The organism is Jidongwangia harbinensis, assembly GCF_020216025.1.
GTDB lineage: Bacteria > Actinomycetota > Actinomycetes > Mycobacteriales > Micromonosporaceae > Actinoplanes > Actinoplanes harbinensis.
This window is the reverse complement of sequence record NZ_JAIWNC010000011.1, coordinates 114,795-170,107: the sequence shown is the minus strand read 5'-3', so window position 1 is coordinate 170,107 and position 55,313 is coordinate 114,795. Positions and strand designations below refer to the sequence as shown.

59 protein-coding genes and 1 tRNA gene (1 of these 60 only partly in view) are annotated in these 55,313 nt (G+C 71.6%); 33 read left to right on the top strand and 27 right to left on the bottom strand.

Annotated elements, in window-relative coordinates:
• Positions 1-70 precede the first annotated feature (70 nt).
• From LDL48_RS17005 to LDL48_RS16995, 3 genes are read left to right on the top strand one after another with little or no spacing between them, the layout of a single operon-like run.
• Positions 71-397, top strand: coding sequence for a YbaB/EbfC family nucleoid-associated protein (locus LDL48_RS17005; RefSeq protein ID WP_225256106.1), 327 nt, complete (start codon positions 71-73; stop codon positions 395-397).
• Positions 394-699: a hypothetical protein gene (locus LDL48_RS17000; RefSeq protein ID WP_225256105.1), complete on the top strand. Its 306-nt coding sequence runs from the start codon at positions 394-396 to the stop codon at positions 697-699. The genes LDL48_RS17005 and LDL48_RS17000 overlap by 4 nt, the downstream gene beginning before the upstream one ends.
• Positions 700-712: 13 nt before the next feature.
• Positions 713-1,333: a hypothetical protein gene (locus tag LDL48_RS16995; RefSeq protein WP_225256104.1), complete on the top strand. Its 621-nt coding sequence runs from the start codon at positions 713-715 to the stop codon at positions 1,331-1,333.
• A gap of 80 nt (positions 1,334-1,413) precedes the next feature.
• Here LDL48_RS16995 and LDL48_RS16990 read toward each other — a convergent pair whose 3' ends face one another.
• Positions 1,414-2,751 (bottom strand): hypothetical protein, encoded by a 1,338-nt coding sequence (locus LDL48_RS16990; RefSeq protein ID WP_225256103.1) that lies wholly within the window; start codon positions 2,749-2,751, stop codon positions 1,414-1,416.
• A gap of 570 nt (positions 2,752-3,321) precedes the next feature.
• Between LDL48_RS16990 and LDL48_RS16985 the strand changes: the two genes are divergently transcribed.
• Positions 3,322-4,158 carry a PSP1 domain-containing protein gene (locus LDL48_RS16985; RefSeq protein ID WP_225256102.1) on the top strand — a complete coding sequence of 279 codons (837 nt, stop codon included), beginning with the start codon at positions 3,322-3,324 and terminating at the stop codon, positions 4,156-4,158.
• Positions 4,159-4,207: 49 nt separating this feature from the next.
• Here LDL48_RS16985 and LDL48_RS16980 read toward each other — a convergent pair whose 3' ends face one another.
• Positions 4,208-5,890 (bottom strand): metallophosphoesterase, encoded by a 1,683-nt coding sequence (locus LDL48_RS16980; RefSeq protein WP_225256201.1) that lies wholly within the window; start codon positions 5,888-5,890, stop codon positions 4,208-4,210.
• A 222-nt stretch (positions 5,891-6,112) separates the two neighbouring features.
• Between LDL48_RS16980 and LDL48_RS16975 the strand changes: the two genes are divergently transcribed.
• The 4 genes from LDL48_RS16975 to LDL48_RS16960 all read left to right on the top strand — a co-directional run bounded on the left by LDL48_RS16975 (position 6,113) and on the right by LDL48_RS16960 (position 10,366).
• A tRNA-Thr gene (locus LDL48_RS16975) sits at positions 6,113-6,189 on the top strand.
• 302 nt (positions 6,190-6,491) lie between these two features.
• Positions 6,492-7,538: an amidohydrolase family protein gene (locus LDL48_RS16970; RefSeq protein ID WP_225256101.1), complete on the top strand. Its 1,047-nt coding sequence runs from the start codon at positions 6,492-6,494 to the stop codon at positions 7,536-7,538.
• Between the two features lie 281 nt (positions 7,539-7,819).
• Positions 7,820-8,611, top strand: coding sequence for an MBL fold metallo-hydrolase (locus LDL48_RS16965; protein WP_225256100.1), 792 nt, complete (start codon positions 7,820-7,822; stop codon positions 8,609-8,611).
• Between the two features lie 114 nt (positions 8,612-8,725).
• Positions 8,726-10,366 (top strand): alpha/beta fold hydrolase, encoded by a 1,641-nt coding sequence (locus LDL48_RS16960; RefSeq protein WP_225256099.1) that lies wholly within the window; start codon positions 8,726-8,728, stop codon positions 10,364-10,366.
• Positions 10,367-10,375: 9 nt separating this feature from the next.
• On the opposite strand, the gene LDL48_RS16955 is transcribed toward LDL48_RS16960, so the two are convergent.
• Genes LDL48_RS16955 through LDL48_RS16945 form a run of 3 tightly spaced genes read right to left on the bottom strand, consistent with a single transcriptional unit; the run spans position 10,376 to position 12,686 of the window.
• Positions 10,376-11,566 carry an MFS transporter gene (locus LDL48_RS16955; RefSeq protein WP_225256098.1) on the bottom strand — a complete coding sequence of 397 codons (1,191 nt, stop codon included), beginning with the start codon at positions 11,564-11,566 and terminating at the stop codon, positions 10,376-10,378.
• Entirely contained in the window at positions 11,563-12,129 is a 567-nt protein-coding gene (locus tag LDL48_RS44535) for a TetR/AcrR family transcriptional regulator (RefSeq protein ID WP_225256097.1), read from the bottom strand. The genes LDL48_RS16955 and LDL48_RS44535 overlap by 4 nt, the downstream gene beginning before the upstream one ends.
• Positions 12,126-12,686 (bottom strand): sugar O-acetyltransferase, encoded by a 561-nt coding sequence (locus tag LDL48_RS16945; RefSeq protein WP_225256096.1) that lies wholly within the window; start codon positions 12,684-12,686, stop codon positions 12,126-12,128. Before LDL48_RS16945 ends, LDL48_RS44535 begins: the two co-directional genes overlap by 4 nt.
• A 56-nt stretch (positions 12,687-12,742) precedes the next feature.
• Between LDL48_RS16945 and LDL48_RS16940 the strand changes: the two genes are divergently transcribed.
• Positions 12,743-13,897, top strand: coding sequence for a geranylgeranyl reductase family protein (locus LDL48_RS16940; RefSeq protein ID WP_225256095.1), 1,155 nt, complete (start codon positions 12,743-12,745; stop codon positions 13,895-13,897).
• A 176-nt stretch (positions 13,898-14,073) separates the two neighbouring features.
• Here the strand turns inward: LDL48_RS16940 and LDL48_RS16935 are convergent, their stop codons facing one another.
• The 8 genes from LDL48_RS16935 to LDL48_RS16900 form a co-directional block, all read right to left on the bottom strand.
• A complete protein-coding gene (locus tag LDL48_RS16935; protein WP_225256094.1) occupies positions 14,074-14,610 on the bottom strand; it encodes a DUF6226 family protein in 537 nt (178 codons plus the stop codon).
• A gap of 67 nt (positions 14,611-14,677) precedes the next feature.
• A complete protein-coding gene (locus LDL48_RS16930) occupies positions 14,678-14,872 on the bottom strand; it encodes a DUF397 domain-containing protein (protein ID WP_225256093.1) in 195 nt (64 codons plus the stop codon).
• Positions 14,873-15,115: 243 nt separating this feature from the next.
• Positions 15,116-15,310: a DUF397 domain-containing protein gene (locus LDL48_RS16925; protein ID WP_225256200.1), complete on the bottom strand. Its 195-nt coding sequence runs from the start codon at positions 15,308-15,310 to the stop codon at positions 15,116-15,118.
• Between the two features lie 369 nt (positions 15,311-15,679).
• Entirely contained in the window at positions 15,680-15,874 is a 195-nt protein-coding gene (locus LDL48_RS16920; protein WP_225256092.1) for a DUF397 domain-containing protein, read from the bottom strand.
• Positions 15,875-16,054: 180 nt separating this feature from the next.
• Positions 16,055-16,252 carry a DUF397 domain-containing protein gene (locus LDL48_RS16915; RefSeq protein WP_225256091.1) on the bottom strand — a complete coding sequence of 66 codons (198 nt, stop codon included), beginning with the start codon at positions 16,250-16,252 and terminating at the stop codon, positions 16,055-16,057.
• 52 nt (positions 16,253-16,304) lie between these two features.
• Positions 16,305-17,207 (bottom strand): helix-turn-helix domain-containing protein, encoded by a 903-nt coding sequence (locus LDL48_RS16910; protein WP_225256090.1) that lies wholly within the window; start codon positions 17,205-17,207, stop codon positions 16,305-16,307.
• A 164-nt stretch (positions 17,208-17,371) separates the two neighbouring features.
• Positions 17,372-17,818, bottom strand: a complete 447-nt coding sequence (locus LDL48_RS16905) for a DUF6232 family protein (RefSeq protein ID WP_225256089.1) — start codon at positions 17,816-17,818, stop codon at positions 17,372-17,374.
• Between the two features lie 240 nt (positions 17,819-18,058).
• A complete protein-coding gene (locus LDL48_RS16900; RefSeq protein WP_225256088.1) occupies positions 18,059-18,505 on the bottom strand; it encodes a DUF6232 family protein in 447 nt (148 codons plus the stop codon).
• A 389-nt stretch (positions 18,506-18,894) separates the two neighbouring features.
• Between LDL48_RS16900 and LDL48_RS16895 the strand changes: the two genes are divergently transcribed.
• Both LDL48_RS16895 and LDL48_RS16890 read left to right on the top strand, forming a co-directional pair.
• Positions 18,895-19,350: a DUF2231 domain-containing protein gene (locus LDL48_RS16895; protein WP_225256087.1), complete on the top strand. Its 456-nt coding sequence runs from the start codon at positions 18,895-18,897 to the stop codon at positions 19,348-19,350.
• A 68-nt stretch (positions 19,351-19,418) separates the two neighbouring features.
• A complete protein-coding gene (locus tag LDL48_RS16890; RefSeq protein ID WP_225256086.1) occupies positions 19,419-19,985 on the top strand; it encodes a type 1 glutamine amidotransferase domain-containing protein in 567 nt (188 codons plus the stop codon).
• A gap of 143 nt (positions 19,986-20,128) precedes the next feature.
• Here the strand turns inward: LDL48_RS16890 and LDL48_RS16885 are convergent, their stop codons facing one another.
• The 3 genes from LDL48_RS16885 to ku are packed head-to-tail and all read right to left on the bottom strand — an operon-like array spanning position 20,129 to position 22,975.
• Positions 20,129-21,448, bottom strand: a complete 1,320-nt coding sequence (locus LDL48_RS16885; RefSeq protein WP_225256085.1) for an MFS transporter — start codon at positions 21,446-21,448, stop codon at positions 20,129-20,131.
• Positions 21,449-21,486: 38 nt separating this feature from the next.
• A complete protein-coding gene (locus tag LDL48_RS16880) occupies positions 21,487-21,975 on the bottom strand; it encodes an NUDIX domain-containing protein (protein ID WP_225256084.1) in 489 nt (162 codons plus the stop codon).
• Positions 21,976-21,988: 13 nt separating this feature from the next.
• Positions 21,989-22,975 (bottom strand): non-homologous end joining protein Ku, encoded by a 987-nt coding sequence (ku, locus tag LDL48_RS16875; protein WP_225256083.1) that lies wholly within the window; start codon positions 22,973-22,975, stop codon positions 21,989-21,991.
• Positions 22,976-23,069: 94 nt separating this feature from the next.
• Here ku and ligD (LDL48_RS16870) point away from each other — a divergent pair, with 94 nt between their 5' ends.
• The 4 genes from ligD (LDL48_RS16870) (at position 23,070) to LDL48_RS16855 (ending at position 25,789) form a co-directional block, all read left to right on the top strand.
• A complete protein-coding gene (gene ligD, locus LDL48_RS16870) occupies positions 23,070-24,023 on the top strand; it encodes a non-homologous end-joining DNA ligase (protein WP_225256082.1) in 954 nt (317 codons plus the stop codon).
• Complete coding sequence (ligD, locus tag LDL48_RS16865; protein WP_225256081.1) at positions 24,013-24,927, top strand: non-homologous end-joining DNA ligase; 915 nt, start codon at positions 24,013-24,015, stop codon at positions 24,925-24,927. The genes ligD (LDL48_RS16870) and ligD (LDL48_RS16865) overlap by 11 nt, the downstream gene beginning before the upstream one ends.
• 68 nt (positions 24,928-24,995) lie before the next feature.
• The gene (locus tag LDL48_RS16860) at positions 24,996-25,334 is read left to right on the top strand and encodes a PadR family transcriptional regulator (RefSeq protein WP_225256080.1); all 339 of its coding nucleotides are present in this window, start codon (positions 24,996-24,998) and stop codon (positions 25,332-25,334) included.
• Positions 25,331-25,789 (top strand): HAAS signaling domain-containing protein, encoded by a 459-nt coding sequence (locus LDL48_RS16855; protein ID WP_225256079.1) that lies wholly within the window; start codon positions 25,331-25,333, stop codon positions 25,787-25,789. The genes LDL48_RS16860 and LDL48_RS16855 overlap by 4 nt, the downstream gene beginning before the upstream one ends.
• 1 nt (position 25,790) lies before the next feature.
• Here the strand turns inward: LDL48_RS16855 and LDL48_RS16850 are convergent, their stop codons facing one another.
• Both LDL48_RS16850 and LDL48_RS16845 read right to left on the bottom strand, forming a co-directional pair.
• On the bottom strand, positions 25,791-27,452 hold the full coding sequence (locus LDL48_RS16850) for a DNA repair helicase XPB (RefSeq protein WP_225256078.1): 1,662 nt from the start codon (positions 27,450-27,452) through the stop codon (positions 25,791-25,793).
• A gap of 91 nt (positions 27,453-27,543) precedes the next feature.
• The gene (locus LDL48_RS16845; protein ID WP_225256077.1) at positions 27,544-29,958 is read right to left on the bottom strand and encodes a helicase-associated domain-containing protein; all 2,415 of its coding nucleotides are present in this window, start codon (positions 29,956-29,958) and stop codon (positions 27,544-27,546) included.
• 110 nt (positions 29,959-30,068) lie between these two features.
• Here LDL48_RS16845 and LDL48_RS16840 point away from each other — a divergent pair, with 110 nt between their 5' ends.
• The 3 genes from LDL48_RS16840 to LDL48_RS16830 are packed head-to-tail and all read left to right on the top strand — an operon-like array spanning position 30,069 to position 31,331.
• Positions 30,069-30,281 carry a hypothetical protein gene (locus tag LDL48_RS16840; RefSeq protein ID WP_225256209.1) on the top strand — a complete coding sequence of 71 codons (213 nt, stop codon included), beginning with the start codon at positions 30,069-30,071 and terminating at the stop codon, positions 30,279-30,281.
• On the top strand, positions 30,278-30,931 hold the full coding sequence (locus LDL48_RS16835) for an HAD family hydrolase (protein ID WP_225256076.1): 654 nt from the start codon (positions 30,278-30,280) through the stop codon (positions 30,929-30,931). Before LDL48_RS16840 ends, LDL48_RS16835 begins: the two co-directional genes overlap by 4 nt.
• Positions 30,932-30,944: 13 nt before the next feature.
• Positions 30,945-31,331 (top strand): cold-shock protein, encoded by a 387-nt coding sequence (locus LDL48_RS16830; RefSeq protein ID WP_225256075.1) that lies wholly within the window; start codon positions 30,945-30,947, stop codon positions 31,329-31,331.
• Here the strand turns inward: LDL48_RS16830 and LDL48_RS16825 are convergent.
• From LDL48_RS16825 to LDL48_RS16815, 3 genes are all read right to left on the bottom strand, one after another.
• Complete coding sequence (locus LDL48_RS16825) at positions 31,328-32,134, bottom strand: 1,4-dihydroxy-6-naphtoate synthase (RefSeq protein WP_225256074.1); 807 nt, start codon at positions 32,132-32,134, stop codon at positions 31,328-31,330. The two genes, LDL48_RS16830 and LDL48_RS16825, sit on opposite strands and share 4 nt — an antisense overlap.
• Before the next feature lie 387 nt (positions 32,135-32,521).
• On the bottom strand, positions 32,522-33,271 hold the full coding sequence (locus LDL48_RS16820) for a futalosine hydrolase (protein WP_225256073.1): 750 nt from the start codon (positions 33,269-33,271) through the stop codon (positions 32,522-32,524).
• The gene (locus tag LDL48_RS16815) at positions 33,271-35,439 is read right to left on the bottom strand and encodes an MFS transporter (protein ID WP_225256072.1); all 2,169 of its coding nucleotides are present in this window, start codon (positions 35,437-35,439) and stop codon (positions 33,271-33,273) included. The genes LDL48_RS16820 and LDL48_RS16815 overlap by 1 nt, the downstream gene beginning before the upstream one ends.
• 84 nt (positions 35,440-35,523) lie before the next feature.
• Here LDL48_RS16815 and LDL48_RS16810 point away from each other — a divergent pair, with 84 nt between their 5' ends.
• On the top strand, positions 35,524-36,363 hold the full coding sequence (locus tag LDL48_RS16810; RefSeq protein WP_372472130.1) for a DUF3027 domain-containing protein: 840 nt from the start codon (positions 35,524-35,526) through the stop codon (positions 36,361-36,363).
• 24 nt (positions 36,364-36,387) lie between these two features.
• On the opposite strand, the gene LDL48_RS16805 is transcribed toward LDL48_RS16810, so the two are convergent.
• Positions 36,388-36,597: a DUF2530 domain-containing protein gene (locus LDL48_RS16805; RefSeq protein ID WP_225256199.1), complete on the bottom strand. Its 210-nt coding sequence runs from the start codon at positions 36,595-36,597 to the stop codon at positions 36,388-36,390.
• 228 nt (positions 36,598-36,825) lie between these two features.
• Here LDL48_RS16805 and LDL48_RS16800 point away from each other — a divergent pair, with 228 nt between their 5' ends.
• The 5 genes from LDL48_RS16800 to thpR all read left to right on the top strand — a co-directional run bounded on the left by LDL48_RS16800 (position 36,826) and on the right by thpR (position 41,666).
• Positions 36,826-38,304 (top strand): NCS2 family permease, encoded by a 1,479-nt coding sequence (locus LDL48_RS16800; protein ID WP_225256070.1) that lies wholly within the window; start codon positions 36,826-36,828, stop codon positions 38,302-38,304.
• 72 nt (positions 38,305-38,376) lie between these two features.
• Positions 38,377-38,826, top strand: coding sequence for a MarR family winged helix-turn-helix transcriptional regulator (locus LDL48_RS16795; RefSeq protein WP_372472129.1), 450 nt, complete (start codon positions 38,377-38,379; stop codon positions 38,824-38,826).
• Between the two features lie 68 nt (positions 38,827-38,894).
• Positions 38,895-40,301, top strand: a complete 1,407-nt coding sequence (locus tag LDL48_RS16790; protein ID WP_225256069.1) for an MFS transporter — start codon at positions 38,895-38,897, stop codon at positions 40,299-40,301.
• Positions 40,302-40,557: 256 nt separating this feature from the next.
• Positions 40,558-41,028 (top strand): hypothetical protein, encoded by a 471-nt coding sequence (locus LDL48_RS16785; protein ID WP_225256068.1) that lies wholly within the window; start codon positions 40,558-40,560, stop codon positions 41,026-41,028.
• Positions 41,029-41,045: 17 nt separating this feature from the next.
• Positions 41,046-41,666, top strand: a complete 621-nt coding sequence (gene thpR / locus LDL48_RS16780; RefSeq protein ID WP_225256067.1) for an RNA 2',3'-cyclic phosphodiesterase — start codon at positions 41,046-41,048, stop codon at positions 41,664-41,666.
• Positions 41,667-41,673: 7 nt separating this feature from the next.
• On the opposite strand, the gene sepH is transcribed toward thpR, so the two are convergent.
• The 4 genes from sepH to LDL48_RS16760 all read right to left on the bottom strand — a co-directional run bounded on the left by sepH (position 41,674) and on the right by LDL48_RS16760 (position 46,524).
• A complete protein-coding gene (sepH, locus tag LDL48_RS16775) occupies positions 41,674-42,762 on the bottom strand; it encodes a septation protein SepH (protein WP_225256066.1) in 1,089 nt (362 codons plus the stop codon).
• Between the two features lie 172 nt (positions 42,763-42,934).
• Positions 42,935-44,176, bottom strand: a complete 1,242-nt coding sequence (locus LDL48_RS16770; RefSeq protein ID WP_225256065.1) for a pyridoxal phosphate-dependent aminotransferase — start codon at positions 44,174-44,176, stop codon at positions 42,935-42,937.
• Between the two features lie 72 nt (positions 44,177-44,248).
• Positions 44,249-45,370: a phosphoserine transaminase gene (gene serC / locus LDL48_RS16765; RefSeq protein WP_225256064.1), complete on the bottom strand. Its 1,122-nt coding sequence runs from the start codon at positions 45,368-45,370 to the stop codon at positions 44,249-44,251.
• A 47-nt stretch (positions 45,371-45,417) separates the two neighbouring features.
• A complete protein-coding gene (locus LDL48_RS16760; RefSeq protein WP_225256063.1) occupies positions 45,418-46,524 on the bottom strand; it encodes a citrate synthase 2 in 1,107 nt (368 codons plus the stop codon).
• A 207-nt stretch (positions 46,525-46,731) separates the two neighbouring features.
• Here LDL48_RS16760 and pdxH point away from each other — a divergent pair, with 207 nt between their 5' ends.
• The 7 genes from pdxH to LDL48_RS16725 are packed head-to-tail and all read left to right on the top strand — an operon-like array spanning position 46,732 to position 52,450.
• Positions 46,732-47,355, top strand: coding sequence for a pyridoxamine 5'-phosphate oxidase (pdxH, locus tag LDL48_RS16755; protein ID WP_225256197.1), 624 nt, complete (start codon positions 46,732-46,734; stop codon positions 47,353-47,355).
• 53 nt (positions 47,356-47,408) lie between these two features.
• Positions 47,409-48,659 (top strand): MFS transporter, encoded by a 1,251-nt coding sequence (locus tag LDL48_RS16750; RefSeq protein WP_225256196.1) that lies wholly within the window; start codon positions 47,409-47,411, stop codon positions 48,657-48,659.
• Between the two features lie 10 nt (positions 48,660-48,669).
• Positions 48,670-49,590, top strand: coding sequence for an aldose 1-epimerase family protein (locus LDL48_RS16745; protein WP_225256062.1), 921 nt, complete (start codon positions 48,670-48,672; stop codon positions 49,588-49,590).
• A gap of 2 nt (positions 49,591-49,592) precedes the next feature.
• A complete protein-coding gene (locus LDL48_RS16740) occupies positions 49,593-50,204 on the top strand; it encodes a nitroreductase family protein (RefSeq protein WP_225256061.1) in 612 nt (203 codons plus the stop codon).
• A gap of 36 nt (positions 50,205-50,240) precedes the next feature.
• Entirely contained in the window at positions 50,241-50,537 is a 297-nt protein-coding gene (locus tag LDL48_RS16735) for a type II toxin-antitoxin system VapB family antitoxin (protein WP_225256060.1), read from the top strand.
• Positions 50,534-51,700, top strand: a complete 1,167-nt coding sequence (locus tag LDL48_RS16730) for an acyl-CoA dehydrogenase family protein (protein ID WP_225256059.1) — start codon at positions 50,534-50,536, stop codon at positions 51,698-51,700. The genes LDL48_RS16735 and LDL48_RS16730 overlap by 4 nt, the downstream gene beginning before the upstream one ends.
• Positions 51,701-51,739: 39 nt before the next feature.
• On the top strand, positions 51,740-52,450 hold the full coding sequence (locus tag LDL48_RS16725) for a DUF4230 domain-containing protein (RefSeq protein WP_225256058.1): 711 nt from the start codon (positions 51,740-51,742) through the stop codon (positions 52,448-52,450).
• A gap of 3 nt (positions 52,451-52,453) precedes the next feature.
• Here the strand turns inward: LDL48_RS16725 and LDL48_RS16720 are convergent, their stop codons facing one another.
• Positions 52,454-52,636 carry a PspC domain-containing protein gene (locus tag LDL48_RS16720; protein WP_225256057.1) on the bottom strand — a complete coding sequence of 61 codons (183 nt, stop codon included), beginning with the start codon at positions 52,634-52,636 and terminating at the stop codon, positions 52,454-52,456.
• A 232-nt stretch (positions 52,637-52,868) separates the two neighbouring features.
• Between LDL48_RS16720 and LDL48_RS16715 the strand changes: the two genes are divergently transcribed.
• On the top strand, positions 52,869-54,776 hold the full coding sequence (locus LDL48_RS16715; protein ID WP_225256056.1) for a DUF5941 domain-containing protein: 1,908 nt from the start codon (positions 52,869-52,871) through the stop codon (positions 54,774-54,776).
• Positions 54,773-55,313: the start of a bifunctional glycosyltransferase/CDP-glycerol:glycerophosphate glycerophosphotransferase gene (locus tag LDL48_RS16710; protein ID WP_225256055.1), read on the top strand. The gene runs 1,634 nt beyond the window's last position; 541 of the gene's 2,175 nt are visible here — the first part of the coding sequence; the start codon lies at positions 54,773-54,775; the stop codon falls past the right edge of the window. The genes LDL48_RS16715 and LDL48_RS16710 overlap by 4 nt, the downstream gene beginning before the upstream one ends.

Below are 55,313 nucleotides of genomic sequence, written 5' to 3'. Positions count from 1 at the left end.
TTCACTGGACCGGGTACGGTTCGGTGTCGTAACGCAATCACGGCGGTACGCCCGGTGAGGAGCCCTGTGGATGGCCCGCGAGATCGACGAGGCGTGGATCGACGAGGCGATCGAGCGCTATCGCCGCATCGACGTGTTGCGCGCCGAGTTCGAGAAAGCGGTCACCGGGCACGTCGTGTCCGTGCACTCGCCCGATGACACCGTGGAGGTTCTGGTGACGGCGGCCGGCGACATCACTGACGTACGGATCCGCGGCAGCCTGCAGAATCGCAGCGCGGGTGACCTGGCCCGCGAGGTGCAGGCCGTGGTCGCCGACGCGGCCGAGGCGGCCCGCTGGGCCCGGGACAAACTGCACGCCGAGATCTTCGGGACGTTCCGGTCGCTGGAGGAACGATGACCGTGGACCACCTGGCATCCACGCTGGACGCCGCCGCCGACACGCTGACCACTGTGGACCGGAGCGTCGCGGCGCTGGCCGTCCCGGCGGCCGCGTTCGGTGCCGACGACGCCGGGGCGCCCGGCCGGATCGGCCGCGAGCTGTATGCCCGATGGCACGCCGTGCTCGCGGCCCGCTCCCGCGAGGCGGTCGACGCCGCGGCGATGCTCGCCGGGATGGCCGCCGACGTGCGGACCACCGCCCGGCAGTACACCGAGACCGACGACGCCGTCGGCCGTCGCCTCGAGCGTGAGCTGTCGTGAGCCGGGTGCGGTGATGGATCGGCTGGATCCACTCCTGGAGACGGCCGGCCCGCTGCTCCGGCGCGTCGACCAGGTGCTGTCGGCCGGTGGTGCGCCGGCCGACCATGAGGTCTGGCGGCACCTTCGCCGGGTGCGCCTGCTGCCGTGGGAAGCGGTGCAGGCGGTCGCCGCCCTGCGACCCGGCGACCTGGCCGACGCCGCAGCCGAGCTGAGGGCCGGCGCCCGCTCCTGTGCCCGGGTGGCCGCCTCCCTCCCGCCGCCCGCGGAGTGGACCGGCGACGCGGCCGACGCCTACGACGCCGCCCGCCGCCGCGCCGCCGCCCACCTCAGCGGCGGCCCCGACAACCTCGACGGACGGCTGGAGGCCACCGCCGCCCTGGCCGAGGCGATGTTCGACTGGATGACCGCCGCCCGCGACGGCCTGGCGGCGGTGCTGGCCGAGGTGCTCACCTCCGCCGAGGCGCTGAGCCTGTCCGCGGACGCGGATGTGGACGCCGGCCTGCCCTCGGCCGGCGACCTGGCTGCGGCGGCGGACGTGGCGGCGCGCGTCCTCGAGACGATCGCGACCAGCTACGCGGCGGCGCAGGAGGTGGCCACCGTCTCGGCAGACCTTGCGGTGGCACTCGACGCTTGACCTGGCGGTGGTGCCCGGTGCTTGGCCGGGCCGTGGCGCTTTGTCCCCGGGCCGGGGCCCGGTGCGGAGCGAGCACGCGGTCAAGCCCGGAAACGCCGCTTCCGCAGACCGAAGACGAGTGCCACGGTCCCGGCGATCAGCAGTCCGACGCCGCCGAGGGCGAGCAGGTCGACCCGCGGACCGGTCACCGGCAGATCATCCGCGGCAGCCGGGACGCCGCCGCCGGCACCGCTGGGCTCGGGGGCGACCGACGCCGACTCGAGCACCCCGACGTCCAGGTCGAGGAGGACGCGGGCCGGGCGGTCCGCGTACCCCGGACCGGTCGCGCCCTGGGTCAACGCGATCGTGAGCGCACTGGCGCGAGCCGCGACGGCATGCCCGTCGGTGGCCTGACGGACGTCGCCGATCGAGACTCGCAGCGTCGTACCGGGGCCCGCGACCCTGGCCGCCTCCGGCACACCGAGTGACGGCACCTCCGGAACGACGGGTAGCGCCAGCGGCACGCCACCCACGAGCCGCCCCGCGGACTCGGTGCGCGGCCCGGCAGGTCCGTCGAGCGCCACCTCCACGCTGTCACCGGCGGCGTCCAGCTTGACGGTCTCGACGTCCTCCCCGGACACCGTCACCACCGCGGGAACGTAGCGCACCTCCCCGCCGTCCGACGTGGACATGCTGGTCAGGAGCGTGGGCGGCTTCTGGACCGTGACACGGACCGCGCCGCCGAGCAGATCGATCCGCCCGGTATCCACCGACGCGGACGCCACGGTGCGTGCCGCCCCGGCATGCCGCTCCAGCGCCGTCGTGCTCACGCTCCGACCCGTCCCGGGTACGGCCACCAGCGCCCCACCCTCCGCCGGCGCGATCTCCGAGTTACGCAGCGTGGCGTCCGCCCGGGTCACGGTGCCGGCGGTAACTCCGCACGCCATGCCCCGCTCCCACCGCGCATGAGACCGGAGCACGCCGGCACCGAGCGACAGCGGTCCCGCCTCGCCGGCGGCCGTGGCGCGCCTGCTGGCCTCGGCGTTGCTGGGCGGCGCCTGCTGGATCTGGGGTACGGCCAGCTTCGACGTGCCGGCGATGCCGAGGAGCCGGCCGACCGCGGCGGAGTTCGGGGCGGTGCTCGTGACGAATGCGGACTTGACCGCGGCCACACCCACCTCGGAGACGGCAGCCGACCCGGTGGCGTCCTCGGGGTCGGCGCCGGGAGCGCCGCGGGGGTCGGTGGCCGGACCGGAACGGTCGCTCCGCGTCCCTGCGCCGGCCCGACCCAGGGCCGACTCACCGGCATGCCCGGCCTCGATCGGCTGGCTGGCGCGCCCGCCCTCGGTCGTCCCGCTCGTGGTCCTGCCGGGCTTCGCCCGTTCGGACGCTCCGTCCACGTTCCGGCCGGACGCCGCCTTCCCGGTCGTCCCGCGCACGTCCGTGCCGGGTCTGACCTGCTCGTGGTCCGTGCCGGGTCTGACCTGCCCGTGGTCCGTGCCGGGTCTGACCTGCCTGTGGTCCGTGCCGGGTCTGACTCGCCCGTGCTCTGCGGTGCCGACGCCGTGCCCACGGCCGCCCGCCTCCCGGCCGGGTCGGCCCGGACCGCCCACCCCACGACCGGCATCATCGGTCCCCGGCCCCACCGCGCCGGGATTCGCGCGGGACGTCACGCCGAACGGTCCCCGGTCGAGTGTGCGGATTCGGAGCAGCTCGGCGCCGGACTGTGCGGCGTACCGCTGGATCTGTTCGCAAGGCGCGAGTGCCGCGAGGGCCGGCGCCGGCGCGGTGATCACACCGGCGAGCCCGAGCGCTACGACACTGGCAGCCAGCGGCCTGGCGGACGTCATGATTGTTCCTCCCCGGAGGTGGGCCGCAACGAGCGGCGTCTACGGGACTGCTCAACGACGGTCGATCACCTCAGTTGCGTCCGATCAATGCGACAACCCACGCGGGTAGCTCAAATACCCACATTTCGTACTCGTCGGTTCTCGTCGTAAGGTGAGGACATGGGCATGCTGTGCGCGGTCAGCTTCAACCGGTACGGCCGCCTCTACTACCTCGATCCGGGCGACTTCCGGCCGGCGGTGGGTGACCGTGTGCTGGTGCCGACCGAGGACGGCCCCGAGGTGGCGGAGTGCGTCTGGGCCGCACAGTGGGTGGAGGAGGAGACCGGCGCCTTCCCCAAGGTGGCGGGCCTCGCCGACGAACGCGATCTGCGGCGCGACGAGCTGCTCCGCAAGCGAAAGGCCGAGGCGAAGGTCGCCGCCAAGAAGCTGATCAAGGCGCACGAACTACCGATGAAGGTGGTCGCGGTCGATCACGTGCTGGAGCAGGGCGGCACCGGCAGCGGCCGGACGACCATCTACTTCACCGCACCGCACCGGGTCGACTTCCGTTCCCTGGTCCGGGACCTCGGCGCCACCCTCCGGTGCCGGGTGGAGCTGCGGCAGTTGTCGGCTCGCGACTCGGCGCGCGTGCAGGGCGGCATCGGCTCGTGCGGCCGGGACCTGTGCTGCGCCACGTTCCTCACCGACTTCGAGCCCGTCACCATCCGCATGGCCAAGGACCAGGACCTGCCGCTCAACCCGCTGCGCATCTCCGGGGCGTGTGGCCGGCTGATGTGCTGCCTCAAGTACGAACACCCGCTGTACCAGAAGTTCCAGGAGACCGCGCCGAGCGTCGGTTCGCGCGTCACCACGCCCGAGGGCGACGGGCGCGTGGTCGCCCACAGCGTGCCCAAGGACGCGGTCGTCGTCCGGATGGACGCGGACGGCTCGCGGTGCTCCTGCAGCCGCGCGTCGGTGTGCGGGCCACGGCAGTCGCACGAGGAACGGTACGGCTGAACCCGCCGCTCCACCCCCGGCCGGCGACCCGGGCGCCGGGGGAGTCAGGTTACGGTCGTCGCCCGGTGCCGGGCCCGGTGACCGCGATCGGTTCCTCGATCAATCTGGTGTGCAACGGCTCCTCCGGCCGCAACCACGGCGCGTCGGCGGGCCCGTCCGGGTCGGCCCGCCACTTCCGGCAGATCTTGTCGACGCCGATCGCGTGGATGGTCAGCGTGCCGTCGGCCGCGATGTGCATGCGGAGGAAGCTCTTCGCGTCCTCGATGCCCTGGGCCGCGAACAACTCGTTCACGTTGACCTTGAACTGGCTCGCCACCACCAGGTAGACCGCGACCACCTGGGTTGTCAGGAAGCCGATGACCGGCGCGTAGAGCACCGCGGCCACGACCAGCGGCCCGGGCCACGCCCAGTCCCGGAACGGCAGCTGCACCCACACCCACGCGCCGCCGGCCGCCAGCGCGATCTGGGCCAACCCGTGCAGGATGCCGAGGATCCAATGTCGGGCGTGCTTGTCGGAGTTGGCGTCGGGTGGTTGGGCGAACAGCACCGCACCACCCGTCACGACCAACAGCATCACGATCAGCGGGATGCTGAACACCCGCTGGACGAGCCCACCACCGTTGCTGAACGCGCCGACCATGGCCAGCATCGTGAGCGTCTGGACGATCGCCAGCATGGTGGCGAAGCCGGGATTGCGTACCGTGATCCGCTTGAACACGCCCCAGCCCAGTCGCCGCGAGGTCGTCGGATCCGGGAACGACGCGGCCAGGTCGTAGTCCCGGCTCGGGCTGGCGTTGCGGGTCAGCGTCTCCTTCGGCGGCACGGTGAGCCGGTCCGGCAGTGCCTGCGTGCCGAGCAGGTAGGCCCCGCCGCCACCGCAGGTGACCAGTTCCCGGTCGGCTCCGCTGTACCGGGCGTAGTGGTGCAGGTCGCCGGAGATCAGCACCCGCACGTGCGCGCCGGTCGGCGCCAGGATGGTCCGGATGAAGTAGTCGACCGCGTCGTAGGCGGCCGGCTTGTCCGCGGCCTTCACCCAGGTCGGCGACGGCGCCAGCAGGATGATCCGGTCCTGCGGCCCGACCCCGGCCGCCGCCTTCTCGAAGTACAGCAGCTGCGGATCGTCGATGTACGCACCGAACTGCTCGTCGATCGCGAACAGCCACCAGTTCGACGGCAGCTTCACCGCGAAGTACGACCGGCGCTGTTGGGTGCGCCATCCGCCGATGTGCCCGTCCTTGCGCCGCGCGAAGAGCCGGAGGAACGCGGTGAGCCCGTCGTACCAGTCATGGTTTCCCGGCAACGCGAAGAGCGTGGGCCGCGTCCCGTCGGCCGGCGACTCCGGCAGCGCGGCGCGGTACGGACCCTTGGTCCGGTTCTCGTACTCGTCGCCGTTCGCCACCGGGTAGACCTGGTCGCCGCCCATCACCAGCACGTCTCCGCGGGGCAGCACCCGGCCGCCGATCTCCAGCCGCGGCTGCGCCAGCAGGTACGCGATCGAATACGTGGCGTGGAAGCCGTCGCCCAGGTCGGAGACGTAGTCCAGCCACAACTCACCGTCGCGGCCGGGCTGCTCGAAGACGTCGCCGCTCAGAGCGTTCTGCAGCTCGCGCTTGTCCAGGTAGGCGCCGAACAGGATCGCCAGAAGGGTGCGCAGACCGGTGTTGAGCAGCAGCAACGGGGCCAGCCAGCCGACCGGGCGCTGCGGCGTGAACCCGAGCTCGTGCGGATCCATGCTGGCCGGCCGCCGACGCCGGGGTGGCTGCGCCTCCGCCGGCCGCGGCCCCGCCGCCGCGAGCCGCGCCGGATCGTCCGGGTCGATGCCGTCGCGCGGGAGATCATCGGTCACCCGGGGGAGCCTAGTCCGGAGGTATGACACTCGCTGTCCGGTTGCGGCGCGCCGGGGGACGGGCCCTGGCCGGGGTGGCGCCGCGATGCCGTACACTGATTGACCGTTGCCGCCTTAGCTCAGTCGGCTAGAGCGACGCACTCGTAATGCGTAGGTCGACGGTTCGATTCCGTCAGGCGGCTCCAAAGGTAAGGCCCTGATCAGCGGAAACGTTGATCAGGGCCTTACCTTCATCTATACGTTTTCGAATCGCCCCCCGAGACCCCCAGAACCGCCTGGCCGCGCCCAGGTTCGGTGGCGGTCGTCCACGTCAGGCGAGGATGCAGTCCCGGCACCTTCACCCTCGCTGCGGCCGGGAACGCAGCCAGGGGGAGTCCACACACAGAGCTACCGTCCACTACTGAAACTTCGCGGTCGATCGTCCTTCCCTGGACCGGATCTGACCTTTCTCGTCCAAGCGCCAGGTTAGGGGCTGACAGTGTTTCAGGTGCGCGGCATCGTCCTGCCCGACAGGGAAGTGCGGTCGTTCTGTATCGACGGCGACCGGCTGCGGCTCGGGCCGGTGTCCGGCGCCGATCTGATCGCCGACGGTGGCTGGATTCTGCCCGGCCTGGTCGACGCGCACACCCATCCCGGTACCGAGCGCCCGGACGTCCCGTTCGACGATGCCACGTTGCGCCGGCACCTGACCGACCATCGGGAGGCGGGGGTGTTGCTGGTACGCACTCCCGGATCGGCCGCCCGGATCCCGGCCTGGGTGGATGAGGACTCGGAACTTCCCCGGGTCCGTTCGGCCGGGCGTTGGCTGGCTACTCCCGGCCGGTTCGTGCCGGGCTTCGGGCGTGATGTCACGGAGGCCGAGTTGGTGGCGGCCGCGGTGGAGGAGGCGGTGTCGTCCGGCGGCTGGTGCAAGGTCATCGCGGACTGGGAGTTCGGCGATCCGGCCGTGTCCCTCGACCTGCTGACCGAGGTCGTCACGGCGGTCCACGCGGTCGGCGGGCGGGTCGCCGCCCACTGCCAGACCGCCGAGGGTAGCCACAACGCGGTGCTGGCCGGAGTGGACAGCCTGGAGCACGGGCGTTATCTCGACCGTGACCTGATCGATCGGATGGCGCGCAACGGCACGGCGCTGGTGCCCACGTTGGGCGTCATGGGCAACAAGCTCGACGAGGTGCGGGCCCGGGAGGCGACCCCGCGCCGGGATTGGCTGTTGAAGGGCTGGGAGGGGGCCCTGGCGAACGTGCGGGCCGCCGCGGAGGCCGGCGTGGTGGTTCTGGCCGGCACCGACAGCTTCCCGTGCGGCACCGTGGCGAACGAGGTCGAGTGGCTGATCCGCGGCGGTCTGTCACCCGAGGCGGCGCTCGCCGGCGCGTCCTGGACGGCCCGGTCCTGGCTCGGCCTTCCCGGGCTGGTCGACGGCGGGCCCGCCGACCTGGTCGTCTACGACACCGACCCGACCGCGAACCCCCGGGTGCTCGCGCATCCCAGTGTCATCGTCCTGCGAGGCCGAATCTTCCGGGCACCGACGGTCTGAGGCACCGGCACGCCACCGCCCGGGCGGGATGGGCGATCACCGTGGAGATCCGGTCAATCCTGTGCGGGGATCGGCGCAGGCTCGGTATCGGCGGTGGCGGGTGGGTCGGTGTGGTCGCCGTCTCGGGAGGGGCCGGGCAGGCGAACGGGCACACTCACCGCTCTGCGGCCTCGCCGTCCACAGTGTGGAGATAGCGTGCTGACGGCGAGGTCAGCGCCTCCGCCGACAACCCGAGGAGCGTTGATGTCCCGCTTCCCCAAGCCCAACCCCGGCGGTACGAGGTGAAGGTCCACCATCTCAACTGCGGCAGCATGCGACCACCCGGAGTCCCGGACGGCATCGTCTGTCACGTCCTGCTCGTCGAGACGGACACCGGACTGGTCCTGATCGACACCGGACTCGGGCTCCGGGACGCTGCCGACCCCGCCGGCCGATTCGGGCCGGCCCGGTTCCTCATCCGCCCCGCCTTCGACCCGGCCGAGGCGGCGATCACCCAGGTCACCGCGCTCGGCTTCGACCCGGCCGACGTCCGGCACATCGTGCTCACCCACTTCGACGCCGACCACACCGGCGGGCTCGCGGACTTTCCATGGGCCAGTGTGCATCTCACCGCCACGGAGAACACCGCCGCGCTCCGCCCCCGGACCATGATCGAACGTGGCCGCTACCTTCCCACGCAACGGTCACCCGAACCGGAGATCGTCGAGCACACCCCCGATCGGGGTGAGGCGTGGCGCGGCTTCCCGGGTGCCGAGGAACTCACCACGATCGCGCCGGGGATCGTGCTGATCGATCTGCCCGGGCACACCCGCGGCCACGCGGCGGTCGCTGTCGATGCCGGCGACCACTGGGTCCTGCACGTCGGCGACGCCTTCTACCACCGCGGCCAGATCAGTGGCGCGGGCGGCGTACCCAGGATGCTCTCCCTTATGGAGCGAGGCTTCGCCCACGACTGGCCGAAGGTCCGGGCCAACCACCACCGCCTGGCCGAGGTCTGGCACGCGGCCCCTGCCGACCTGCTTCTGGTCAACGCCCACGACCCGGCGCTCCTGCGCCACGCGCAGACCCGGTAGGCCTTCGCACCTCGCGAATCGGACGAGAGATTTGCGGCGACATGTTATGCATCATGTTCGTTTGCATCGACACGCATGCCGATCGTGGGGGCCTTCATGAAACGTGGTGCGACCGTGGGAATCACCGTGACGGCCGCGGCAGTGCTGGCCGGGGCGGTGGTCCCGCTCGCCCTGGCGGAGACCGGCCCCGGCGACGGCGTGCCGCGCGGCCTGGCGCCGTTCTACTCCCAGCGCCCCGCCTGGGGTCCGTGTCCCGCGCCGGACTGGCCGGACCTGCCGGGCTTCCCGGCGCCGCAGCCGCCCGAGGGGATCGACTGCGCCACGGTGCAGGTGCCGTTGGACTACCGGCGGCCGGACGGCCCGCGGGAGAGCGTGGATCTGTCCCGCAAGCCGGCGAGTGATCCGGCGCGACGGCTCGGCGTGCTGATTCCGGTGCCGGGCGGTCCGGGCGGTTCGAACCTCAGCGTGCCTGAGGACAGCACGTACGACGCGCTGTCGGTGCGGTACGACATCATCGGGATCAGTCCGCGCGGCGTCGCGGAATCCCAGCCCCTGCTCTGCGAGGGCGAGAACGTCCGGCGGTCCGCCCGGACCCGGATGACCGATGCGGAGATGCGCGAGTACGCCGAGGAGCTGCGCCGGCACGACCAGGAGTGCGAACGCACCGCGGGGGACCGGCGTCCACATTTCACCTCGGCGAACAACGCCCGGGACCTGGACGTCGTCCGAGCCGTCCTGGGCGAGTCCAAGCTGAACCTGATGGGTCAGTCGTACGGCACCTACGTGACGGCGGTCTACGGGAGCCTGTTCCCGGATCGGCTGGACCGCAACGTGCTGGACTCCGCGATCCATCCGGAGTGGACCTGGCGGGAGGCGTGGCGGCAGCAACCGATCGCCCAGCGGAGAACGGCCGACGCGTGGATGACCTGGGTGGCGCAGCGCAACGAGACCTACGGAATCGGTACCACCCGCAAGGCGGTGCACGCCACGATCGAGGCACTGCGCCGTGACCTGGAAGCGACTCCGGTCGAGATCGACGAGGGCTGGTTCGACGGCGACTCGTTCGACCTCGCCGTCGGTGGCATGTACGACGCGCCGGACTGGGACTACTTCGCGGAGACGGTGCGCACGCTGCGGACTGCGCTGGACGACGGCAGGGCGGTGCCGCGCAGCGTGAAGAAGGCGCTGACCGTCCAGCGCAGGGCGATCGAGGACGAGCTGCCCGAGATGGACGCCGGCCTCTGGGAGTCGACGAACTGCGAGGCGGAATGGCCCCGCGACCTGGAGACGTACTTCGCCGACATGCGCGCCTTCGCGGAGCGCTACCCGTACGGCTGGGGCGCGACCGGAGCCGGACCGCACGAATGCACCTTCGGGTCGGTGGAACGCACCGAGCCTCTGGTGCCACTGCGCCGCACCGGCTACCCGGCCGGGATGGTCGTGCAGCAGGAGTTCGACCCCGCCACGCCGTACGCGGGCGGTCCCGCGATGGCGAACCTGCTCCGGCACCGGCTGCTGACGGTCACGCGGGACGGCGTGCACGTCTCGTACGGATCGAACGAATGCGTCACCGCGGCCGTGAACGCGTACCTCCTGAACGGCACCCTGCCGAAGGCGAAGGCGACGTGTGCCGGCCGGCCGACGCCGGATGTGCCGGCCGACGGATCACCGGGCGCCGGCGAGGCTGAGCGGCCGTCGCTGGACGAGCACACCGTCGCCAAGGAGGCCGAGATGGCGCGGGAATCGACGTCCTAGGGGCGTCGGTTACCGCGTCTCCTCGATCGGCCGGAGCGCTCCCACCACCGTGAGGGCCAGCCCGAGCAGCACCGCCACCGAGATCAGTCCCTTCTGGACCGTGATGTGGTCGCCGAGGAAGCCGACCAACGGCGGGCCGCCGAGGAAGGCGCAGTACCCGATCGCGGCCACCACGCTGACCCGGGGCGCCGCCAGCGCCGGGTCGTCGGCGGCGGCGCTCATGCCGACCGGGAAGCCGAGGGAAGCCCCGAGTCCCCAGAGCAGCGCGCCGGCGAAGGCGACGACCACGTGCGTGCCGAGGACGAACAGCGCCAGGCCGACCAGGCTCACCGCCACCAGCACGCGGACCACCGGCACCCGGCCGTAGCGGTCCAGCAGCGCCGGGCCGAACCAGCGGCCGGTGGTCATCGCGGCCAGGAACACCGCGAACGCCAGCGTGCCCACGGTGGCCGGTGCGCCGTAGTCGTCGATGACCGCGACGCTGATCCAGTCGACGCCGGTGCCCTCGGCGAACGCGAAGGCCAGGACCAGCAGGCCGACCAGCAGCGTGCGCGGCTCACGCCAGGTGCTCAGGGTGCGCTGCAGGCCGCCGCTCTCGGGTTCCGCGGACTCGTCGGCGGTGTCCGGCACGAACGAGCGCACCGCGAAGATCACCACCACCGCGATGGCCAGGGCGGTCACGATGAGGTGGGCGGTGACCGGTACGTGCAGGGCCACGGCGCCGGCCCCGGCCAGGGCCCCGGCCACCGTGCCGACGCTGAAGCCGGCATGAAACCGGGGCATGATGGCCCGGCCGAGCCGGCGTTCCACGATGGCGCCCTGCACGTTCATGCCGACGTCCCACGCGCCGTTGGCGAAGCCGAAGAACAGCAGGCCGGCCATGACCGGCAGCACGCCGAACTGGTATCCCACCGCCACCGCGCTCAGCGAGATGCCGAGCAGCGCGGCCATGGCGGCGACCGTGCGCCGGGAACCGAAGTGGGCGACGAGCTGGCCGGCCAGCAGCAACGACACGATGGAGCCGACCGCGATGGCGAGCAGTACCAGGCCGAGCCGCGACGGGGTCAGCTCCAGCCCGTCGCGGACCTGCGGGATGCGGGTCGCCCAGCTCGCCATGGCGACGCCGGCGCCGATGAAGGCGATGTACGTGGCCCGGGCGGCGGCCCGGTTCTGCCGGTCGGTGTCGACGAGGACGTTCACGGCTGCACTCCCAGGAGGCCGGCGACGATGGTGCGGGTCTCCGTGCGGGACACGGCCGCGGTGGACAGGGTCTGGTGCATGACCAGACCCTCGATCAGGGCGTCGACGCCACGGGCGGTGGTCGGGTCGACGAAGCGTTCCAGGACCGCGCGGCTGCGCCGCATCCAGGACTCGGTGACGGTGCGCAGCGCGGGGTTGCGCAGGGCGGCCAGATACAGCTCGTACGCCACGGCCCAGTCCCGGTGGTCCGCGCCGGCGTCGCCGTGCACCAGGTCGGTGACCGCCTCGACCAGGTCGGCGCGGCCGCGTACCCGATCGAAGTGGGCCTCGTAGACCGGCGACATCTGTTCCGCGTGGTGCGTGAACGCCTGCTCCAGCAGGTCTTCCAGGCCGGTGAAGTGATAGGTCAACGACCCCAGCGGTACGTCCGCGGCGGCGGCGATGCGGCGATGGGTGGTGCCGGCGACGCCGTGCTCCGCGATCACGTCGATGGCGGCGGCGATGATCCGGTTCTTCCGGTCCGGGTCGTAGCGCCGGGGGGACCGGGCCGGTGCCGCGGTCACGGCTGCACCGGACGCACGACGCGGGCCGGGTTGCCGACCGCCACCACGTCGGGCGGGAGGTCCCGGATCACCACGGTGCCCGCGCCGACCACGGTGTTCGCGCCGATGGTGACGCCGGGGCAGACGATGGCGCCGCCGCCGAGCCACACGTTGTCGCCGATCACGATGGGTTTCGCCGCCTCCCACTTGTCCCGACGCGGACCGGCCGCCACCGGGTGGGTCGCGGTCAGCAACTGCACGTTCGGCCCGATCTGCACGTCGTCGCCGATGGTGACGGTGGCGACGTCGAGGCTGATGAGGCCGAAGTTCGCGAACGTGCGGGCACCCACGAAGGTCTGGTAGCCGTAGTCGCAGCGGAACGGCGGGCGCAGGTCGCTGCCCTCCCCGAACGCGCCGAGCAGTTCGGTCAGCAGCCGGTGCCGGGTCGTCGCGTCGGTCGGGTCGGCGGTGTTCAGCTGGTGGGTGAGCCGCATCGCCCGGGCTCCGTCCCGCGCCAGTTCGGGGTCGTCCGCCTGATAGAGGTCGCCGGCCAGCATCCGGTCCCGCATCGAGGTCATGTGTACGATCGTACACATGGTGTGTACGCCCGTACATAGCGTTTCGTTAGACTGCCGTGGTGATCTGGGACGTCGTCATCATCGGGGCCGGTCCTGGCGGGCTGGCGGCCGCCCACGCCGCAGCAGCCGAGGGTGCGCGCACGATCGTGCTGGAGCGCGCGGAACACCCCCGCTACAAGACCTGTGGCGGTGGACTCATCGGCATCTCGCTCGGCCTGTCCGCGTCCCGGATCACGGTCCCGGCGCGGGAGCAGGTCTCGGCGATCACGTTCTCCGACAACGGCCGCCGGCCGTTCACCCGGCGCGCCGACACGCCGTTCCTCAGCATGGTCCGGCGCACCGAGTTCGACCATGCCTGGCTGCGGGCCGTGGTCGACGCCGGCGTCGAAGTACGGGAGAACGCGCAGGCCCGCGGCATCGACCAGAGCGGCGACGCGGCGGCGGTCACGCTCGCCGACGGCTCGGTGGTGCGCGGCCGGGTGGTGATCGGGGCCGACGGCTCGGCCGGCATCAGCACCCGGCACGTCGGCGTGACCTTCGAGCAGCAGGATCTCGGGCTCGAGGTGGAGTTGGCCGCGACCGGCGCCGACCGCGCGGCCTGGCGCGGCCGGGTGCTGCTCGACTGGGGTCCGGTGCCGGGTTCGTACGGCTGGGTGTTCCCGAAGGACGACGAACTCACGGTCGGCGTGATCATGGCCAAGGGCCGCGGTGCGGAGACGAAGGACTACCTGCACCGGTTCCGGGCGGGGCTCGGGCTCGCCGATCGTGAGGTGCGCCGCGAGTCCGGCCATCTGACCCGGTGCCGCAGCGTGGACGCACCCCTGCGGCGCGGCCGGGTGCTGGTGGTGGGCGACGCGGCCGGCCTGCTGGAGCCCTGGACCCGGGAGGGGATCAGCTATGCGCTGCGCTCCGGCACGTGGGCCGGCACCGCCGCCGCGCGCGCCGCGGCGCACGGCGAGCAGGCCCTGGCGGACTACCCCGACGCGGTACGCCGGGAACTGGTGCCCGAGATGACGGCCGGCCGTGGCCTGCTCCGGTTGTACTCCCGGCACCCGCATCTGGTGCACGCCGCGATGGCCACACCGCTCGGCTGGCGTGCCTTCGAGGCGTTCTGCCGCGGCGAACTCACCATGGCGAACGTGGTGCGCCGCCGGCCGATCCGGTTGGCGGTCGGCCTGCTCGGCGGCCGGCTCGGGCCGGCTCCGGCGTAAGCCGCCCGCTGCCCGTACCGCAGCCGGACTCGCCTCGCGGCGCGGCCACCCCACCGCAGCAGCCGCGCGGCGCGGCCCCGCCCGTGGCACCGCCGGACTCGTCTGGCGGCGCGGCCCCGCCCATGGCACCGCCGGACTCGTCCCGCGGCGCGGCCCCGCCCATGGCGCCGCCGGACTCACGCGCGGCGTGGCCACGGCGCCCACTGCACCGCCGCGGCGAACCCGTCACGCCGGGCGGCGCGGGCCTCCCGCGCGTCGAGAAGCGTCTGCTGGCTCTGGCGGAGCGCGGGCCCGACCAGCCGGGCCTCCGACCAGGACCCGGTGAGGCCGCGCCGGACCTGTTCCCACAGGCCGCCCTCGATCAGCGCCGCGACCTCGAGGCGCAGATCCTCGACCAGGACGTCCGGCTGTTCGTCGCACGCATCGCATCCGCAGGCCGGCATCGACCGCCGGTACCAACGGCCCAGCTGGAGCACGATGCCGGGGAAGTCGATGAACGACACCGCCAGCGGTGCGGCCGCGGGCGTGTGCGGGATGAGCCGGACCGTACGGACCATGTCGCCGTGCAGGACGTCCTTGGTCTCGCGACGCTCCACGGTGTACTGCGCGGTCAGGCGGTCCAGGAGCAGATCGGCCGCCTCGTGCAGCACCGCGAAGCGTCCGGGTGCGGTGCTGCGGGTGTCGTGCTCCGGGTCCGGCTCGTGGTCCCTCACCAGGTCGAGTATGCCGCTCGGGCGGCGACTTCCGGCCGAAGTCGGCAAACCGCGGGCGGCGGGTCGGTCAGTCGAACTCGCCCTGCTTGACGCCGCCGACAAAAGCGGTCCACTCCTCCGGGGTGAACGACAGTGGCGGGACCTCCGGGTTCTTGCTGTCCCGCAACAGGACCTCGCCGTTGACGTCGGCAACCTCGACACAGCTACTGCTCGCGCATCGCGAACTTCGGCGCCAGTGCACCTCGTACGTCGGCTTTGTCATGGCTCTTGCACCTCCGTGACGGTTCCCGCACTCACGGTAGGACCAATCCGGTGAACGTGGCAGCAGGAAACATGAGTGAAATCCATGAGGATCTCATAGTCGACACTGATTTGGTCGTCTATGTACGCTTTGCCGGGCCGAGTGACCGAAAGCTGACACACGCGCTGCATCACATAGCGAAGGATGGCCCGGCCCGCACTGCGCACGGTGGCACCGCCCCCGTACGCAGAGCGACGCGCGCCGCTAGAAGCGGAACTCGCCGGCGTTGACGCCTTCGACGAAGGCGGTCCACTCCTCCGTCGTGAAGGCCAGCGGGGCAACTCCCGGGTACTTCGAGTCGCGGATCAGGTACTGATCGCCGACCTTGGATACCTCTACGCAGGTGCTGGTCGCGCAACGGGTGCTCGTGACCCAACGAGCCTGATCAACTCCGTGCATTGTGGTTGCCACGTGCCAGAGTTGCGGGAAACGCTGAGGGCACGTCCTTCGGAGAGCGCCGGGGCTTCGCTGCGGGAGCAGTCGACCTCACCGCGCTCGATCTGACGGGGAGCGAAAGCTTCGCGGAACCGAGGTATGCCACGTGGGACAGGCGGAGACGGAACATTCACGTCTCGTCTTGAGGCCCGGGGTCCAGGGGCCGCAAGCACTTCTCGGGATCAGGGCGACGGGCGTGATCCCATCACCGGCACCGGCTGATCACGGGGACTTGCGCGGTCCGGCACCGAGCGGTAAGGACGGGCGTGGGCGCGACGGGATCCACCGTGCCGCCGGCCCGGCGGCCGGAAGCGGAAACATCGCTCGCGTTGATTACTCGAAGTGGAAGTCGCCGCGGGCAATTCCGGCGGTGAATGCTTCCCATTCATTCGAGGTGAACTCGAGGGGTGGCACGTCCGGGTTCTTCGAGTCCCGGATGAGGTACCGATCGTCGATCTTGGCAACCTCGACGCAACTGCTGTTCCCGCAGCTGCGGCGCCACTCCGCCTGCTCCACCGACTTGGTCATACTGTCTCCTCCGTGACGGTTCCCGCCCCCACGGTAAGGGATGGGAACGACGTCACGGAGCGAGAAACGTGAATGAAGCAACAGTATTGTGGTGAATGCGCCTTTGATCCAGTTTGTTCTTTTTTGCGTGTTGCCGTGTGCGAATACGGCTGATTCGCACACCCCCCGCAAGGTGGCCGGCTATGAGAGCAGGAACTCGTCCTGCTTGACACCCTGCACGAAAGCAATCCACTCGCTATCCGTGAAGGAAAGCGGCGACATGTCGGGACGCTTGGAGTCCCGCACCAGGTAACCGCCGGAGACCTTCGCGACCTCAACGCAGTTGCCGCCGCTGCAGCGGGAACTCCGCGTCCACTTGGGCGGATTGATTTCGTTCACTTTAAGACGCTCCGATAGACAAAGCGAGTTCAGCTCGCTGTGGAAGTGCAGACTATGTCTTGCCACCGTGGGTAACGGCACTCTCCAGGTTCTTGATGCGGCGTTCGAGGAACTCGATCGTGTCATTTTCGTCGTTGGCCACATGCCAGAGCTGGTTGAATCGATAAAGGTGCTTCGCGGTTGCGTTACGGTCTTCGATCAATTCGTCCGTCATACCGTTTTCGCGATAAAGCACTTCATTGTGTTCGTCAGTGTTACTGAGCGTCAGAAGGTCGAAGCTCGCGTTGTTGGCGATGGGTACGCCCAAGGAGAACGGGAGCATCCGAAGGTGGATCAGGCCTCGTTCGGCGAGGTCATGCAGCTCCCGCAGCTGCTTCGCGAAGACCTCCGCGCCGCCGATGGAGCGCATGAAGACCGATTCGTCGAGAACCGCGGAATAGCGCACCGAGGCGAGGCGGGTGAGCAGGGCTTCACGGCGCAGCTGACGGGCCTGCAGCAGGACGTCGATCCTCTGTTCCGGGATCTCGTCGAAGGATCCGGTCAGTGCGGCGGCGTATTCCGGGATCTGCAGCGGCCCGGGGATGTAGAGAATCGAATAGACCCGAATGGTCACGGCGACCGATTCAAACTCGATGAATCTGCGCAGCGGGTCGGTCATGTCCCGGAACTCCGGACGCTGCCACCACATCACATGCTGACGGGTGCGAGCCACCTTCGCGTCCGCGATGAGCCCGTTGATGACGGCTCGATCCTTGATGCCGAGATAGGACAGCAGCGGGCGCAGGTCATTCGGAGAGATGCTGACATCGCCGTTCTCGATCCGAATGACCTTGGAGAGGGACCACTCCATCTCCTCGGCGACCTGGAGTTGCGTGAGGTCAGCGGCTTCCCGCGCTTCGCGCAGCGCCAACCGCACGCGCCTGCGCGCGACCGTCGGCGAGATGACCTCAGCCATGACTCCTTCATCGTCGAAGAGTTAAACTGCCACCTCGCTGGATGCAAGCTGGCATCCAGCGAGGTCGCGCGTCATGTTACTCACAAGACCTACCAGAACGAAGGACGCGCCGGGCAGCTTCACCGAAAAGTGATGAGTTTCTCGGTGGGTGCGATTGGTAACCATCAGGCGGCGGCAAGGCCGTATGTCGAGCGCTCCGGACGGTCGTCCTCCAACGACCGCTGCAGGGCCCGGGTGACCTGATTGAACACCCGCGCGTCGGACGACCGGTAGATGATGGTGTCGACACCGCGGTAACCGGCGTGGACCTGCCACGACTGTTCCGTGCGGTGCTGCCGGGTGGTGATCGCCACGACGGCGGCGATCGCCGCGATGAAGCCGACCGCCAGGCCGACCACCGGACCGGCAGTCAGCCAGGCGGTGCCGGCGAAGCCGACCATGCCCACCGCGGCCACCGTGGCCATGTCCGGGCGCCGGTCCACGCCGTCGTCCCGGACCAACCCGACCTGGTACAGGTCGTGGATGGTGTAGACGCGGTTCTGGCCGGCCGTCCACCAGACGAAGTATTCGTCGGTAATCAGAGCGTCGGGGCCGCGATAGTAGGTGCGCATTGCGGACTCCTTTCCGTGCTCCTGCCGAGGAGGGAAAGGGGCCGTCACGCCGACTGAGAGAGAATTCCCGCCTCGATGCTTCGGGAGATGTCGGGAGAGCAAAACGGCACCCGGTTGCCGCCGGGTGCCGTTGTGTGTCTCCCCTCGATCCGCCCGTTCTGCCTGAGTTCAGTAGAGCACGGCCACTACGCCGATCGCTACCGTTCAACATGCCACCTTGCAGATTGCGAACAAGCAGACTCAGGCCGCGGCGGCACCGTCCCAAGCGGACCAGTCCGGGCGGTTGTCCTCCACGGAGCGGCGGAGAGCACGGCTGACCTGGTTGAAAACCCGGGCGTTGAGCGAGACGTAGAGCACTGCTTCGGCACCCCGGTAGGTGGCCCGCAGCTCCCGGCGGCGGGGCCGGGTCCGCCAGCAGGCGGTTGCCACGACGGTGCCGGGGACCGCGACGGCCAGCAGGCCAAGCGAGATGAGCCCCGGCGTGTTCCACATCGGGCCGGTCGCGGCGATCAGGACCAGAGAGCCTCCGGCCACGTGCGCGGTGGTGGGGAGCCGGTTGTCCTCCCGGGCGATGCAGACGTCCCGCAGGTCGCGGATCACGAAGACCTTCGGCGGCGCGGTACGCCACACGAAGACCTCGTTCGTCACCACGGCGTCGGGCCCACGGTAGTAGGTGCGTGTGCGCATGGCGAACTCCTTTCCCGTACTCCTTGCGAGGAGAGGGAACGGCGAGCCACCATTGGCGCAGAGAGAATTCCCCGCCTCGCTCGTGCTTCGCGGAGCTTCGAGGCGACAAAGGCACCCGGTTGCCGCCGGGTGCCTTTGCTGTCTGTTCCTCGAGTCCGCCGTTGTGCCTGATAGCAGTACACCACGGCTACCCGTCTGATCGCTATACTTCAACTTGCCATGTTGCAGATTGCGTACAGGCGGACTGGAGAGAGTGAAAGGGCAGACGGGAGCAGACGGACGCGGGAGAATGGGGCGTAACGCCCGTCACCGCGCGTTTCATCGATACGTGGCTCGGGTAGGGGCCACGGCAACCGTGGATCTCGGCAGCTGGGGAGGCTGATCACACCATGGAGAGTCGACTGCGCATCGCCGGCGAGGCGGTCCAGCCGGTGCTGGTCATGTTCCCGCTCGGCCTGTTCGCGATAGCGGTGCTGTTCGACCTGGGCAACCTCCTCGGCGGCCCGGACATGCTCGGCGCCCTGGCGTACTGGAACATCGTGGCCGGCCTGATCGGCGGCGTCCTGGTGGTCCTGGCCGGCGCCATCGATGTCCTGTTCGTGTCCGGCGGTGCGGCCAAGCGCATCGGCGTGCTGCAGAACCTGATGAACATGGGCGTCCTCATCCTCTTCGCGGTCATCCTGATGCTCCGCATGCGCACCCCCGACCGGGTGGCCGGCGCGGGCCTGTTCACCGTGGAACTGCTGGCGCTGGCGGCCGCGGTCTTCGGCGCCTGGTACGGCGGCGAGCTGGTCAACCGGCACCGCCGGCCGGCCTTCCGGCAGACCCCGGTCGCGCATCGCTGACCGGGCGTTTACCCCGGCGCGACCCGGGCACCGTTCCGGAACAGGCAACGACGGAAGGGAGCCCGATCATGGCCACCACCTCCATCAAGGGCAAGCGGGTGGCGTTCCTCGCGACCGATGGGGTCGAGGAAGTCGAGTACACCGAACCCCGCAAGGCCGTCGAGTCCGCCGGTGGCACGGCCGAACTGATCTCCATCAAGACCGGAGACATCCAGGCCGTGAACCACATGGACAAGGCCGGCACGTACGCCGTGGACAAGCAGGTCAAGGACGCCAACCCGGAGGAGTACGACGCCCTGGTCCTGCCCGGCGGGGTGGCGAACCCCGATTTCCTGCGTACCGATCCGGACGCCGTCCGCTTCGTACGGGACTTCTTCGCGGCGGGCAAGCCGGTCGCGGCGATCTGCCACGGCCCGTGGACGCTGATCGAGGCCGGCGTGGTGGACGGCCGGACGCTCACCAGCTGGCCCAGCTTGCGCACCGACCTGGCGAACGCCGGCGCGACCTGGGTGGACGAGCAGGTCTACGTCGACAGCGGGCTGGTGACCAGCCGCAAGCCGGACGACCTGCCGGCCTTCTGCGACAAGATGCTCGAGGAGATCGCCGAGGGCGCGCACGAAAAGCAGAAGGTCTGAACCGCAGAGGTACGGACAGCGCAGAGCGCACGTGGCGCACGGACCGGGTCCGTGCGCCACGGCCGTATCACCCGGCTGCCGGGCTGACCTGCCGGCAATCTCGAGCGTGCGGCGCGCCGTGCCGGCCGGTACTCGACTGGCCCTCAGCTGCGCAGCGGCCGGTCCGGAGTGGCGCGGGCCGCCGCGGCGGCCCGCCACGCGTCGTCCTCGGCCTGCTTGCGGGCCATGCCGTCGGCCCCGTTGTACCGCACGAACCGCGGCAACGCGGCGGCCAGCGCCGCCGTGCCGACGATGCAGAGCACCCCGCCCACCCAGATCGAACCGCTCACGCCGAGCGAGGTGCGGGCGATCGCGCCCGAGCGCAGCTGTCCCAGCAGCGGCCCGGTGGAGTACGAGAGCATCTCGATCCCGGCCAGGCGCCCGCGCAGGTGGTCCGGGATGGTCTGGCTCCAGATGATGGACCGGAAGATGCCCGAGATCATGTCCGCGGCACCGGCGAAGGCCAGGCACAGCAGGGTCAGCCACAGCATGTCGGACAGGCCCACGCCGATGATGCCGACGCCCCAGGCCGCGGCCGCGAGGACCACCATGAGGCCGTGCCGGTGCACCCGGCCGGTCCAGCCGGAGCCCAGGGTGGCGAGCAGTGATCCGGCGGCCGGGGCGGCGTACAGCAGGCCCAGCACCTTCGGGCCGCCGAGCTGGGTGGCCAGGAACGGGTAGAGCGCCTGGGGCATGCCGAAGAACATGGCGTTGATGTCGACCAGGTAGGTGCCGAGCAGTTCGGGGCGGCTGCGGGCGTACTTCAGGCCGGTCACCACCGACCTGAGCGACGGGCGGTCGGCGTCCGGCGGGGGCGGTACCGCCCGGACCAGCGTGAGGCAGAGCAGGGACACCGCGAAGGTGACCAGGTCGAAGGCGTACACCCATTCCAGGTCGATGGTGGCGATCAGCACGCCGGCCAGGGCCGGGCCGCCCAGCTGGGCGATCTGCATGGAGAGGGACCGCAGCGCCATGGTGGCCGGGATCTCCTCCGGGCGGACCAGCCGGGGGACCATGGCCTCCAGCGCCGGGCGTTGCAGCCCGTCCACGGACGCGGTCAGGGCGGCCACCACGTACAGCAACCAGAGGTGGGGCTCGTCGGAGAGCGCGTTGAGGAGCAGGACTCCGCAGAGCGCGGTCTGGGCGAACTCCGCGCCCCGGACCAGCAGGCGACGGTCCAGGAAGTCGGCCAGCGCGCCGCCGACGAACGCCATGATCAGCAGTGGCACCAGCTCGCAGACGCCGAGCAGGCCGACCATGAGCGGGTCGGCGGTGATCTCCGCGACCTGGAACGGGATCGTCACATAGGTGATGAAGGACCCGAAGCCGGAGATGGAGCCGCCGATGAAGACCAGGCGGTAGTCGCGCGAGGTGCGCAGCGGCGTGAGGTCGAGCCCCAGCCGGCGCCGGGGCCGATCAGTCACGTCAGCGATCCTGCATCAGCGCCCGCGCGGGCGCGACGCTATTTCAAGACCATCCGGCCGGTGCGCTCGAACTCGGCCAGATCGGCCAGGGTCTCGCCGATGATCGGCGACTTCGGCCCGGGCAGCGCGTCCAGCGGGAAGAACCCGGCGTCGACCGATTCCTCGGTCTGCCGTTGCAGCTCACCCTCCCAGGTGTGGATCCGGAAGGACATCAGGATCTGCTGGTACGTGTGACCCCAGTCGTTGGTGTACGTGTACGACGAGTAGAACGCGAACGGGGTCAGCGCCGTCGCCCGCAGCCCGGTCTCCTCCCAGACCTCGCGGATCGCACACTCCTCCATGCTCTCGTCGAGTTCCATCGCGCCGGCCGGGATCGCCCAGCGGTGGTTGTCGGAGCGCTGGATGAGCAGCAGGCGGTTCTGGTCGTCCAGGATGACGCCACGAGCGCCGACGAACAGCAGCGTGTCGGCATCGCCGATGCTGGTGCGGACCCGCCCGAGGTAGGACTCGTTCCACGTCAATGCCACGGGACAACTGTAGTCAGGCGGACTTCTTCGCCGCCTTCTTCGCCGGGGTGGTCTTCTTCGCGGCGGTGCCGGAGGACGCGGCCTTGGTAGCCTTCTTGACCGGGGCGGCCTTCTTGGCGGCGGCCTTCTTCGCCGGGGCGGCCTTGCCGGACGATCCGGAGGACTTCGCCTCGCTGATCGGCGTGGCGCGTACCGTCTCGGCGCGTTCCTCGGGCTTCTCGCCGCGTGCCTTCTTGGCGCGTTCCACGGATGCCTTCAGCGCGGCCATCAGGTCCACCGCGGCGGCCGGCGCCTCCTCGGTCTCCTCCGGCGCGACGACCTCCCGGCCCTCGACCTTGGCGTCGATGACCTCCTGCAGCGCGGCCCGGTAGTTGTCGGTGAACTCCTCCGGCTTGAAGCTGCCGGCCATCGAGTCGATCAGCGAGCTGGCCATGGCCAACTCCGCCGGGCGGGTCTCGATGTCCTCGTCCAGGAACCCGAAGTCGACGTTGCGGACCTCGTCCGGCCAGAGCATGGTGTTGAGCACCAGCACGTCGTCGCGCACCCGCAGCGTGGCGAGCTGCTCCCGCTGGCGCAGCGCGATCTTCACGATGGCCACCCGGTCCGCGTCGCTCAGGGCGTCCCGGAGCAGCACGTACGGCTTGGCCGCCTGGCCCTCGGGCTCGAGGTAGTACGACTTGGCGAACATGATCGGGTCGATCTCGTCGGCCGGAACGAACTGCAGCACGTCGATCGCCCGGGACGTGGTCAGCGGCAGGTCGGCGAAGTCCTCGTCGGTCAGGATGACCATCTCGCCGCCGCCGATGTCGTACCCCTTGGCGATGTCGTCGTAGGTCACCTCCTCGCCGTCGACCGAACACGTGCGCTTGTACTTGATCCGGCCGCCGTCCGTGCGGTGCACCTGGTGGAACCGGATGTCCTTCTCCTCGGTCGCCGAGTAGAGCTTCACGGCGATCGACACCAGGCCGAACGAGACCGCGCCCTTCCAGATCGCCCGCATTGTGCGCCTCCCACCCCCGTGACCTGCTCTCCGATCAAGAATGGCATTAGTGAGACGCCTGCGTAAGGTGTTCGGACCCGCCTATGGTGATCGAGTGCCCGGTGCGCCCCTGTCCCCGATGCTCGCGAGCACGGGTCCGCTGCCGGCCGGCCCGGGCTGGAGCTACGAGTTCAAGTGGGACGGGGTCCGGGTCCTGGCGCTGTTCGACGGCGGCGCGCCGCACCTGTACGCCCGTTCCGGCGCCGTGGTCACGCTGGCCTATCCGGAGCTGACCGGCCTGCGGTTGCCGGCCGGGACGCTGCTGGACGGCGAGATGGTGGTGCTCGACGCGCACGGCCGGCCGTCGTTCACCGCGCTGGCGGAACGGATGCACGTCCGCGAGCCGCTGCGGGCCGCCCGGCTGGCCGGCACGCTGCCGGTCACGTACATGATCTTCGACCTGCTCCGGTTCGGCGGCGAGGACCTGATGCACCTGCCGTACGCGGTGCGCCGGGAGCGGCTGGAGGAGCTGGACCTGGCCGGGCCGCACTGGATGGTCCCGCCGGTCTTCGCGGACGGGGCGGCGACCGCGGCGGCGGCCCGGGAGAACCGGCTCGAGGGCGTGGTGGCGAAGCGGGTGGACACGCCGTACCTGCCCGGTCTGCGCTCACCGGACTGGATCAAGGTGAAGTTCGACCGCACCGGTGACTACGTGATCGGTGGCTGGCGGGCCGGTGCGCGCCGGCTGGGCGGACTGCTGGTCGGCATGCCCGGTCCGGCCGGCCGGCTGCTCTTCCGGGGCCGGGTCGGCGGCGGCATCAGCGGCGCCAGTGAGCAGGAACTGCTGGACGTGCTCCGGCCGCTCGCCGCGCCCGCGTCGCCGTTCGCCGACGGGGCGGTGCCGCGCGAGGATGCGCGCGGCGCGCACTGGGTACGTCCGGAACTGGTGGTCGAGATCCGGTACGGCAACCGCACCCCCGACGGGCGGCTGCGGTTCCCCCGTTTCCTGCGGCTGCGCCCGGACAAGACCCCGGAGGAGTGCGTGGAGGACGACGACGATGCCGGTTAGCGGGAAACAACGGTTCCCGGTCCAGATCGAGGGCCGGGACCTGGAGCTGTCCAACCTCGACAAGATCATGTACCCGGACGCGGGCTTCACCAAGGGTGAGGTCATCGACTACTACACCCGGATCGCGCCGGTGCTGCTGCCGCACCTGCGGGACCGGGCGCTCACCCGGATCCGCTATCCGAACGGCGTCGACGGTGCGCACTTCTTCGAGAAGAACGCCCCGGGCGGGACGCCGGACTGGGTCCGCCTGGAGACGCTGCCGGTGCCCGGGTCCACGAAGAGCCGGGAGACCATCGACTTCGTGGTGGTCGACGAGCTGGCCACGCTGGTCTGGGTGGCCAACCTCGCGTCGCTGGAGCTGCACACGCCGCAATGGCGGATCGGCGCCGACCCGGATCTCATGGTGGTGGACCTGGACCCGGGCGCCCCGGCCGGGCTGAAGGAGTGCTGCGGCGTCGCGGTGCTGATGCGCGACCGGCTGGCCACCGACGGCATCGCCGCGTACCCGAAGACGTCCGGCAAGAAGGGCATGCAGCTGTGCTGCCCGATCGCCGGCGAGCAGGACGCCGAGTACGTCTCCGGCTACGCCCGGAAGGTGGCCGAGGAACTGGCCGCCATGGTGCCGAAGTCGATCACCGCGAAGATGGCGAAGAACCTGCGGCCCGGCAAGATCTTCATCGACTGGAGCCAGAACAACGCGGCGAAGACCACGGTGGCGCCGTACTCGTTGCGGGCGCAGTCGTCGCCGACCGCGTCGACGCCGCTGACCTGGCCGGAGGTCGAGGCGATCGCGACCGGCGAGGAGCCGGCCCGGCAGTACGGCGCGGGCGAGGTGCTGGACCGCGTCTCCGAGCACGGTGACCTGCTGGAAGACCTGCTCAGCCCGGGCCCTCGCCTGCCCTGACCGCCCGATCGGGCACGGGCGGCGAACCTGTCTGGACGTACCTTGCGACGCAAGGTACCGTGGCTGGCATGACTGATGCCGCGCAGCTCTCGACCAGCCTCCGGCGCGGGACGCTGGAGTTCTGCGTCCTGGCCATGGTCGAACGCGAGGACAGCTACGGCACCGAGATCGTGCGCCGGTTCGGGGCCGAGCGGAGCTTGGCCACCTCGGAGGGCACGGTCTACCCCCTGCTCTCCCGGTTGCGCCGGGTCGGTTGGCTGGACAGCAAGTGGAGCGAGTCGCCGGCCGGGCCGCCGCGGCGGTACTACACGCTCACCGACAGCGGCCGGGCGGCACTCCAGCACTTCCGTACCGAGTGGGTTTCGTTTCGACAGACCGTCGACCGTCTGGTGGGGACTGAGGCATGAGCATGAACAGGACCGACGTCGTGGGGGAGTACCTGCGCGAGGTGGAGCTGCGGCTCAGCGGGTTGCCGCTGCTGCAGCGCCGCGAGCTGCTCGCCGATCTGGAGACCCACATCGCCACGCTCCGCGCCGAACAGGGCGCCCAGTCGGAGGGCGAGCTGATCGAGATCCTGGAACGGCTGGGCAGCCCCGAGGTGGTCGCCGCGGCCGCCTACGAGGAGGCCGGTCCGAGGTCCGCTCCCATGCCCGGCCCTATGCCCGGCCCTATGCCCGCGCCGGTGCCCCCGCCGACCGCACCCGCCCAGTCCGCCGGGTCCGGCCTGCCGTGGTGGCTGATCGGGCTGGTGGCGGCGGCCGTCCTGCTGTTCCTGGTGGGCTGCGTCGGCCTGATGTTCTTCGCCCAGACCAGCGGCACGGACGCGCCGCCCCCCGCGCCCGCGATCACCCGCGTCGGTTAGCTCAGTCGATCTGCGGGAGCGACGGTCCGAGCACGTCGTCCGCGTCCACGATGGTGTACGCGTAGCCCTGCTCGGCCAGGAAGCGCTGCCGGTGCGCGGCGTACTCGGTGTCGATGGTGTCCCGGGACACCACCGTGTAGAAGTGCGCCTGCCGGCCGTCCGCCTTCGGGCGCAGCACCCGTCCGAGCCGCTGCGCCTCCTCCTGGCGGGAGCCGAACGTGCCGGACACCTGGATCGCCACCGCCGCCTCCGGCAGGTCGATCGAGAAGTTGCCGACCTTCGAGATGACCAGCGTCTTCACCTCGCCGGACCGGAACGCGTCGAACAGCCGCTCGCGCTCGGAGTTCGTGGTGGAACCCTGCACGATCGGCGCGTCCAGATATTCGCCGAGCTGGTGCAGCTGGTCGATGTACCCGCCGATGACCAGGACCTGCTCGTCCGGGTGCCGGGCGACCAGGGCGCGCACCACGGGCAGCTTGGTGCGGGCGGTGGCCGCCACCCGGTACCGCTCCTCCGCCTCGGTCACCGCGTACGACATCCGCTCCGCGTCGGTGAGCGTGACCCGGACCTCGATGCACTCGGCCGGCGCGATCCAGCCCTGCGCCTCGATGTCCTTCCACGGCGCGTCGTACCGCTTCGGGCCGATCAGCGAGAACACGTCGCCCTCCCGGCCGTCCTCGCGTACCAGCGTCGCGGTCAGGCCGAGCCGGCGGCGGGCCTGCAGATCCGCGGTGAACCGGAAGATCGGCGCCGGGAGCAGGTGCACCTCGTCGTAGATGACCAGGCCCCAGTCGCGGGCGCCGAACAGGTCCAGGTGGGTGAACGCGCCGCCGCGGCGCGAGGTGAGCACCTGGTACGTGGCGATGGTGACCGGCCGGATCTCCTTGCGCTCGCCGGAGTACTCGCCGATCTCGTCCTCGGTCAGCGAGGTGCGCGCCACCAGTTCCCGCTTCCACTGCCGCCCGGCGACGGTGTTCGTCACCAGGATCAGCGTGGTCGCCTTGGCGGTGGCCATCGCGGCCGCGCCCACCAGCGTCTTACCGGCACCGCAGGGCAGCACCACCACGCCCGAGCCGCCGGCCCAGAACCCGTCCACCGCCTCCTGCTGGTACGAGCGCAGGTGCCAGCCGTCCTCGGCCAGCTCGATCGGGTGCGCCTCGCCGTCGACGTAACCGGCCAGGTCCTCGGCCGGCCAGCCGAGCTTCAACAGCGCCTGCTTGAGGCGGCCGCGCTCGGAGGCGTGCACCGCGATCGTCTCGTCGTCGAGCCGGGCACCGAGCATGCCGGCCAGCTTCTTGCTCTTGCTCACCTCGAGCAGCACGATCTTGTCCAGGCCGCGCAGCACCAGGCCGTGGTTCGGGTCGTTGGCGAGCTGCAGCCGGCCGTACCGGTCCATGGTGTCGGCGACGTCGACCAGCAGCGCGTGCGGCACCGGGTACCGGGAGAACTTGATCAGTGAGTCCACCACCCCCTCGGCGTCGTGGCCGGCGGCGCGGGCGTTCCACAGACCGAGCGGGGTCAGCCGGTAGGTGTGCACGTGCTCGGGCGAACGCTCCAGCTCGGCGAACGGCGCGATCGCCATCCGGCACGCCTGGGCGTCGGGGTGGTCCACCTCCAGCAGCAGAGTCTTGTCGGACTGCACGATCAGGGGTCCGCCGCTCACCAAGGTGCCCTTCTACGGACGGGAAAAGACCCTCCAGTCTGGCACACCATCCGCAGCCCCACCGCCGCCCTTGTCCGGACTGCAGCGAGCTCTATTCCTCCGGCACGGCCGCCGTGATCCGGTGCAGGGCGAAGGTGTGCAGCGTCTCAGTCCGCTCGTCCTCGGCGCGCAGGAAGCCGGCGCTCAACGAGACCGGGCGCACCAGCCGGGACAGCGTGGAACCGTGCGAATCCACGTACCCCACCCAGACCCGGGCCTTCTCGCGTACCGCCTGCTGCAGCACGGCCATCGCCTGGCCGTGCGCCTGCACCGCGGTCAGGCCGGGCCCGGGCTGGCCGTTCGCGGCGCGGACCGTGATCGGCGCGCGCCGGGCCGCGCGGGTGGCGACGTCGCCCCGGCGGATCTGCTCGACCACGCCGGCCAGGCGCGGCCCGGCCAGCATCGGCGGCCCGCTGTGGTCGACCCGGGCGGACACCGGGGTACGGCTCGGCGCCCGCCGCACCTTCGGCCGGGACAGCACCGCGGCACCACCGGCGTCCTCGGCGACCGGCGCGAACCCCGCGTCGCGCAGCGCCCCCAGCAGTCGGCTCACCTGGTAGGGGCTGACCAGCACGGTGGGAGCCAGCCGGCGCAGCGCCAGCACACTGAGCCGCTTGTCCGCCATCACCTCGGCCAACAGGGCCTCGTCGTCGCTGCGCAGGTACCCGCCCGCCGAGCCGGCCCGCAGCCCGCCGTGCTTGCGGGCCGCGTCGTCGATCAGGTAGGTGAGCGCCTGCGGCACCGGGGTACGGGACCGCCGCCGGAACAGCGCGTGCAGGTCACCGGCGCTGTACCCGACGTCGAGCGCACGCCGCACGCTGGCCGTGGTGACCCGGTGCACGCTGGCGCCACCGGCCGACTCCGGTTCCGCCACCACCTCCAGCTCGGCGGCCAGCTCCGGCTCCGGCGGCCCCGGCACCACCACCGACAGGTCGGCCTGCACCAGCACGTGGTCGACCGGCGCCGGCAACAGCGAGTCCAGGGCCCGGATCGCGTCGGACGTCTCGGACGTCTCGGCGCCGAGCGGGTCCGCCTCCGCCTCCGATCGGTCCGCGGTCAACAACCGCGCGTACGACGTCAGCGCGTTCAGCGCGGTGGCGCCGAGCGTGGCGGCACCGGCCAGCGCGTCCCGGTGCGCCGCCTCCCGCCCGCGCGCCCGCCGCGGAGCCTGCCAGCTCAGCAGCTCCAACACCGCGGTCACCGGCGGCGCGGTGCCGGCCGGCAACCCGGCCAGGGCGTGCAGCGCCTCGCGGCGGGCCTGCGGTGCGCCGCCGCGTTCCGCCTCGGGGGAGAGCGCGTTGATCGGCCGGTCCCGCTCGTCGCGCTGCCCGACCAGCCCCGGCTGCCGGGTCATCGCCAGCCAGGCCACGGCCAGCGCGTGCCAGCGCCGGGCGACACTCAGCGCGCGCCACAGGTCGTACGCGCCGGTGGGCAGGAAGATCTCGTCCAGGCCGCCGCTCGCCCGGCTGACCGTGACCGCGCGTGCCGAGCCCCCCGCCTCCGCCTCGCCGAGCAGGCCGGCCGCGTACGCCACCTCGAGAAACAACGCGGCCGAGGACTCGTCCACGCCGGACGCGCGGGCCAGGCGTTTGAGGTCGCGTACCCCCAGCCCGCCGGTCTTCAGCACCGGTGCCGGCTCGGCGGCCAGCGCCTCCAGGAGCACCTCGGTGGTGCGTACCGCCTCCATGGCCTGCCCGGCACCGGCCGAGTCGACCGCCTTCGGGTCGCGGGCCGGGCCGTCCGGCGTGGGCGGCGCCGGCCGCAGCGGGCCCAGCGGCCCGGTGTCGCGGCGCAGCAGCATGCCCACCTCGCGCGGCAGCTCGACCAGCTCACCGTCCGGCCGTGGGGCCCGGCCGGCGTCCGAGATCGGCACCAGGATGTGGTTGTCGACCAGCCAGCGCACCGGCTCGGCCATCGCCGCGGTGCCGTTCAGCGCGCCGACCGGCGGGCCGGCGGCCAGCCGGTCCAGCACCGCGCGGGCGCCCGGCGGCGCGGACAGTACGGTCCGCCGCAGCTTCGCCCGGTCCGCGCAGAGCGCCGCCGCCCGCGGGTCCAGGAAGTCGGCCGGCCGGCCCAGACCTGCCGGGTAGGGCGAGGTGACCTCGTCCACCGCGCCCACCACCTGCAGCGCGTCCGGTGCACCGGCCAGCAGGAACCGGTCGCGGAGCCGGTCGACGGCCGACCGCACCTCGTCCGCCGGCCCGTCCGCGGCCAGCGCCAGGATCGCGTCCACCGACGTCAGCGCGGTCTCCGCGGACCGGGTCAGCCGGGCCGCGTCGAGGACCTGCAGGGTGAACTCGTCGAGCGCGTCCAGACAGCGGGCCACCGAGCCGCGGGACTGGGCACGTACCGCCAGCGCGGACAGATCGGAGGGCACGGGTACGACAAGGTCCGGGCGCACCCGGATGAGTGCGCCCAGTGCCTCGTCGGAGAGCGCGCGGAGCTGGTCGGCGAATGAGGTGGTCATCGCTCTCCACGCTAGCCGCGTCCTCCGGGCACCGCGTACCCACCGCGCTCGTGGGACGATGGTGAAGGGTTCGGGGTTGGCCGGGCCGACGAGGGACGAGGGGGACAGTCGTGGCCGCAGAGCCGACGATGCCGGGCACCGGCGTGACCGAGAACGACGGGACCGAGTCGCCGGGCGCGGCGCCCGGCCCGGTGTACGGCGGCCACCTGCCCGTGTCCGAGCTGATCGCGGACCGGCCGGCGGCGCCGTCGCCGTTCGGTGACGACCAGACCTTCCCGCTGCCGGTGGAGGAACTGACGTACACGCCGACGACCACACCGTGACCGGAGCGGTCGGGTTCGACCTGGACATGACGCTGATCGACTCCCGGCCGGGCATCGCGGCGGCGTACCGCGCGCTCACCGCGCAGACCGGGGTGTTCGTCGACGCCGACCTCGCGGTCAGCCGGCTGGGGCCGCCATTGCGCACCGAGCTGCGCAACTGGTTCCCGGCCGACGACCTGGAGGCGGCGGTCACCGCGTACCGCACGCTCTACGCCGAGCACGCCATCGTCCCGACGCGGTCGATGCCGGGCGCGGTGGAGGCGTTGCGGGCGGTCCGGGCGCTGGGTCTCCGCGTGGTGGTCGTCACCTCCAAGATCGGGCGGCTGGCCGCACTGCACCTGAAGCACCTCGACCTCGTCGCCGACGAGCTGGCCGGTGACCTGTTCGCCGAGGGCAAGGCGGCGGCGCTGACCGAGCACGGGGTGCGGTGGTATGTGGGTGATCACGTCGGTGACATGGTCGCCGCGCGCACCGCCGGCGTACCCGGCATCGGCGTCGCCACCGGCCCCTGCGGCGCCGACGAGTTGCGTGCCGCCGGTGCGTCGTACGTGCTCGACGACCTGACCGCCCTGCCCGATCTCCTGCGGCGGATAACGGTTGGGTCCGGCACGAACTCCTCGATAGCCTTGAAGTCACGTTCCAGCGAATGAGTTGAGGTCAGCGGTGCCCACGGGTCGAGTGAAGTGGTACGACGCGGCGAAGGGATTCGGTTTCGTCACCAGTGACGAAGGCGGGGACGTGTTCCTGCCCAAGGGTTCGCTGCCGGCCGGGGTGGCCGAGCTGAAAACCGGCCAGCGCATCGAGTTCGGCGTGGTGGACAGCCGCAAGGGCGCCCAGGCGCTCGGCGTGAAGGTGCTGGACGCCCCGCCGTCCGTGGCCGAACTGCGGCGCCGGCCGGCCGACGAACTGCACGGCATGGTCGAGGACATGATCAAGGTGCTGGAGGGCAAGGTGCAGCCCGACCTGCGCCGGGGCCGCTACCCCGACAAGCGCACCGCGCAGAAGGTCGCGCAGCTCGTGCACGCGGTCGCCCGCGAGCTGGAGATCTAGCGCAGCGTCACCGCAGGGGTGATCCCGGCCGCCGCCGCACGTCCGAGCAGGGCGTCGGCGGCGGCGTACCCCTCGTCGCCCAGATCCAGCGAGAACTCGTTCACGTACAGCCCGATGTGCTGCCGTACGACCTCGGGTTCCATCTCCTGGGCGTGCGCGAGGACGAACTCGCGGCTCGCGTCCGGGTCCGCCCACGCCATGCTCACCGAGGTGCGGATCCACTCCGCCGCCTCGGCCGGATCCACCACGCCGCGCTTCGCCAGGATCGCGCCGAGCGGGATGGGCAGGCCGGTGTCCTTCTCCCACCACTCGCCCAGGTCGGCCAGCGCGGTCAGGCCGAACCGCGGATAGGTGAAGCGGGCCTCGTGGATGACCAGGCCCGCGTCGTACGTGCCGTCGGCCACCCCCGGCATGATCCGGTCGAACGGCACCACTTCCACCTTCGCCGGCGGCCGGTCCGCGGACCAGAGACGGAACAACAGGTACGCCGTGGTCCGGTCGCCCGGCACGGCCACCGTGGCGCCGGTCAGATCGCGGTCCTCCCGGGCCAGCACCAGCGGGCCGCAGCCCCGGCCGAGGGCGCCGCCGCAGGGCAGCAGTTGGTATTGGCCGAGCAGCCACGGCAGGGCCGCGAAGCTCACCTTGACCAGGTCGTACGCACCCTTCTCGGCGGCCGTGTTGGTGACGTCCACATCGGCGAACGTGAGATCCACGTGGGGCGCGCCGGGGATCAGCCCGTGCACCAGCGCGTGGAAGATGAAGGTGTCGTTCGGACAAGGTGAGACCGCAAGGGAAAACGCCACGTCCCCACGCTAACGGGACCGGTGGGCCGAACCGCGCCCTCGTCACTGTCTCTCCGCACACACTCGCCGGCTTCCACCGGGCCTGCTCCGGTGGCGCCACCTCTCGACCGTGTTGAGGCCCGGTGCGGAGCGTGCCGCTTCTCCACACGTTGTGCTCTGCCGGGCGGGGCGTGTCGAGTTCCGGCAGGGAGCGCACCATTCCTCCACACGCTGTGCCGAGCGCGGCCGTGGACCTTCCTCGGACGCGGTGTCCGATGACCCCAGGGATCGCGCGGGCGTGCCTGCTAACCGGGGATGGTGACCCGGGGATCGCGCGGGCGTGACCGCTAACCGGGGACGGTGACCCGGGGATCGCGCGGCGTGACCGCTAACCGGGGAGCGTGACCGCTAACCGGGGAGGATGAAAGCGGCCGAAGCGGCTGCCGTGAGGGCGGCCAGGGCCTCGGGGATCCGCCAGGCGGCCCGGTCGCGGGGGCCGACGAGGTTGGAGATGGTCCGCAGTTCCGCGAACGGCACACCGGCCCCGGCCGCCGCACAGGCCACGCCGTAGCCCTCCATCGCCTCGGCGGCCGCGTCCGGATGCGCGACGGCCAGGCGGTCCGCGGTGACGGCGGTGCCGGTGACCGTGGCCAGCGTGAGGATGTCGCCGACCACGGCCGTCGGCAACGCGGACCGCAGGAGTTCCCGCAGGTCCTTGTCGGTGTCGTGGTGGCTGGTGCCGAAGCCGAGTTGGTCCACCGTGCGGAAACCGTCCGGCGTCTCCGCACCCAGGTCGGCGGCGACGCTGCGGGTGCCCACCACGGTGGCGCCGACCTCGGCCCGGCCGGGGAAGCCGCCCGCGATGCCGGCACTGATCACCGCGTGGAACGGGTCACCTCCGGCCTCGGCGAGCGCGAGCAACCGGGCGGTACCGGCCGCGGCGACGGCCGAACCGACCCCGACCGCCGCGACGGTAACCCGGATCTTCCGGTCGCCGGCCGGGATCGCGTCGGCCTTCGCCGGGGTGGTGACGGCGGCCGCCCGGTCGCCGGTTCGGGTTGGGTGGGTTTTCGCCGGGGTGGCGCCGGCCGTCTGGTCGCCGGCTCGGATCGCGTCGGCCTCCGCGGGGACGGCGGTGACCACCAGCAAGCGCCGCATCAGTCGTGCGCGCCCTGGTCGCCGTGGGACTCGGCGGCCGAGGAGGGGCGGTAGACGTGATAGCCGGGCGGTGCCAGCGCCGGGTCCGGACCGGTGGGCTGGTGAGCGGTGGGCTGGTGAGCGGTGGGCTGGCGAACCGCAGGCTGTGGAACGGTGGGCTGTGGAACGGTCGGTTGCGGAACCGTCGGCTGCGCGGCCGTCGGGTGCGACTCGGACGGGGACGGGCCGGTTGACCGGGACCTACGCGGCCAACCGAAGCGCCGCTTGGGCCGCGCCGGAGGCTCGACCAGCGTCGGGTCGGGACGGTCGCCGGATGCATCGCCGTGGTCGCCGCCGCCGTCGGTCGGTCGTCGACCACCGGACGGCTCGCCGCGCCCACCGTGCGGGCCCGGTCGGCCGGTGGCCGCGCCGGACGAAATTCCGGCCGGGCGAGGGGCCCCAGCACCGCCTCGGGCCGGCGCCTCCGCCGGCCGGGTGGCGCCGCGAGCCGCCGGCTGGGTGGTGCCTTGGGCCGCCGGCTGGGTGGTGCCTTGGGCCGCCGGCTGGGTGGTGCCTTGGGCCGCCGGCTGGGTGGTGCCGCGTGCCGGCGGCTGGGTGGCGCCGCGGGCCGGGGCGTTTCCCGGCTGGGTGGTGCCACGGGTTGCGGCCGCCGGGTGGCTGGTGCCGCCGCGCGACGGTGGGGCCACGGTGGGGGCGTCCGGCCACGGGTCGGCCGGCTCGCCGGGGCGGGTCGCGGGGGCTGCCGAGTCGCCGGCCGCCGTGGACGGCTCGTCGTCGACCACCCGGGTCTCGTCGTCGGGGGTGGAGTCGGGCCGGCCGTGCAGGCGTTCGCCGTGCAGCCGGGCCGCGACGTACCCGGCGCGGAGGGCGGCGGTCACGGCCAGCGCCGCGGCCATCGCCACGCCCAGCCGGCCGGTGAACGGGATGATGCCGACCGCACCGCCGATCACCCAGGCCATCATGAGCACGGTCTCGGAGTGGGCGAACGCGGTGGATCGGAGGCGTTCCGGTACGCGTTCCTGGATGCTGGCGTCGATCGCGAGCTTGGAGATGCCGCTGAAGACCGCCGCGACCAGGGACAACAGGGCCACCATCGGCAGCGTGTAGAAGATCGTGGCCAGCACCGCCACGCCCGCCGTGATGGTCAGACCGCTGGACTGCAGGGCGGTGGGCCGGCGGATGCGCAGCCGGGTGCCGATCGCGGTGGCCAGGAAGGTGCCGGCCGCCAGGGCGCCGCCGATCAGGGCCACCGCGCCCTGGTTGCCGAAGTCCCGGCCGGCGACGGTGGTGGCCAGGTCGCCGGCCTTGATCGCGAAGGCGAAGTAGAGCAGCAGGAAGCCGTACAGCAGGCGGAGGCTGGCGCTGCCGATCAGCGTGTTGACGACGAGCGGGCCGGAGAGCGGGCGGTCGGTGCCGCGGCGCAGACGCAGCACGGTGCGGATCGGGCGGGGCATCTCCTCGGGCGGATCCGAGTCGGCCCGGGGCGGCAGGCGCAGCGAGATGACCATGCCGACGATGAAGATCACCGACGCCACCCGCAGCGACCACTGCGGACCGACCCAGAACGCGGCCAGGCCGATCGGTGCCACGATCGCGCCGGCGAACGTACCGTAGAGACTTGCTCTGGCACCGACCTGCGACAGGCCGACGCCGTCCGGCAGCAGCCGGGGCACCGCGGCCGAGCGGGCCACGCCGTAGGCGCGGGACAGCGCCAGCACGCCGAAGGCGGCCGGATAGAGACCGAAGCCGAGCAGGTTGTCGGAGATGACGTACGCCAGGAACGCCCGTCCCAGCATCGTGCTGGCCAGCGCATATCGCCGACCGTGCCGGAAGTGGTCGAGCAGCGGGCCGACCACCGGCGCCAGCAGCGCGAACGGCACCATCGTGATGAGCAGGTACAGCGCGACCTTGCTGCGGGCCTCGCCCAGTGGCGCGTTGAAGAAGATGGTCCCGGCCAGGCCGATGGCGATCAGCGTGTCTCCGGCGCAGGAGATCGCGTGCAGATCGAAGAGGCGCACCATGCCGATTTCGTTGGCCGCGCCCTTGGCCCGGGCGTCACCCACCCGGCGGGTCGCCCAGGCGCTGCCGCGCACGGAACCGCGCACCAGCAGGCGGACCGCCCGCACACCGGTGCCGACCGTCCGTCCGAGTGTGGGTAGCAACGGCATGGGACCATCCTGACTGATCCGGGCGACCCGCGTCGCCCTCTGATCGCGCCACTATGGGGGAGTCGTTGTGAATGGGTGCCGCCGGTGAGGGACAATGGTCCGGTGACCACCAGGACCGCTGCCCGTGCTGCCCGCCTCGACCAGGTCTGTGCCGATGCCGTCGGGGTGGCTCGCAGCGCCATCACCGAGGTCGATCCGAGCGACATCGGCGACTACCTGGAGGCGGTGGCCGAGGGCGACCGGGTGGTGACCCACTTCTTCGAGAGTCACCTGGCCGGCTACCAGGGCTGGCGGTGGGCGGTCACGGTGACCCGGGTGCCGCGCAGCCGCCATGTCACGGTGTGCGAGACCGTGCTGCTGCCCGGCCCGGACGCGCTGCTCGCGCCCGGCTGGGTGCCGTGGAACGAGCGGGTGCAGCCGGGCGACCTGGGCGTCGGCGACCTGATGGCGACCGCGCCGGACGACGATCGCCTGACCCCGGGTTACGTGCTCAGCGACGACCCGGCGGTCGAGGAGATCTCCTGGGAGCTGGGCCTGGGCCGGCCGCGGGTGATGTCCCTCGAGGGCCGGATGGACACCGCCCAGCGCTGGTATGACGGCGAGTCCGGCCCGGAGGCCCCGATCTCCACCGCGGCGCCGCGCACCGCCCGCTGCGGCACCTGCGGGTTCTACCTGCCGCTGGCCGGTTCGATGCGGCGGATGTTCGGCGTCTGCGGCAATCTCTACGCGCCCGACGACGCCCGCGCGGTGAGCGCGGACCACGGCTGCGGTGCGCACTCCGAGGCCCTGCAGGTCGGCGCGGAGGCGCCGGTCGAGGAACTTCCCACGGTGTACGACGACAGCGAGGTCGAGCAGGTCGCGGTGAGCCGTGGCCCCGGTTCGGTCGAGTCCAGCGAGCCCGCCGAGGACTACGGCCACTCCTGACCGACACCCACGTCGACCCCCGCCCTACGACGGGTCGACCCGGAACTCCGGATGGGTCAGCGCGCGGCGCCGGCGGCGTCCGGCGTCGTGCCGCAGCATGGTGATCAGTCCGACGATGCCCCACAGGAAGCCGGACAGGCAGATCCACCGCCACTCGGACGGGCCGTCGGCGAGCACCACCACGACGCCGGCCACCGCGAACGCGATCAGCCCGGCCAGGGCGACCGGCACCATCGGCGGGTCGAGCGGTTCGGGCCGCGGCTTGGACCCGGTCACCGCGGTCAGCGCCGGAAGCGCGTCGGCCCGATCCGCCGGATCGGGGCGGGAGTCGCGGGAGCGCGGTGCGGGGGACATCTCGGCCACGACCTCAGGGTACGTCCGTGGAGATCGCCCGGGCGGTCCCGTGACGGTTGTAACAGAACCGATCTTTTGCCGAGGTCAGCGAACTGACACGATGCGCGCATGTCCACTACGCCAGCGGATGCGAGCGTCGACTCGGGACCGCGTACGCCGGGAAACGGTTTTGATCGGTACTTCGAGATCACCGCGCGCGGGTCGACGGTCGGCCGGGAGGTCCGCGGTGGGTTCGCCACCTTCTTCACGATGGCCTACATCGTGGTGCTCAACCCGCTGATCCTCGGCGCCGGGGTGGACGCCGTGGGCGGCACGCTGCCGATCGCCGCGCTCGCCGCGGGCACCGCGCTGGTCGCGGGCGTGATGACGATCCTGATGGGGGTGGTGGCCCGGTTCCCGCTGGCGCTGGCCGCCGGGCTGGGCGTCAACGCACTGGTGGCGTACGAGATCGCGCCGGAGATGACCTGGGCCGACGCGATGGGCCTGGTGGTCATCGAGGGTGTGCTCATCGGCGTGCTGGTGCTGACCGGCCTGCGGACCGCGGTGTTCCGGGCCGTGCCGACCGAGTTGAAGACCGCGATCGGCGTGGGCATCGGCCTGTTCCTGATGATCATCGGCCTGGTCGACGCCGGTTTCGTGCGCCGCATCCCGGACGCGGCCGGCACCACGGTCCCGGTGGAGCTGGGCATCGGTGGCGAACTGGTCAGCTGGCCGGCGCTGGTCTTCGTGCTGGGCCTGCTGCTCACGCTGATCCTGTTCGTGCGCCGGGTGAAGGGCGCCATCCTGATCGGCATCCTGGCCACCACGGTGCTCGCCATCGTCGTGGAGGCGATCGCCAACGTGGGCCCGTCGTTCGTCGACGGCAAGCCGAACCCGAGCGGCTGGTCGCTGAACGTGCCGGCGCTGCCGGACAAGATCGTCGACGTGCCCGACCTGTCGCTGCTGGGCGAGTTCAACGTGCTGGACTCGTGGAGCCGGGCCGGCTGGCTGGTCGTGATCATGTTCATTTTCACGCTGATGATCACGGACTTCTTCGACACCATGGGCACGATGGTCGCGGTCGGTCAGGAGGGCGATCTCCTCGACGCCGAGGGCATGCCGCCGCGTACCCGGGAGATCCTGCTCGTCGACTCCGTCGCCGCGGCGGCCGGTGGTGCGGCGAGCGTGTCCAGCAACACCTCGTACATCGAAAGCGCCTCCGGTGTGGCCGAGGGTGCCCGGACCGGCGTGGCGAACCTGGTCACCGGCGTGCTGTTCCTGCTCGCCATGTTCCTCGCGCCGCTGGTCACGATCGTGCCGTTCGAGGCGGCGTCCACCGCGCTGGTGGTGGTGGGCTTCCTGATGATGACGGCGGTGCGGCAGATCGACTGGACCGACTACGAGATCGCGGTGCCGGCGTTCCTGGCGATCACGCTGATGCCGTTCACCTACTCCATCTCCAACGGCATCGGCGCCGGGATCATCACGTACGTCGTGATCAAGGTGGCCGTGGGCAAGGCCCGCGACGTGCGACCGCTGCTGTACGGGGTCGCGGTGCTGTTCGTGCTGTACTTCCTGCGCGGACCGCTGGAGTCGATCGTGAGCTAGGTTCGTGCCGGTGACGGTGGTCATACGGTTTTCGGATGTCGTTAGCCAAGCTCATTAGCTAGGCTAAGGATCGTGATGGAGCGGTCGGTGACGACGGAGCGCACAACAGCCGACGAGTTGGCCAGAACGCTGCGTGAAGCGATCACCCGGCTCAACCGGAGAGTCCGGCAGGCCCGTCCGGTCGGCGATCTCACGTTCAGTCAGCTGTCCGCCCTGACCAGCCTCCAACTGGCCGGGGCGCTGACACCGCGGGAACTCGCCGACATGGAACGGGTCCAGCCCCCGACGATGACCAAGATCGTCGGGAAGCTGGAGGAACGCGGGCTGGTGGCGCGTACCCCGCACCCCACCGACCGGCGGCAGGTGATCCTGGCTGCGACGGAGGAGGGGCGGGCGGTGTACGCCCAGTTCGAGCGGGCACGCAACGAATGGCTGGCCCGGCAGCTGGTCGACCTCGGTCCCGCCGAACGCGACACGCTGGCGCGTGCCGCGGAGATCCTCCAGAAGGTCGCCCGAGCCTGAGGGCTGCGGTCGTCGGTCGCTTCGTCACACGTCGATGACCTGTACGACCGATCAGGGGGCGACGCCGAGTGCGGGCAGTGCTGACCACGACATTCCGATCCCTGCACGTCCGCAACTACCGCCTGTTCGCCATCGGTCAGCTGATCAAGCTGGTCGGCGTCTGGATGATGTTCACCGCCCAGGACTGGCTGGTCCTCGACCTCTCCGGCGACTCACCCGGAGCACTCGGCCTGGTCACCGCGCTGCAGTTCCTGCCGGTGCTGCTGCTCACGCTCTGGGCCGGCAAGCTGGCCGACCGGTTCGACAAGCGCAAACTGCTGATGGCCGCCAACCTCGCGTACGCCGTCATCGCGATCGTCTTCGCCATCCTGGTCGCCAGCGGCGTCATCGTGCTGTGGCACGTGTTCCTGTTCGCCGCGCTGTTCGGCATCGCCAGCGCCGTGGAGACGCCGGTACGCCAGGCGTTCGTCTCCGAACTGGTGGAAATGCCGCTGCTGCCGAACGCGCTGGCGCTGTCCGCGGCCACGTTCAACACCGCCCGGATCGGCGGGCCGGCGCTGGCCGGCATCGCCCTGGCCCTGCTCGAGACCGGCCCGGTGTTCCTGATCGCCACCGCGCTGTCCATCGCCCCGGTCTTCAGCTACCTGATGATGCGCGCCGGCGACCTCTACCGGGACGCCGCCGCGGCACCCACGTCCGCCGACACCCGCATCATCGACGGCCTGCGGTACGTACGGGCCCGGCACGACCTGCTGCTGCCCATCGCGTTGATGGCCGTGGTCGGCATGGTCGGCTTCAACTTCCAGGTCACCCTGGCCGCCCTCGCGAAGATCAATTTCAATGCCGGCCCGTCCTCGTTCGGCCTGCTCACCACGGCCCTGGCGGTCGGCGCGCTGGGCGGTGCGCTGGCGGGCAGCGGCCGGCGGGCCCGCCCCGGCGCGTACCTGGTCCTCGGCGCGGCGATCGCGTTCGGGGTGTTCGAGATCGCGGTCGGCTTCGCACCGTCGTTCGTGGTCGCCATGATCCTGCTGGTGCCGGCCGGCTTCTTCTCGATCTACCTGGCGCAGGCCGCCAACCACCGGGTGCAGATGGGCGTCGACTCCGCGTACCGGGGCCGGGTGATGGCGCTCTACGTGCTGGTCTTCCTCGGCACCACACCGATCGGTGCGTCGCTGGCCGGATGGTGGGGGGAGCGCTTCGGGGTCGCGTCCAGCATCTGGGGGTCGGGAGTGATCTGCCTGCTCGCGGCGATTGCGGCGCTGGTGTGGGAGCTGCGGACCGGCGGGGAGCGGTTGCGGCTCCGGATCCGGCCACGGTTGCGGCTCAGCGTGGTGGGCTCGGCCGGTGCCGGTGCCGGTGCCGGTGCCGGTGCCGGTGCCGATGCGGCTGTGCCTGGTGCGGGTGCGGGGGTGCCTGGGGTGCTGGGATCGGAGCAGGCGGCCTTGGAATCGGCGCCGGCGCGCTCGGCGGCCTGATTCCCCGGGCTACGGGGCGACGGGCGTTGGGCCGTGAGTGAGTCGCGACCGGGATGTGAGTAGCGCGGAGGCGGGGAATTCCGAGAAAGTTCCACGCACGTGGGCCTGGACGTGCGACGTTCGGTGCACCTTGCGGCGGGATTTCACGCTCAGGACCGGGGTGGGTGTTCGCCTGGTGGGATGGATCATGGGATGGCACGGAAGGTCATGCGAATGGGCGTGGCCTGACGTGCGGATGAAGGCTTAGCGTCGGGCGATGGCTATTCCGCACGTGCTCGTGCTCGCAGCTGCTCTGGTGGCACTGCTGTGTCTGCCGTGTGCGGTGGCCGTGTTGATCTGTTCCGACGATCTTGCGGTTCGTCGCGCGTGGAGCCGCCGAGGCCGGGCCGAACTGGTCGCCCTGCACTGCCTCGACCGTGAGCTGCGCGGCCCCCGGGTCACCGCCGATCCGACGGGAACGCTTCCGTTCGAACAGGTCGCCGCGGACCTGCGGCGGCTCGACCACCAGCGGCACACGGGACCGACCACGTCGTCGGAGCGGTGGGCGCAGGCCGTGCTGCTGGCCTACGACGAAAGGCTCAAGCTCGCCTGCCGGTACCTCGACGTCAACCAGCACCTGGCGACGGTGAACGGCCTCGACCGTGATCTGGAGCGGGTCCGGGTCGAGAGTGCGCTGGAGCGGGCCGGACTGGAGTTGCGATCGGCCGCACACCGCCCGGAGAAGTAGCCGGTCAGGGTCGGCCGGTGCGGTTGTTCGTGGCGGTGTTCCCGCCGGAGGGGGCGCGCGCCCACCTGCGGCACCGGCTGGCCGCCGCGCACGAGCACTCGGCGAGCGAGGGCGACACCGGGGACACCCGGGCCGGCGGCGTCCGGGTCACGGCGCGGGACGGAGTGCGGGGTGCGGGCCGGCGGGTGCGGCCGTTCCGCCTCACTCCGATGGACCGCTGGCACGTCACGCTCGCCTTCCTCGGGGAGGTCGACCCACCGCTCCTCCCGGACGTGGACCATGCCGTGGCCTCGGTCCCGCCCCGCGACCCGATCACGCTGCGCATCGCGGGCGGCGGCTCGTTCGGGGGTCGGGGCCGGTCGGGCGTGCTGTGGGCGGGGCTGACCGGTGATGTGCCGGCGCTGGCCGAGGTGCATGCCTACCTGCGGAACGCCCTGGTGGCGATGGGTCTGCCGCACGACGCGCGACCGTTCACGCCGCACCTGACCGTGGCCTACGCGCAGGACCGCGGTGTCCGCGCGGCGCTGGACGACTACGCCGGGCCGGCCTGGGCGGCCGAGGAGATCGTTCTGGTGCACAGCCGGCACGCCGAGGGCGGCGGGTACGAGCACGTGCGCCGGTGGCCGCTGATCCGCTGACCGGCGGTCAGGACGACTCGCGCGCCGCGGGGCCGCCGCCGAACAGGACGTCGTCCCAGCTCGGCAGGCGCTTGCGGGGCTTCTGCTCCTCGGACTCGCTGGCCGCCTGCTGCGCGTTCGGGCCCTGACCGACGGTGCGCCGCGGCCGCAGCACCGCGAGCGACGGCACGGCCGGGACCTCCTTGGGCAGGTCGGAGTCGTCGTCGAAGGCCGAGCCCGCGCCGCCGCCGAGCAGGGCGGCCGCGCCACCGGCGACCGGCCGGCGGCTCTCCTGCGGGGTGTCCAGGCTGCGCCCGCCGCCCTGACCGCCGAGCGGCCGGTCCAGCGACGCCAGCAGCGCGTCCCGGCCGGCCCGGATCGGGTCCCGGCCCGGGCGCTGGGTGTCGGCCGCGGCGGCGGGCAGGCCGTGGCCGCCGCGCGCTGGTTCCGTGGTGCGGGACGGGCCGGGCAGCCCGTGGCCGCCGCGCTCGTGCACGCCGCGGTCGGGTGCCGGTTCCTGGCCGAGGATCTGCGTCGGCCGCTCGGCACACAGATACTGCGCCATGTCGTCGTGCGGGGACACCACCTGGCGACCTTTGTCCAGGTCCCAGATGGCCTGCGCGGTGGCCTTGCCGGACGGCCAGGTGGCGATGATCCGCCAGGTGCCGTCCTCGCGCCGGTACGCGTCCCAGGAGATCTTCTCGGTGTCGATGCCGTGCTGGGCCAGCCGGCCGTCCACGACCTCGGCCAGCGGGGCGCCGGAGTCCGACGTCTTCAGGCGGGTGCGGCGCGCGTGCTGGGCCAGCATGGCCCGCTCCTGCAGCACCGGGCCGGCATACCGCAGCACGCGGTCGACCGGCACGCCGGCCACGCGCGCGACGTCTTCGGCGGACTCACCGGAGCGGATCCGTGCCTGGATGTCGCGCGGGGACAGCGACGCCATGGTCTCCGCGTTGGCGACGGCCACGGCGGTGCCGACCGGGTGCGGTGTGCCGTCGCCATGCAACGCCGTGCTGATCCGGTCGTCGATCGGCAGGGCCAGGAGCCGTCCGACCTCATCGGCCAGCACGAGGGCCTGTCCGTCTTCGGAAAGGGCGACGAAGCGTACCGGCCGCATGCGTTGCCTCCGTCCCCTCGCTGGCGCAGTCACCTGCTCTGACACTGCCTCCCGAGAGTCAGCCACCCGGGCGCGTTTCGGAACACGGTACGCGCCCCGGTCACCCGATGGGGGTAAGCCACGCCGTCAAACTGGTTGAGCTGCAGAGATGATCTTCGTCGTGGGAGAGTGGTCAGCGGACTGCGACCCGGTGCGGGTTGTACTGCTCGGTCAGGCCGGTCCAGTTGCCGTCCAGCGGGTCGTCCCGGAAGGACCGCGGATCGTCCTGGAACGACGGCGGGAGATCGCTGTCGCCCTGCCATTGCCGCCCGTAGTCGAGCATGCCGGTGATCAGCCGGTCGACGTCGTTCGACGGGCGCACCACCAGCCGCATGAACTGGCTGGTCATGCCCAGCTTGTTGCCGCACTCCCGGGTGTAGACGGCGTGGTTGGCGACCAGGTAGTCGCGCAGCGCCACGCCGGACCATTCGTTCGGCAGCTTGACCAGGATGAAGTTGCCCTGCGACGGGAACACCGTGAGCCCGGGGATCCGGCGCAGTTCGTGCGCCATCATCCGGCGGTCCCGGCTGAGCAGGCGCAGGCTCTCCTCGTACTCGGTGTCGTGCGCCGAGATCATGAAGACCACCTTCTCGGCGAGCGAGTTGAGGTTCCACTTCGGCAGCGCCTTGCCGATCCGGGCGGCGATGGCCGGGTTGGCCATCAGGTAGCCGAACCGGATGCCGTGCAGGCCGAAGTTCTTGCCCAGGCTCTTCAGGACCACCGCGTTGGGGCGGATCACCGCGTCCGGGCCGACCGACGGGTACGGCTCGGTGTCCGAGAAGTCGATGAACGACTCGTCGATCACCACCAGGTCCAGGTCGACCAGCGCGTCCATGAACCGGATCACGTCACGGCGCGGCAGGTAGTTGCCGTCCGGATTGTTCACGTTGCACACCACCGCCACCCGGGAGCCGCGGTCCCGGATGAACCGGACGTACTCCTCCAGGTCGAGCCGGAAGCCGTCGCGTTCCTGCAGCGGGAACATGTCCACCCGCTTGCCGGTCTCCAGCGGCTGGTCGGTCCACCGGCCGAAGGTCGGGATCGGGATCGCCACGCTCTCCTTGATCAACAAGTGGTCGATCCAGGTGATCAGCTCGGTGGAGCCGTTCGCCATCGCCACGGTCTGCGGATGCAGCTGCAGCACGCTGGCCAGCTTCGCGGTGATGGTCGCGGAGTCGCTCGGGTAGTACTTCAGGATCTTCTGCAGGTCGCGGGACAGCTCGTCGAACATCTCCGGGGTGGGGAAGTACGGGTTGCACGGGATGCAGAAGTCGACGATCTCCACGTCCTCGCCCATGCTGCGGGACAGGTCGAAGTACGAGGCGCTGTGCGCCCCCTTGTGCAACATCCCGGTGTCGATACCCGTGCCTGCCACTGCAACCTCCCGGTCGACTCCATTGTCGGCGGTAGATACGTGTCGAGACAGCGGATCGTTCACCCGATCGTGTCAGAGGCGCTCGACCACGTAGTCGATGCAGGCGGTGAGCGCCTCGACGTCGGACGGGTCGACGGTCGGGTACAGCGCCACGCGCAGCTGGTTGCGGCCCAGCTTGCGGTACGGCTCGGTGTCCACGATGCCGTTCGCGCGCAGCACCGTGGCGATCGACTTGGCGTCCACCTCGTCGGCGAAGTCGATGGTGGCGACCACCTGGGAACGCAGCGCCGGGTCGGTCACGAAGGGTGACGCGAACGAGGCGCGGTCGGCCCAGCCGTAGATGGCGTTGGCGCTCTCCGCGGTGCGCTTGGTGGCCCACCCCAGGCCGCCCTGCGCGTTCATCCAGTCGGTCTGCTCGGCGGCCAGGAACACCGTGGCCAGCGCCGGGGTGTTGTACGTCTGCTCCAGCCGGCTCTGTTCGATCGCGGTGACCAGGTCCAGGAACTGCGGGATGTACCGCCCGGTGGCCTTGATCTCGGCGGCGCGCTCCAGTGCGGCCGGCGACATCAGCGCGATCCACAGGCCGCCGTCCGAGCCGAACGCCTTCTGCGGTGCGAAGTAGTACACGTCGGTCTCGGCGAGGTCCACGTCCAGACCGCCGGCGCCGGAGGTGGCGTCGGTGAGCAGCAGCGCCCCGGGGTCGGCGCCGTCGACCCGGCGGACCGGCACGGACACGCCGGTGGACGTCTCGTTGTGCACGCTGGCGTACACGTCCACGCCGGGCTCGGCCGCCAGGAACGCCGCCGAGCCGCCGGGGGCCTTGCGCACCGACGGGTCGGCCAGGAACGGCGCGTCCCGGACCGCCTTGACGAACTTGCTGCCGAACTCGCCGAACTCGGCGAGCTGGGCCCGGTCGCGGATCAGGCCGAACGCGGCGGTGTCCCAGAACGCGCTGGTGCCACCGTTGGACAGGATCACCTCGTAGCCGTCCGGCAGCCCGAAGAACTGGGCGATGCCGGTGCGCAGCCGGGCCACCTGGTCCTTCACCGTCTTCTGCCGGTGCGAGGTGCCCAGGAACGTCCGAGACACGGCGGCCAGCGCGTCGACGCCCTCCGGACGGACCTTGCTCGGCCCGGAGCCGAACCGTCCGTCGACGGGCTTGAGGTCGGCGGGGATCTGGATCGCGTCAGCCACGAGGGTCCTCTCCTACAGGGAAGTCAGCCCGTCCAGCATGCCGAGCGTCAGGCGTTGTGCGGAACCTGGTCCCAACCTTCGACATCCTGCGGCTTGCGGGGCGCCGGTCCGAGGTAGCGGGCGGACGGGCGGACGATCCGGCCCAGCCGCTTCTGCTCCAGGATGTGCGCGCTCCACCCGGCCACCCGGGCGCAGGTGAACATCGAGGTGAACATGTGCGACGGCACCTCGGCGAAGTCCAGCACCACCGCGGACCAGAACTCCACGTTGGTGGCCAGCACGCGGTCCGGCTTGCGGGCGTGCAGCTCGGCGAGCGCGGCGCGTTCCAGCGCCTCGGCCACCTCGAACCGGGGTGCGCCCAGTTCCTTGGCGGTGCGGCGGAGCACCCGGGCGCGCGGGTCCTCGGCGCGGTAGACCCGGTGCCCGAAGCCCATCAGCCGGTCGCCGCGGTCGAGCACGCTGCGGACGTACCCCTCGGCGTCGCCGCTGCGTTCCACCGCCTCGATCATGTGCAGCACCCGGGACGGTGCGCCGCCGTGCAGCGGGCCGGAGAGCGCGCCGATGCCGGAGGAGATGCAGGCCGCGGCGTCGGCGCCGGTGGAGGCGACGATCCGGGTGGTGAAGGTGGAGGCGTTCAGGCCGTGTTCGGCGGCCGAGATGAAGTACGCGTCGACGGCCTTGACGTGCCGCGGGTCCGGCTCGCCGCGCCAGCGCTTCATGAACCGCTCGACCACGGTCTCGGCCTTGTCGATGTCCTTCTGCGGCACGGCCGGCAGACCCAGGCCGCGGGCCGCCTGCGCCACGAACGACAGTGCGGTCACCGACACCCGGGCCAGGTCCGAGCGGGCCTGGTCGTCGTCGATGTCGAGCAGCTGCTGCAGACCCCAGTACGGCGCCAGCATGGCGACCGCGGACTGCACGTCGACCCGGATGTCGCCGGAGTGCACCGGGACCGGGAACGGCTCGGCGGGCGGCAGGCCGGGGCCGAAACGCCCGTCCACCAGCAGCGCCCACACGTTGCCGAACGACACCTGCCCGATCAGGTCCTCGATGTCGACGCCGCGGTAACGGAGTGCGCCGCCGGCCTTGTCGGGCTCGGCGATCTCGGTCTCGAAGGCGATGACGCCTTCCAGCCCGGGCTTGAAGTCCGACACCTTAGCCTCCTGGATTCCGGCCACTCCGACATCGCGGCCAACAGCTGTAAGGGTTTCATCTTGCCGGGTGGTGACCGGGCGGTCGACCCACCGCGTTGTGCTCTCCGCGACACCCATCCTTACCGACCTGACGGATCGCCGTGGGCGACTTAGGTTCGTTGCGTCGGATCAGGACAAGGAGATCGTGTGAGCCCGGAACCCGCGGAGATGCGGCGTGACTACACCGAGCGCGGTGCGTTTCTGGAGACGGACCTCGCCGCCACCTGGTCCGAGCAGTTCGGCGCCTGGTTCGCCGACGCGGTGGACGCCGGCCTGCCCGAACCCAACGCCATGATCGTGGCCACCGCGGACGCCGACGGCCGGCCGTCGGCGCGCACGGTGCTGCTCAAGGGGTACGACCCGGCGGGCTTCGTGTTCTACACCAACTACACGTCCCGCAAGGGCGTCGAGATGGCCGGCAATCCGTACGCCAGCCTGGTCTTCCCGTGGTTCGCCATGCAGCGGCAGGTGCTGGTCGCGGGCGCGGTGGAGCGGGTGACCCGGGCCGAGACCGAGGCCTACTTCGCCAGCCGGCCGCGCGGCTCCCAGCTCGGCGCCTGGGCCAGCCCGCAGTCCCAGGTGGTGCCGGACCGGGCCGCGGTGGACGCGGGACTGGCCGAGGTCACCGGGCGGTTCGGCGCGGGGCCGGTGCCGGCGCCGCCGCACTGGGGCGGTCTGCGGGTGAAGCCGGTGACCGTGGAGTTCTGGCAGGGCCGGAGCAACCGGCTGCACGACCGCCTGCGGTACCGCCGGACCGGCGCGGACTGGGTGGTCGAGCGGTTGGCACCGTGAGTCAGGAGCCGGTGGAGGCCGCCGAGCGGGTCGTCGAGGAGCGCCGTGGCTGGATGATCGACGTCCGGCCGCTGCGGATCACGGCGTACCGGCGGATGTGGGTCGGCAACGGCCTGTCCTTCTTCGGGTTCCAGTTCACCAGCGTGGCCGTGCCGGTGGAGATGTACGCGATCACCGGCTCGTCCTCCTGGGTCGGCCTGCTCGGGGTGGCGGCGCTGGTCCCGCTGCTGGTCTTCGGGCTCTGGGGCGGCGCCGCGGCCGACGTGGTGGACCGGCGGCGCCTGCTGCTGGCCAGTTCCGCGCTGGCCTGGGCGTCCACCGCGGGCCTGCTGGTGCAGGGCCTGGCCGGGGCGCACAGCCCGGTGCTGCTGCTGGTGCTCACCGCGGTGCAGTCGGCCGGGTTCGCGATCAGCTCGCCGACCCGCCAGGCGATCATCCCGCGGATCGTCCCGGTGGGCCTGGTCCCGGCCGCCAACACGCTGGGCTACACGACCACCACGGCGGGCGGGGTGTTCGGGCCGCTGGCCGCCGGACTGATCTTCAGCATCTGGTCGGTCGACACCGGCGTGACGATCGCCTACGCGGTGGACGCCGCACTGTTCACCGTCTCGCTCTGGGCCACCTACCGGTTGCCGCCGATCCCGCCGGTGCGCCGCGCGGAGGGCGCCGAGAAGCCGAACGCCGGGCTCCGGGGCATCGTGGTCGGCCTGCGGTTCCTGGTCACCCAGCCGGTGCTGCTGCTCTCCTTCGCGGTGGACATCGTGGCGATGGTGCTGGCCATGCCGCGTGCGTTGTTCCCGCAGGTGGCCGAGGAACGGTTCGGCGGCGGGGCGGCGGTGGGCTGGCTGTTCGCGGCGATCGCCATCGGCTCCATGATCGGCGGGCTGACCTCCGGCTGGATCGGCCGGGTCCGCCGGCAGGGTGCCGCGCTGGTGCTGGCGGTGGTCGCCTGGGGGATCGCGATCGGCCTGTCCGGGCTGGCGTCCCAGCTGTGGCTGGTGGTCCTGCTCCTCGCCGTCGGTGGTGCCGCCGACCTGGTCAGTGCGGTGTACCGGCAGTCGATCCTGCAGACGTTCGCCCCGGACGAGTTGCGCGGCCGGCTGCAGGGCGTGTTCACCGTGGTGGTGGCCGGCGGTCCGCGCCTCGGCGACCTGCGCGCGGGGGGGACCGCGGACCTGACCGGTCCGACCGTGTCCTGGGCGGGCGGCGGATTCGCCGCGGCCGGGCTGGCGGTCGTGCTCGCCGCCGCGTTCCCGGCACTGATGCGCTACCGGCCCACGACCGACGAGCCGGTGAAGCGATAGTGTCCAACCCATGACGAGCGTAGTGCCGGCGAAATCGGGAACGCAGTGGTCGATCGAGGCCGACGGGCACCGGGCGACCGTGGTGGAGGTCGGTGGCGTGCTGCGCAGCTACGCCGTCGGGGACCGGGCGGTGCTCGACGGGTTCGGCGCCGACGAGGTGTCGCCCGCGTCCGCCGGCCAGGTCCTGGCGCCGTGGCCGAACCGGATCCGCGACGGGCACTACACGTTCGAGGGTACGTCGTACCAGCTCTCGCTGACCGAGCCGGACAAGCACACCGCCATCCACGGGCTGACCAACTGGTCGCGGTGGCGGGCGGCGGAGCAGTCCGCCGACTCGGTGACCCTGGAGTTCGACCTGCCGCCGCAGATCGGGTACCCGTGGCCGCTCACGCTGCGCACCCGGTGGACGGTCGGCGGCGACGGCCTGCGGTGCGACCAGGAGGTGGTCAACACCGGCGACGCGCCCGCGCCGTGGGGCTATTCGGTGCACCCGTACCTGCAGTTGCCCGGCGTACCGGTGGACGACACCCTGCTGCGGGTGCCGGCCCGGCTCCGGGTCCTCGCCGACGCCCGGCTGCTGCCGATCGGCGCGGTCAAGGTGGCCGGCACGGAGTACGACTTCAGCGAGCCCCGCCGGATCGGTGACCTGGTGCTGGACACCACGTTCGGCGATCTCGACTACGAGCCGGACGGCGGCTCGTCGGTGACCATCGCGGCGTCCGGCGGGTCTCCGCAGGTGACGGTCTGGGCGGACGGCAACTTCAAGTGGTGGCAGGTCTTCACCGGGGACACCCTGACCGGTGCCCGGCACCGCCGTTCGGTGGCGATCGAGCCGATGACCTGTCCGCCGGACGCGTTCCGGTCGGGCCGGGACCTGATCGTCCTGCAGCCCGGTCAGACCTGGTCGGCGTCCTGGGGGATCAAGCCGTAACCATGGAATTCGACGAGGTCGTCCGCCGTCGGCGGATGGTACGCACGTACGACCCCGATCGGCCGGTTCCCGCGGAGATCCGCGACAAGCTGCTGGCGCACGCGCTGCGTGCGCCGTCCGCGGGGTTCTCCCAGGGCTGGGGTTTCCTGGTGCTGGAGAAGCCGGAGGACCGCGAGCTCTTCTGGACCGCCACCACCGCGGACGATCCGGACGACGGCCCGGACGGCTGGCTGACCCGGATGCGGACGGCGCCGCTGATCATCGTGCCGATGTCCAACAAGTCGGTCTATCTGGACCGGTACGCGCAGTCCGACAAGGGCTGGACGGATCGGGACGAATCGCGCTGGCCGGTGCCGTACTGGGACATCGACACCGGGTTCGCCGCGCTGCTCGTCCATCTGACCGCGGTGGACGCGGGTCTCGGGTCCTGCTTCATCGGCCTTCCGGCCGATCGGGTCGAGCACTTCAAGGTGGCGTTCGGCGTTCCGGAGGCGTTCACCCCGATCGGAGCGCTCACCGTCGGCTACCGTGCTCCCGACAAGAGGTCACCATCACTGCGTCGGGGGCATCGGCCCATGGACGAAGTGGTGCATCATGGCCGATGGACTGGGTAACGCCGTAGCGCAGGGGACCGGAGGGAGCGTGCCGTCGTGATCTTCAAAGCGGTCCGGGACGGAGCTCCGTACCCGGACCACCACACGACGCTGAAAGCCTGGGCGGAGATCCCGCCGCGCCCCATCCGCCTGGCCGATCTGATCACCACCAAACGTGAGCTGGCGCTGGACAAGCTGCTCGCCGAGGACTCGACGTTCTACGGCGACCTGTTCCCGCACGTGGTGGAGTACCAGGGCTCGCTCTACCTCGAGGACGGGCTGCACCGGGCGCTGCGCGCCGCCCTGCAGCAGCGCAACCAGATCCACGCCCGGGTGCTGGTGGTCCAGGGGTGACGTCGGCGCTCGACCTGCTCGACCTGGACGAACTGCTGAGCGACGAGGAACGCGACGTCCGCGCGCTGGCCCGCCGGGTGGTCGACGACCGGGTCCGGCCGTACGTGGCGGACTGGTACGAAAGCGGCACGGCCCCGGTCCAGGAACTGGCCCGGGAGTTCGGCCGGCTCGGGCTGCTCGGGATGCACCTGACCGGCTACGGGTGCGCCGGCGCGTCCGCGGTGTCGTACGGCCTGGCCTGCATGGAGCTCGAGGCCGCCGACTCCGGCGTGCGGTCCCTGGTCAGCGTGCAGGGCTCGCTGGCGATGTACGCGATCTGGCGGTACGGCAGCACGGAGCAGAAGCAGCGCTGGCTGCCCGGGATGGCGGCCGGCGACCTGATCGGCTGTTTCGGGCTGACCGAGCCGGATCACGGTTCGGACCCGGCGCGGATGGCCACCCGGGCCCGCCGGGACGGGGACGGCTGGGTGCTCACCGGCGGCAAGATGTGGATCACCAACGCGCCGGTCGCCGACGTCGCGGTGATCTGGGCCCGTACCGACGAGGGTGTGGCCGGCTTCGCGGTGCCCACCACCACGCCCGGTTTCACGGCCCGCGAGGTGCGCCGGAAACTGTCGCTGCGGGCGTCGTCGACCGGCGAGATCGTGCTCGACGAGGTGCGGGTGGGTGACGCCGACCGGCTGCCCGACGCCCGCGGGCTCTCCGCGCCGCTGTCCTGTCTGAGCGAGGCGCGGTTCGGCATCGTCTGGGGTGCGCTCGGCGCGGCCCGGGACTGCCTGGACACCGCGCTCGCGTACGCCACCACCCGGGAACAGTTCGGCCGGCCCATCGCCGGCTTCCAGCTGACCCAGGCCAAGCTCGCCGACATGGCACTGGAACTGCAGAAGGGCTACCTGCTCGCGGTGCACCTGGGTCGCCGGCTGGACGCCGTGGGGCTGCGGCCGGAGCAGGTCAGCATCGGCAAGCTGAACAACGTCCGGGAGGCCATCAAGATCGCCCGGGAGTGCCGGACGATCCTCGGCGCGAACGGGATCAGCGGCGAGTACCCGGTGCTGCGGCACGCGAACAACCTGGAGAGCGTGCTCACGTACGAGGGAACCTCGGAGATCCATCAGCTCGTCGTGGGTCAGAAGCTCACCGGGCTGAGCGCGTTCGGCGGCTGAGCGGTCGCCAGTGTCGGGGGGTACCCGTACCGTGAGGGTATGACCGACGAACCGACCCGCGAGTATCCGGAAGCGGTGCCGCCGGCCGAGCCGTCCCCCGGCGGCCGCGGCGGTGTGCTGCGTGTCGCCGCGTTCGGCGGCGTGGTCTTCGTGCTGCTGGTCGGCATGTGCCTGGGCCTGCGCGCGATCAACGTGCTGCCCGAGTTCGGCAATCCGTTCAGTGACCAGGAGACCGACCGCAGCCAGCCGGTGCTGCTGCAGTCGATGCGCGACCTGAGCCGGTTCGTGGCCGCGGACGGCACCTTCCAGGTCATCGTGGACCTGCAGGAGAACAAGGAGAACATCCCCGACTTCCTGGTCAACCAGCGGACGCTGTTCGTCGGATCGGGCTCGGTCGAGGCTTATGTCGACTTCGCCTCGCTGGCCGACGACGCGATCGTCATCAACACCGACGACGACACCGTCAAGATCAGTCTGCCGGCGCCGCAGCTCACCCAGGCCGCGCTGGACATGGAGCGCAGCTACGTGGTGGCCGAGGAGCGGGGCCTGCTGAACCGCATCTCGGACGCCTTCCGCAGCGACCCGCAGCAGCAGCAACGGGTCTACGCCGAGGCGCAGCGGCGGATCACCGAGGCGGCCCGGGGCAGCGGCCTGGACCAGCGGGCGAGGGAGAACACCCAGAAGATGCTGGTGAGTCTCCTCGCCCGCCTCGGCTACACCCAGGTCACCGTCACCTATGCGAATCCGTGAGCGTCACTCGTTGGGCATGATCATCCAGAGCACCAGGTAGACGAGCACCTGCGGCCCGGGCAGCAGGCAGGACAGGACGAAGAGCAGGCGTACGACGCCGGACGACAGACCGAAACGGCGGCCCAGACCGGAACAGACGCCGGCGAGCCATCGGTCGCCGCGGGGCCGGACAAGTCGGCGATTCACGTCACTCACTCCTTCGGTGGTGGTCGCTGCGGTGTGCCGCAACCACCTTCGACGGTACGGTCGCCGCGCACTCCCGCCCTCGGTCCGCAGGGGGATCTGCGGCTCGTGACTCCCGTAAGGGGGACCCGGACCGGGGCACTGCCCGCTGTTAACCTGAGCCTCCGTGACCGCAGCCTCCGTGACCGCGCGCGAAGGGCGGTCACGTGCGAAGGAGGCAAGCGGTGATGGTCCGGTGACGCTGGCCCTTCTCTGCGCCAGCACCGGCAACGCCCTCGAGCCGGTCGATGCGACCCGGCTCACCGACGACCTGGCGGCGGCACTGCGCGCGGCCGGCGCGTCGGTGGTCGAGCGGTCCACCGGCGGCGACCTGGCGGCGCAGCTGGACGACATCGCCCGCCTGGCCCGCGACGCCGACGGGCCGGTGCTGCTCTGCGCGGACGACCTGGTCGCCCACCCGAGTCTGCTGTGGATGCTGGCCACCGAGCCGGCCGGCCGCAGCACCGCCCTGGTGGTCCCCGACCCGGACGGCGAGGTACGCGAGGACCGCGGCCGTCTGGTGCCCGGCGCCGGCACCGTGCGGTTCGCCGGGGCGCTCTACGTCGCCGCCGCCGACCTGCCGCTGCTCGCCGAGGTGGCGGCCACCGGCACCCGCGGCGGCGGGGTCGCCACCGACGTCCGCAACGCCGTCGACCTGCTGCTGCCCGCGCTGCTCGACGCGGGGCTGGTGCCGGTCGCCACCCGGGTGCGCCTGCTGCGGGCGGTGCGGGTGCACACCGGCGCGGAGCTGGCCGACGCCCGGGCCGCGGTCGCCGCGGTGGACGAGGACGCGGCGCGGCTGCGGCTCGCGGTCAAGGAACGCGACGACTTCTTCACCACCTACGCGGTGAGCACCTGGTCCCCGCTGGTGACCCGGTGGTGTGCCCGGCTCGGCCTCACGCCGAGCGGGGTGACCGCGCTGTCCGTGCTGTTCGCGGTGGCCGCCGCGCTGGCGTTCTGGCAGGCGTCGCGGCCCGCGATGATCGCCGGCGCGGTCCTTCTCTACCTGGGCTTCGTGCTGGACTGCGTGGACGGCCAGTTGGCCCGCTACACCCGCCGGTTCGGCGCGTTCGGCGGCTGGCTCGACACCATGGCGGACCGGGCCAAGGAGTACGCGGTCTACGCCGGCCTGGCCGCTGGGGCGGAACGGATCGGGCTGCCGTACGCCTGGCCGCTCGCGATCACCGCGATCGTGCTGCAGACCGTCCGGCACATGACCGACACCTGGTACGGCGCGCTGCACGACGAGGCCGCCGCCCGTCCGGCGCCGGTGGCGCAGAGCGGGGTGGGTGCCCGGCTCAGCGCCGCGTCCAACCGGGTGCAGGCGGACACCGGCTCGGCCGCGTACTGGCTGAAGCGGATCGTGGTGTTCCCGATCGGCGAGCGGTGGGCTCTGATGGCCGTGCTGGCCGCGCTCACCAACGGCCGGGTGGCGCTGGCCGCGGTGGTCGGCTGGGGCCTGCTGGCGGCCGCGTACACGTCGGCGCTGCGCTCGCTGCGGTCCTTGTCGATGCGCGTCGGGGTGCTGAACACGGTGGACACCGCCCGGCACCGGGACGACGGGCTGCTGACCTGCGCCGTCCTGGGCCGGGCCCGGGTGCCCCAGCCGTTGCTGGTCGGCGCGGCGGCGGCGCTGGTCGCGTTCGCGGCGGTGGTGGGGTTGCTGACCGACCTGCTCGGTGGCGGCGACGCCCGCCTGGCGCTGGTCGTGGTGGCGCTGGTCGCGCTGGCGGCCGGCACGCCGGCCCGGGCGCCGCACGCCGGGCCGCTCGACTGGCTGGTGCCGGCGGTGCTGCGCGCGATCGAGTACCTGTTCGTGGTCGCGGTCGGGCTGACCGGCGACGTGCCGCCCGCGGTGATCTTCATGCTGCTGTTCGCGCTCGCCCTCCGGCACTACGACCTGACCGCCCGGATGGAGAAGGGCGCACCCGCGTCCGGCGGCACCGGACCGCTGCTGGGCTGGGACGGCCGGATCGTGCTGCTCGCCGTGGCGGCGGTGACCGATCAGGCCACGCTCGGGGTCGCGGTCCTCGCCGGCGTGGTCGCCGGCAGATTCCTGATCGGTGCGGTCGGCGACTGGCGGACCGCGGAGGGCGCCCGGTGACCCTGCTCAGCGTGGTGCTGCCGGTGTACAAGGTGCAGGGCTACCTGGGTCAGTGCCTGGACTCGCTGCTGGACCAGTCGTTCACCGACTTCGAGATAGTGGCCGTGGACGACTGCTCGCCGGACGGCAGCGGCGAGATCCTGGCCGAGTACGCCGCCCGTGACCCGAGGGTCCGGGTGGTCTCGCTGACCGGGAACGTGGGACTCGGGCGGGCCCGCAACGCCGGCCTGGACGCCGCCGCCGGCGAGTACGTCTGGTTCATCGACAGCGACGACTGGGTGGCCGGCGGTGCGCTCGGCGCGGTCGCCCGCCGCCTCCGCGCCGTCGAACCGGACGTGCTGCTGGTCGGATTCGACCGGGTGCACTGGGACGGGCGGGTGGTCGGCTCGGCCCGGGCGGCACTGGCCAAGGCGCCCGAGGTGTTCACCGTCGAGCAGTACCCCCGGGTGCTGGACGTCCTGCACGTGGCGTGGAACAAGATCGTCCGGCGGGACCTGCTGGCCAAGACCGGGATCCGGTTCGCGCCCGGCTGGTACG

Bases quoted from the DNA above. Each gene is read 5' to 3' on its own strand.
- LDL48_RS16805 (WP_225256199.1), bottom strand. From the start codon at position 36,597: ATGGTGCCGGTCGCCCTGGCCGGGCTGATCGCGTTCGCGGTGGCCGGC.
- LDL48_RS16845 (WP_225256077.1), bottom strand. From the start codon at position 29,958: ATGACCACCTCATTCGCCGACCAGCTCCGCGCGCTCTCCGACGAGGCA.
- LDL48_RS16750 (WP_225256196.1), top strand. From the start codon at position 47,409: ATGATCGACGTCCGGCCGCTGCGGATCACGGCGTACCGGCGGATGTGG.
- LDL48_RS16820 (WP_225256073.1), bottom strand. From the start codon at position 33,271: ATGCGGCGCTTGCTGGTGGTCACCGCCGTCCCCGCGGAGGCCGACGCG.
- LDL48_RS16860 (WP_225256080.1), top strand. From the start codon at position 24,996: ATGACTGATGCCGCGCAGCTCTCGACCAGCCTCCGGCGCGGGACGCTG.
- LDL48_RS16895 (WP_225256087.1), top strand. From the start codon at position 18,895: ATGGAGAGTCGACTGCGCATCGCCGGCGAGGCGGTCCAGCCGGTGCTG.
- LDL48_RS16905 (WP_225256089.1), bottom strand. From the start codon at position 17,818: ATGCGCACCTACTATCGCGGCCCCGACGCTCTGATTACCGACGAATAC.
- sepH (WP_225256066.1), bottom strand. From the start codon at position 42,762: ATGCGGCCGGTACGCTTCGTCGCCCTTTCCGAAGACGGACAGGCCCTC.
- LDL48_RS16745 (WP_225256062.1), top strand. From the start codon at position 48,670: ATGACGAGCGTAGTGCCGGCGAAATCGGGAACGCAGTGGTCGATCGAG.
- LDL48_RS16855 (WP_225256079.1), top strand. From the start codon at position 25,331: ATGAGCATGAACAGGACCGACGTCGTGGGGGAGTACCTGCGCGAGGTG.
- LDL48_RS16725 (WP_225256058.1), top strand. From the start codon at position 51,740: ATGACCGACGAACCGACCCGCGAGTATCCGGAAGCGGTGCCGCCGGCC.
- LDL48_RS16800 (WP_225256070.1), top strand. From the start codon at position 36,826: ATGTCCACTACGCCAGCGGATGCGAGCGTCGACTCGGGACCGCGTACG.
- LDL48_RS16980 (WP_225256201.1), bottom strand. From the start codon at position 5,890: ATGGATCCGCACGAGCTCGGGTTCACGCCGCAGCGCCCGGTCGGCTGG.
- LDL48_RS16900 (WP_225256088.1), bottom strand. From the start codon at position 18,505: ATGCGCACACGCACCTACTACCGTGGGCCCGACGCCGTGGTGACGAAC.
- LDL48_RS16930 (WP_225256093.1), bottom strand. From the start codon at position 14,872: ATGACAAAGCCGACGTACGAGGTGCACTGGCGCCGAAGTTCGCGATGC.
- LDL48_RS16890 (WP_225256086.1), top strand. From the start codon at position 19,419: ATGGCCACCACCTCCATCAAGGGCAAGCGGGTGGCGTTCCTCGCGACC.
- LDL48_RS16995 (WP_225256104.1), top strand. From the start codon at position 713: ATGGATCGGCTGGATCCACTCCTGGAGACGGCCGGCCCGCTGCTCCGG.
- LDL48_RS17005 (WP_225256106.1), top strand. From the start codon at position 71: ATGGCCCGCGAGATCGACGAGGCGTGGATCGACGAGGCGATCGAGCGC.
- LDL48_RS16985 (WP_225256102.1), top strand. From the start codon at position 3,322: ATGGGCATGCTGTGCGCGGTCAGCTTCAACCGGTACGGCCGCCTCTAC.
- LDL48_RS16925 (WP_225256200.1), bottom strand. From the start codon at position 15,310: ATGCACGGAGTTGATCAGGCTCGTTGGGTCACGAGCACCCGTTGCGCG.
- LDL48_RS16910 (WP_225256090.1), bottom strand. From the start codon at position 17,207: ATGGCTGAGGTCATCTCGCCGACGGTCGCGCGCAGGCGCGTGCGGTTG.
- LDL48_RS17000 (WP_225256105.1), top strand. From the start codon at position 394: ATGACCGTGGACCACCTGGCATCCACGCTGGACGCCGCCGCCGACACG.
- LDL48_RS16815 (WP_225256072.1), bottom strand. From the start codon at position 35,439: ATGCCGTTGCTACCCACACTCGGACGGACGGTCGGCACCGGTGTGCGG.
- LDL48_RS16945 (WP_225256096.1), bottom strand. From the start codon at position 12,686: ATGACCTCGATGCGGGACCGGATGCTGGCCGGCGACCTCTATCAGGCG.
- pdxH (WP_225256197.1), top strand. From the start codon at position 46,732: ATGCGGCGTGACTACACCGAGCGCGGTGCGTTTCTGGAGACGGACCTC.
- ligD (WP_225256081.1), top strand. From the start codon at position 24,013: ATGCCGGTTAGCGGGAAACAACGGTTCCCGGTCCAGATCGAGGGCCGG.
- LDL48_RS16785 (WP_225256068.1), top strand. From the start codon at position 40,558: ATGGCTATTCCGCACGTGCTCGTGCTCGCAGCTGCTCTGGTGGCACTG.
- LDL48_RS16920 (WP_225256092.1), bottom strand. From the start codon at position 15,874: ATGACCAAGTCGGTGGAGCAGGCGGAGTGGCGCCGCAGCTGCGGGAAC.
- ku (WP_225256083.1), bottom strand. From the start codon at position 22,975: ATGCGGGCGATCTGGAAGGGCGCGGTCTCGTTCGGCCTGGTGTCGATC.
- LDL48_RS16740 (WP_225256061.1), top strand. From the start codon at position 49,593: ATGGAATTCGACGAGGTCGTCCGCCGTCGGCGGATGGTACGCACGTAC.